The sequence below is a fragment of the Neoroseomonas oryzicola genome, assembly GCF_012163135.1.
Lineage (GTDB): Bacteria > Pseudomonadota > Alphaproteobacteria > Acetobacterales > Acetobacteraceae > Neoroseomonas > Neoroseomonas oryzicola.
The window spans coordinates 23,589-78,931 of record NZ_JAAVUP010000003.1 but is presented as its reverse complement, the minus strand read 5'-3'; the positions used below and the strand labels follow the sequence as shown (position 1 = coordinate 78,931).

The following is a 55,343-nucleotide window of genomic DNA, read 5'->3' as shown; positions in this document are numbered from 1 at the left end:
CACCAGGCCGTCCATGGCGTGGAGGGAGAGGTGGGGGCGAAGGGCCAGCAGCTCCGCGAAGGAGGGGTCGGCGGCGTCGGTCAGGGCAAGGGGGGCGGCCATCCCGCTATTGTCGGGACGGGACGCGGCATCCGCAAGGCGGATCAAGGGCCGGAGCCGCCCCTTGCGTTCCAAAGAAGGTTGAGGGGGGGGCTTGGGGGGGAGAAGTTCCCTTCTCCCCCCGCCTTCACTTCCGCAGCGCCGCCCTGAGCGCGTCGATCACCGCATCCGTCGCCGCCTGGTATCCCGGCCCGTCCAGGTATCCGGGGAAGGTGCCGGTCCGTTCGAGGAAGCCCGTCCAGGCCGGTTCGTTCATCGCCCGGCGGAAGCGGTCGTGCAGTGAGACGTAGATCTCGTCCGGCAGGCCGGCCGGGGCGTTCAGGCCTTTCATGTTCTCGATCACCAGGTCCCAGCCCTGCTCGCGCAGGGTTGGCACCTGCGGCAGGATCGGGATGCGGTCGGCCGAGCAGACCGCCAGCGCACGGATCTCGCCCGACTGCACCATGCCGCCGGTCTCCTCGGGGGCCAGCACCGCGAGGTCCACGGTGCCCGCGAGCAGCGCCTGCAGGGAAGGTGCGCCGCCGCTGAAGGGGACGTGCAGCATCTCGACCCCGGCCTTGTTGGTCAGCAGCACGAAGACCGCGTGGTAGATCGACCCGATGCCGGAGGAGGCGTGCGAGACGGTGCCGGGGGCGCGCTTCGCGGCGTCGATGAACTGGGCGACCGTCTCGTAGCGGCCGCCGCGCTTGGCCACGATCAGCAGGGGCTGGCGGGTCATGCGGATGACGGCGCGGAAGGACCGCTTGGGGTCGTAGGGCAGGTCGCGGAAGGCGGGCAGGGAGGTGCTCTCGGATCCGCCGCCGACCAGCAGGTTCAGCCCGTCCGGCGCCATGCCCGCGACCTGCTGGGCGGCGATCGCGCCGCCGGCGCCGGGGCGGTTCAGGGCGATCAGCGGCACGGGGAAGTGGCGCGCGGCGGCCTCGGCGAGGGCGCGGGCCTGCAGGTCGGTCCCGCCGCCCGGCGGGAAGCCGATGATGAGCTGGACGGGGCGCGCGGGTTCCCAGGCGCGGGCGAGGCCCGGCGCGGCGAGGAGCCCGGAGGCGGCGGCAAGAAGGGCCCGGCGGGGGTTCATGGACGTTGCTCCCTGTTCGTATCGTTGCCGCCGAGGCTAGGACGCCGGCGCGCCGGGGGACAGTCCCGGCCGGCGCGGGGGCCGTCGAACGAACGCTCAGCCTGCGCTTGCCGCCACCTCCCGCGCCGCGCGCCGGCCGCCGAGCAGGGCGCCATGGGCGTAGGAGGGGGCCTCGGTCGTCGCGGCCTCGCCGGCCAGGAAGATGCGGCCCTCGACGGGGCGGCACAGCGCGGCGTGGTCCGCGAGCGAGGCGCCGACCGGCAGGAAGGAATAGGAGCCGCGGGCGAAGACGTCGCGGGACCAGCGGGTGACCCGCGTCGCGGTGGGGTCGGGGACGGCGCTGCCGAACATCCGGCGCAGGACCTCCATCACCAGGGCGACCTGGGCGGGGTCGGGCAGCATCTCGATCCGCTGGGCGGCCGAGCCGCCGACCAGGCCGACCAGCACCGGCCGGCCGAGATGGGGCTGCAGGCTGACGAGTTCGGGCGCGGCGTTGTCGCGCAGGTCCGACAGGCTGCGCAGGTAATGCGCCTCGGGCGGCCAGAAGGGGCGGGGGAAGGCGAGGACGATCTTGTTCAGCAGCCCGTTGCCGATGCGCGCTATCGCGCCTTGGTGGGCGGCGGGCAGCGGCGGGTCGAACTCGACGTCGCCGCGCTTGAGCACGCCGAGCGGCAGGGTGACCACCACCCGGTCGGCGAAGAAGGCCTGGTCGGCGGTGGCGACGACCACGCCGGACCCGGCCAGGCGGATGGCGCGGACGGGGTGGCGCAGCCGGATGTCGAGGCCGCGCGCCAGCAGGTCCGTGATGGCGTTGTAGCCGCGGTCGAGGAGGTGGTTCTCCTCGGGGATCTCGCCTTCCCCGCCGAACCAGCCCTGGGCCGAGACCTCCGCCGCGTCGCCCCCGGCATAGCCGGCGACATAGGCGGCGAGCCAGCGGGAGACCCGGCGGTCGTAGGGGACGGTCCGCGTGATGGGGTCGAGCAGGGGGACGGCCTCGGCCAGCGAGACGTCGGCGGCACCCCGCCAGGCATAGGGGCTGTCATGGGCGATGAGGCGCCCGACGGTGTCGAAGATGGCGGCCGTCTCGGCCTCGGTGAGGCGGCGGCCGTCGGCATCCGCCATGACGGATCGGGCGTCATAGGTCGGCATCCGCCGGATGCCGGCGGCATCGGCGAGCGGGGTGAGGGGATTGCCCTCCGGCCCATGGATCCAGGCGCCGCCGAGGTCGAGCCGAACGCCCTGGAAGTCGACCGTATGCAGGCGGCCGCCGGTGCGGGTCCGGGCCTCGAGCACCGTGACGCGGTGGCCGGAATCCGCCAGCGCCCGGGCGCAGCCGAGCCCGGCGAGGCCCGTGCCGACCACGATGACCTCGAGTGGCCGACCCTGCGCCCGCGCGGGGCCAAGGGGGGATGCCGCGGCGGCGGCGAGCAGGCGGAGCAGGGTGCGGCGGCTGGCGCCCGGCAGCGCGGCCATGCGGTTGTCCTTCCCGGCGATTTTCGGGGAGCCTAGGGAGGCGAGGGCCGCCGGCGCAACGAATGCGGATCACGTCTTGCGCCGCCGCAAGGCGGCCGGCGGCCCGTCTGGGCACAAAGGGTGCGTCGCAGCGTGGATCCGGGACTTGTCCCCAGCCGCGCGGATCAATACATGCGATCGGTCATGAGCCCTGCCCCGCGCAGGGATCCCCAACCACCCCATCCGCGGCGGCGCTCGCCGCCGGTTCAGCACAGGGGGCGGGCACGGTGCCACCTCTCGGGCCGACCCCGCCTGCCGCAGAGGAGAGTATCGGATGAGCAAGGTCATCGGCATCGACCTCGGCACCACCAACTCGTGCGTCGCCATCATGGAAGGCAAGGACGTCCGGGTCATCGAAAACGCCGAGGGTGCCCGTACCACCCCCTCCATGGTCGCCTTCGCCAAGAACGGCGAGCGCCTCGTCGGCCAGTCCGCCAAGCGCCAGGCGGTGACCAACCCGACCGGGACGCTGTTCGCCGTGAAGCGCCTGATCGGCCGTCGCTTCGACGACCCGATGGTGCAGAAGGACATCGGCCTCGCGCCGTTCAAGATCACCAAGGCCGCCAATGGCGACGCCTGGGTGCAGGTCGACGGCACGGACTACGCGCCGCAGCAGATCAGCGCGATGATCCTGACCAAGATGAAGGAGACCGCCGAAGCGTATCTCGGCGAGACCGTCTCCCAGGCCGTCATCACCGTCCCGGCCTACTTCAACGACGCCCAGCGCCAGGCGACCAAGGAAGCCGGCGCGATCGCGGGGCTCGAGGTGCTGCGCATCATCAACGAGCCGACGGCGGCCGCGCTCGCCTACGGCATGGACCAGAAGAAGGGCGGCACCATCGCGGTCTATGACCTCGGCGGCGGCACCTTCGACGTGTCGGTGCTGGAAATCGGCGACGGCGTCTTCGAGGTGAAGTCCACCAACGGCGACACCTTCCTGGGCGGCGAGGATTTCGACCAGCGCATCATCGACTACCTGGCCGACGAGTTCCGCAAGGAGCAGGGCATCGACCTGCGCGGCGACAAGCTGGCGCTGCAGCGCCTGAAGGAAGCGGCCGAGAAGGCGAAGATCGAGCTCTCCTCCTCGAAGGAGACTGAGATCAACCTGCCCTTCATCACCGCCGACGCCTCCGGGCCGAAGCACCTGGTGATGAAGCTGACGCGCGCGAAGCTCGAGGCGCTGGTGGACGACCTGATCACCAAGACGCTCGAGCCCTGCAAGCAGGCGCTGAAGGATGCCGGGCTGACGGCGGGCGAGATCGACGAGGTCATCCTGGTCGGCGGCATGACGCGCATGCCGAAGGTGATCGACGCGGTGAAGGCCTTCTTCGGCAAGGAGCCCGCGCGCAACGTCAACCCGGACGAGGTCGTGGCCATCGGTGCCGCCATCCAGGGCGGCGTGCTGAAGGGCGACGTGAAGGACGTCCTGCTGCTCGACGTGACGCCACTGTCGCTCGGCATCGAGACGCTGGGCGGGGTGTTCACGCGCCTGATCGACCGCAACACCACCATCCCGACCAAGAAGTCGCAGGTCTTCTCCACGGCCGACGACAATCAGACCGCGGTGACCATCAAGGTCTACCAGGGCGAGCGGGAGATGGCGGCCGACAACAAGCAGCTCGGCACCTTCGACCTGACCGGGATCCCGGCGGCGCCGCGCGGCGTGCCGCAGATCGAGGTCACCTTCGACATCGACGCGAACGGCATCGTGTCCGTCAGCGCGAAGGACAAGGCGACCGGCAAGGAGCAGCAGATCAAGATCCAGGCCAAGTCGGGCCTGTCGGACGCCGACATCGAGCGGATGGTCAAGGACGCCGAGGCGAATGCCGAGGCGGACAAGAAGCGCCGCGAGAGCGTCGAGTCGCGCAACCAGCTCGACGCGCTGGTGCATTCGACCGAGCGGACGCTGAAGGACAACGCGGACAAGATCCCGCCGGCCGAGAAGGCCGAGGTCGAATCCGCGCTCGCCGACGCGCGCGCCGCGGTGGAGAAGCAGGACGCCGATCTGGTGGCCAAGGCGAATGACCGCCTGGGCCAGGCCGCGATGAAGATGGGCGAGGCGCTGTACAAGGCGCAGGCCGAGCAGAAGGCGGCCGAGGGTGCTGCCGGCGGTGCCGGCGGCCAGGGCGGTGCGGCCCCCGGCGGCGACAAGGTCGTCGACGCGGAGTTCGAGGAAGTCGACCCGAACAAGCGCAAGCCGTCCTGATCGGGGCAGGCTTCGCCAGCCATGGTTCGCGCCGCCCGGTTCCACCAAGGACCGGGCGGTGCAGCGTTCTGGACGAGTGGGATGACGGGCCGCGGCCCGGCGTCCGGGGGCATCGCTGATGTCTAAGAGGGACTACTACGAGGTCCTTGGCGTCGCCCGCGACGCCAATGAGGACGCCTTGAAGAAGGCCTACCGCAAGCTCGCGATGAAGTACCACCCTGACCGCAACCAGGGTGACGCGGCGGCCGAGGCGAAGTTCAAGGAGCTGAACGAGGCCTATGACGTCCTGAAGGACGGCGAAAAGCGCGCGGCCTATGACCGCTTCGGCCATGCCGCCTTCGAGCAGGGCGGGCCCGGGGGCGGCGGCGGTTTCGGCGGCGGCGGCCCCTTCGGCGGCGCCTTCGAGGATATCTTCGAGGAGATGTTCGGCCGCTTCGGCGGCGGGCGCGGCGCGCGCGGCGGGGCGACCGGCCGCGGGGCGGACCTGCGCACGCAGGTCGAGATCAGCCTCGAGGACGCCTTCGCGGGGACCAAGAGCAACATCCGCATCCCGACCTCCGTCTCCTGCGAGGCGTGCAAGGGCACCGGCGCGGAAGGCGGGTCGTCGACCGGTGCGCAGACCTGCCCGGGCTGCAACGGCCAGGGCAAGGTGCGCGCGCAGCAGGGCTTCTTCCTGATCGAGCGGACCTGCCCGACCTGCGGCGGATCCGGGCGCATCATCAAGAACCCCTGCAAGATCTGCCATGGCGCGGGGCGCGTGCAGCGCGAACGCTCGCTGAACGTGACGATCCCGCCGGGGGTGGAGGACGGCACGCGCATCCGCCTGGCGGGCGAAGGCGAGGCGGGGTTGCGGGGGGCGCCGTCGGGCGACCTGTATGTCGACATCGCGGTGAAGCCGCACCCGATCTTCCAGCGCGACGGGGCGAACATCTTCATCCGCGTGCCGCTGCGGATGACGCAGGCCGCGCTTGGCGGGCATGTCGAGGTGCCGAGCATCGACGGCGGCCGCGCGCGGGTGACGATCCCGACCGGCACCCAGACCGGGGACCAGTTCCGGCTGCGGGGCAAGGGGTTCTCGGTGCTGCGGTCCGCGGCGCGGGGGGACATGTATGTCCAGGTCAGCGTCGAAACGCCGCAGAACCTGACGCCGAAGCAGCGCGAGCTGCTCGAGCAGTTTGAGGCCGAGGCCGGGAGCGGTGGGAAGACGCACCCGGAGAGCGAGGGCTTCTTCGCGAAGGTGAAGGAGTTCTGGGACGGGCTGGGGCGGTGACGCCCGGGGGGAGGGCGCCGCCCTCCCCGCCCTTTGCGCCGCCTAAGCCACCGGCATCGCCCAGTAGTCGTCGATGGTGCCGCGACGGTCCTGCCAGCCTGCCTCGGCGACCGGGGCGCGTTCCAGCCGGGCCTTGTTGAGCTTCACGACATAGCCGCCGAGATTCGTGTCGTAGCGCAGCATGTCCCACGGCAGCGGGTAGTGCTTCGAGCCCAGGCCCATGAAGCCGCCGAAGGACAGCACCGCATAGGCGACGCGCCCCGTGGGCTTGTCGAGCATCACGTCCTCGATGCGGCCGATGTGCTCGCCGTCGAGGGCATAGACCTCGGTGCCGGCGACCTTGCCGCCGGCGATCAGGTGGCCGGTGGTCGGCGCGGTCATGTCCTTGGTGGTCGGGCGCGCATCGCGGCGCGGGTCGATCACGGTCATGGCTGTCCTCCTGTGGTGCCTGGGTGGGGAACGCGCCAGGGCGGCGGGGGTTCCCCGCCCGCGATGACAAGGGCGCGAGCCAGGGCCTTGCCGCGCCCGCGCGGCGCGCGATGATCCGGGCCGACAGAGGGCGCGCGGCGCCGCACGGGAAGGGACCACGCCATGACCATCCGCATCGGCATCGCCGGCATCGCCGGCCGCATGGGTCGGCTGCTCGCCGAGGAGGTGCCGGCCGCCGGCGCCGCCATCGCCGGGGGCACGCTGCGGTCCGGGACGGCGCCGGCCGGCATCCAGGTGCTGCCGGATTTCGGGGCGCTGTGCGGCGCGTCCGACGTCGTCATCGACTTCACCCATGCGAGCAACGCCCGCACCCATGCCGCGACGGCGGCCGAGAGCGGCACGCCGCTGGTGCTGGGATCGTCCGGCCTGTCGCTCGAGGAGGAGGCGGCGGTGGCGGAGGCCGGCCGGCGCGTCGCCATCGTCTATGCGGCCAATTTCGCGCCGGGGGTGAACCTGTTCCTCGCCATCGCCGAGCGCATGGCCGCTGCCCTGCCGCCCGCGCAGTACGACGCCGAGATCGTCGAGATGCATCACCGCCAGAAGGTCGATGCGCCGTCCGGCACCGCGGTGGCGCTGGGGCGCGCGGTGGCGGCAGGGCGGGGCACGACGCTCGAGGCCGCGGGGATCGAATCGGGGCGCGACGGGCATTGCGGGGCGCGCGGGACCGGCACCATCGGCTTCGCGGCGCTGCGCGGCGGCCAGGTGGTGGGCGAGCACACGCTGATCTTCGCCGCGGGGTCGGAGCACATCAGCCTGACGCACAGATCCTTCGACCGGCGGGTCTATGCGACCGGGGCAGTGCGCGCGGCCCTGTGGCTGAAGGGGCGGGCGCCGGGGCTGTACGGCATGAAGGACGTGCTGGGGATGTGAGGCCCGGCCGGGAAGGTCCGGCCTGCCGCGGTCAGGGGCGATGAAGGGCCGGCCCTCGTCAGGCTGGCAGCAGGACGCGGCGCGCCGCTGCGGGCTCGCCGGCCGGGGTCGCGGCGAGGAGGTCCTTGCGGGCTTCGACGATCGCGAGGCCGGAATGGCGGGCTGGCCAGGCCGCCCGGCCGATCGCCTCCCAGGTGCCGCCGGCCCGCAGGAAGGGGCCGTAGGGCGGGGTGTAGAGGGCGGAATCGCGCCGCTCCACATGGAACAGGTGGCGCGTCAGCAGCCGCCCGACCTGGCCCGGCGAATAGGGCTGGCCGTGGCCGAAGGGGGTGTGCTCGGCATGGGCCCAGAGGCCGCGGCGGTTGGGGGCCACCACCAGCAGGCGGCCGTCGTCCTTCAGGACGCGCCAGACCTCCCGCAGCAGGCGCCGGGCGTTCTCCGCCGTCTCGAGCCCATGGACCAGCAGGATCCGGTCGAAGGTGAGGTCGGGGAAGGGCAGGCTTTCCTCCTCCGCCACCAGGGCGGCGGAGGGGCCATCGGCGGGATAGGCGGCGACGCCGAGCTGGGCGGGGGAGAGGGCGATGCAGCGCGCGGCCTCGGCCCGCCAGAGGTCGAGATAGGGCCCGGCATGGCCGATGCCGAGGATCGCCCGCCGCGGCAGGGTGGGCCACATCGCGCGCAGCCGCTGGGCAAGCAGGCGGCCGGCCGCCGCGCCCGCCGGCGATGCGTAGAATTGGCCGAGCCCGTGGACCTCTCCGCCCATGCAGGGGATATAGGGGAGCCCGGGGGCGGATGGGATGCCCCTTCGACATGCCGAGGAGACGCCGCCGCATGCCCCTCAACGTGACCGCCGTGCCGTGTCTTTCCGACAACTATGCCTGGCTGCTGCGCGCCGCGGACGGACGCTGCGCCGTCTGCGACCCCGGCGAGGCGGCGCCGGTGCTCGCGGCGGTGGCGGCGGCGGGCGGCAGGCTCGAGGTCATCCTGCTGACCCACCACCATGGCGACCATGTCGCGGGGGTGGCGGACCTCGTCGCGCAGACCGGGGCGAAGGTGATCGGCGCGGCGGCCGACGCGCACCGCCTGCCGAAGCTGGACGTGGTGGTGGAGCCGGGCCAGGTGATCGAGGTGCTCGGCGTGCCGGTGGAGGTGCTGGCGAGCGACGGGCACACCCGCGGGCACATCGCCTTCCACCTGCCGGACTGCGCCATCCTGCTGTGCGGGGACACGCTGTTCTCCCTGGGCTGCGGGCGGCTGCTGGAGGGCACGGCGGAGGAGATGTTCGCGAGCCTGCAGCGCCTGGCCGCGCTGCCGCCGGAGACGCTGGTCTGCTGCGGCCACGAATACAGCGAGAGCAACGCCCGCTTCGCCCTGACGGTCGAGCCGGAGAACCCCGCACTGCGCGCGCGGGCGGACGAGATCGCGGTGCAGCGCGCGGCGGGCCAGGCGACGGTGCCGACGACGATCGGGCAGGAGCTTTCGGCCAATCCCTTCCTGCGTGCGAAGGATGTCGCGACGCTCGCGCGCATCCGGACCGCGAAGGATAATTTTAGGTAGTTTGACCCTCAGACGCCGGGCGCCGCGCATCCGCGCGGCTTGGCTTCGCCGCGTTGGCGGCGGGCCGCCATCGCGGCCTCGGCCCTTCGGGCCGCAGGGAATTGCTGCGTAGCGCTGTTGGAACCCTCGGAAGGAACGACCAGGCATGAAGCTGCACTATTCGCCCGCCAGCCCCTATGTGCGGAAGGTGATGGCCTGCGCCATCGCGCGCGGCCTCGATGGCCGGATCGAGAAGGTGGACACCAACCCGCATGTCTCGCCGGCCGGGCTGCTGGCGGACAATCCGCTGTCGAAGGTGCCTGCGCTCGTCGCCGACGACGGGACCGCGATCTACGACAGCCCGGTGATCTGCGAATACCTCGACACCATCGGCGATGCGCCGGCGCTGTTCCCGCCGACCGGCACACCGGCGCGGCTCGCCGCGCAGATCATGCATGCGACGGCCGATGGCATCATGGATGCCGCGGTGGCGCGGCGGATGCAGATGGCGCTGCCGCAGGACGATGGCCGCAAGGCCTTCGACGCGCGGCAGAAGGCGGCGATCGACCGCGCGCTCGGCGTGCTCGAGAAGAACCCGCCCAAGGCCCTGACGCATATCGGGGAGATCGCGACGGCCTGCGCGCTCGGCTACCTCGATTTCCGCTTCGGGCAGGAGCCCTGGCGGGAGGCGCATCCGGCGCTCGCGGCCTGGTTCGCCGAAGTGTCGAAGGCCGCACCGGTCGCGCAGACCGTGCCGGTGGGCTGATGCCGCCCGACCTGCGCGATCCGTCGGTCACGGCCGCGCAGGTCATCGCGGCGCTTGGGCTGCAGCCGCACCCCGAGGGCGGGCATTACCGCGAGACCTGGCGCGATGCGCCGGCGGACGGGTCGCGCGGGGCGGGGACGGCGATCTACTTCCTGCTCGCGGCCGATGAGTTCAGCCACTGGCACCGCGTCGACGCGGCCGAGGCCTGGCACTGGTATGCAGGCGGGCCGCTCGCGCTGTCGATGTCGCCGGACGGGCACGATGCGGAGGCGATGCATCTCGGGCCCGACCTGTCGCGGCACCAGCGACCCTTCGCGATCGTGCCGAAGGGATGGTGGCAGAGCGCGGTGTCGCTCGGGCGATGGACGCTGGTGGGATGCACGGTGAGCCCCGCCTTCGACTTCGCGGGGTTCGAGCTGGCGCCGCCGGACTGGCGGCCGCGGCCGCGGCGGGGCGGCTGATCGCCGGCCCCGCCGTGACGCCTACCAGGTGCCGGTATTGGGCATCGAGGCCCAGGGTTCGGCCGGCGCGAGGCGCCCGCCCTCCTGGAGCAGTTCGATCGAGATGCCGTCCGGTGTCTTCACGAAGGCCATGTGCCCGTCGCGCGGCGGCCTGTTGATCGTCACGCCGGCGTCCATCAGGCGCTGGCACGTCTCGTAGATGTTCCCGACCCGGTAGGCGAGGTGCCCGAAGTTGCGCCCGCCTGTGTAGGACTCGGGCGCGCTGCCGTCCTCGGGCGGCCAGTTCCACGTCAGTTCCACCTCGGCGGAGGCGTGGCCGGCTTCGTCGATGTCCCCGGGCGCTGCGAGGAAGATCAGCGTGAAGCGCCCGGCGGCGTTGTCGATCCGCCGCGTCTCGCGCAGGCCCATCAGTTCGAGGAAGCGGATCGTGGCCGCCGGATCGGCGACGCGGATCATGGTGTGCAGGTAGCGCATCACGCGGCCTCCACCGACAGGGCTTCCATCACCAGGGCGGCGACCGGCGCCGCCGAGGCCGGGTTCTGTCCGGTCACCAGGTTGCCGTCGCGCAGCGCGAAGGGCTGGAAGTCCGCAGCGCCCTGATGCCGCGCGCCGAGGTCGCGCAGCCGCGTCTCGAGCAGGAAGGGGACTGCGTGGTCGAGGCCGACGGCGCGTTCCTCGCTGTCCGTGAAGGCCGCGACGCGGCGGCCGGCCACGAAGGGCGTGCCGTCGGGCTTGCGCGCCGCGACGAGGCCGGCGGGCCCGTGGCAGACGGCGGCGACGACCTTGCCGTCGCGGTCGAAGCGCTCGACCAGGCGCGCCAGGGCGTCGTTCCCGGGGTAGTCGAACATCGTGCCGTGGCCGCCGGGCAGGAACACCGCGTCGAAGCCCGCCGGGTCGATGCTGGTGAACACGGGGCTGTTCGCGACCGCGTCGCGCAGCGCGGCGTCGCGCAGGTAGCGCTCGACCGAGCTGTCGTTCTCCCCGGCCGGCTTCACGCTGCGCGGATCCACCGGGATGGCGCCGCCGGCGATCGAGGCAAGGGTGACCTCGGCCCCGGCGTCGCGGAAGGCGTAGTAGGGGGTGGTCAGCTCCTCCAGCCAGACGCCGGTCGGTTCGTCCGCGGCGCCCATGGTGGCGGCGGAGGTGCTGATCATCAGGATCTTCGGATGGCGTGCCATGTCATGGCCTCCTTGTCGTCGTGGCGCGGAGATAGGGCCGCGCGGCCATCGGCACAGCAAAGAGGAAGAGACCATAACCATAAAAGTTCTTATGGTATGGGCATGTCGCTCCTGCATCTCCGGACCTTCATCGAGGTCTATCGCCAGCGGTCCCTGACCGGCGCGGCGCGGGCGCTGGGCCTGACGCAGCCTGCGGTGTCCCAGCAGATCGCCTCGCTCGAGGCGCAGCTCGGCCGCCCGCTATTCGAGCGCCATGCGCGCGGCGTGCGTCCGACGACGATCGCCGAAGATCTCGCGGCCAGCCTCGGCCAGACGCTCGATGCCGCGGAGGCCGCGCTGGCCGCGGTCCGCGCGCGGTCCATGCGCCTGTCGGGCACGGTGCACATCGCCGCGCCGTCAGACTTCCTCTCGGAATTCGTGGCCGGCCGGCTGAAGCCCCTGGTCGAGGCGGGGCTCGACCTGCGCCTGCATATCGGCGGCAAGGAGGCGCTGTACGCGATGCTGCTCGACGACCGGGTGCACCTCGCGTTGACGGCGTCGCGGCCGGAGGACAGGCGGCTGGCGCACAAGCAGATCGGCCTGGAGCGGCTGATCGCGGTCGCGGCGCCGACGGTCGCGCAGGCCGTCGCGGCGCGGTCCTCCCTGGACGAGGGCATCAAGGCGGTGCCCTACCTGGCCTATGACCTCGACCGGCCGCTCATCCGGACCTGGCTGGAGGCCAACGGCCTTGGCCCGCCGGACCGGCAGCCGGCGGTGACGGCGCCGGACCTGCGGGCGATCCGCACGATGCTTGAGGCAGGCCTCGGATGGTCGGTGATGCCCGATTACCTGGTGATCGCGGCGATCCGGGCGGGAGCGTTGATGGAAATCCGCGCCCCGGTCGTCACGCCGGAGAACGCCTTCTACCTGGTCTGGGCGCGGTCGGCGTTGCGCCATCCCCGCGTGGCCTTCGCGCGCGATGCGCTGCTGTCCGCGATCGGCGCCGCGCCGGCGTGAGCAGCCGCGCCGGCGGGCCGGAAGGCGGGGGAGGGTCTCCTCCCCCGCGCTTCATCACCGCATCGGCAGCGCGTAGAGCAGCCCGCCCTGCGTGTGCAGCCGGTTCGGCCCGCGCGGCAGTGCGACCGGCGTGTTCTCGCCCATCGTGCGTTCGTACAGCTCGCCGTAGTTTCCGATGGCGCGGATCGCGTTGTAGGCCCAGAGCGGGTCGAGCTTGATCGACTGGCCCAGTTCCGGCGTCACGCCGAGCAGGCGGCGCGTGTTCGGGTTGGCGGCGGTGCGGCGCATCTCCTCGGCGTTCGCCTGGGTGACGCCCTGTTCCTCGGCCTCGATGATCGCGGTCGTGTACCAGCGGACGATGTCGTACCAGTTGTCGTCGCCGCGGCGGACATAAGCGCCGTAGGGCTCCTTGCTGAAGCGTTCCGGCAGGATGGTCCATTCGCGCGGGTTGGGCATGGAGGAGCGCACGCCGGCGAGCTGCGAGGCATCGGTGCCGAAGCTGTCGCAGCGCCCGGCGACGAGGGCGGCCTGGGCCTGGTCCGTGCGCTCGAACACCACGGGCTGGAAGGGCACGTTGACCGAGCGGAAGTAGTCCGCCGTCACCTGTTCGTTCGTGGTGCCCTGGATCAGGCAGATGGTCGCACCCGCCATGTCGCGCACGCGCTGCACGCCGGCATTGGCGCGCACCATGAAGCCGTGGCCGTCGTAGAAGTAGGTGGTGACGTGGCGCAGGCCGAGCGTCGTGTCGCGCAGCATGGTCTGCGTCGAGGTGCGGAACAGCACGTCGACCTCGCCCGACCCGAGCGCGGTGAAGCGCGTCGAGGAGGAGAGCGGGATGAAGCGGACCTTGGCCGGATCGTTGAAGATGGCGGCGGCGAGGCCGCGACACATGTCGGCGTCGAGGCCCTGCCACACGCCGCGGCTGTCGGGCAGCGCGAAGCCGGCGACGCCGGTGCCGATGCCGCAGTTGAGCGATCCGCGCGCGCGGATGGCGTCGAGCGTCGGGCTCGGGATGGTGTTCTGCTGCGCCTGAACGGTGGCGCTGAAACCCGCGCACAGCACCAGCGCGGCGGCCATAAGGCCCCGGTACATCATGGCTCTCGCCTCTCCTGTTGAAGTCTCCCGCACGCATCGTCGGCGGCGGGTGCGCGGCGTGTCAACCAGGGATGGTCAGGGGCGCAGGCGGATGCGTTCGAAGGCGGCTTCCATCCGGGCGGTGAAGGCGGCGGTGTCGCCGATGCCGCGCGGCCAGGCTTCGCCCGCGAGGGCCGCGCGGGCGCGGGCGTGCAGCGCCGGGTCGGTCGCATGGGCGACGGCGCGCGCGACATAGCCGTCGAGGCTGGTGGCGATGCCCTCGGTCAGGCCGACGGCGGTGAGCAGGCTCGCGGCCATGCGGGAGGCGAAGGAGCGGCCCGCCAGCGTCACGATCGGCAGGCCCAAACGCAGCGCATCCGAGGCGACCGTGCCAGCATTGTAGGGGAAGGTGTCGAGGAAGAGGTCGGCGAGGCCGAGCCGTGCCAGGTAGCGCGCGGGATCGCAGCGGGTGGCGAAATGCAGGCGATCGGGCGCGACGCCGGCTTCGGAGGCGTGCCGGCGGAGATTGGCGATGCCGGTGGCGTTGTCCTCGGTCAGCCAGAGGATGGCGTTCGGGACGCGGCGCAGGATCTCGGTCCAGGCGCCGAAGACCGCGGGGGTGATCTTGTAGAAGTTGTTGAAGCAGCAGAGCAGGAAGGCGTCTGCGGGCAGGCCTTCCTCGGCGCGCGAGGTCGCGGGCAGGTCGGGCGTGCGGCTGTCATTCGCCTGGTAGAGGCCGTCGAGCGGCAGCGGGCGTGGGGCGTAGTGGTCCTGCTGGTCGGGTGGCACGACGATGCCGTCGCAGATCATCCAGTCGAGTTCCGGCAGCGGCACGGGGCCGACATAGCCGAGATAGGTCGCCTGCACCGGCGCCGGCTTCCAGCGCAGCGCGCCGAGCCGCGCGCCGTGGGTGAGGCCGTTGAGGTCGACCAGGATGTCGATCTCGTCGGCGCGGATCCGCCGCGCGGCGGCTTCGTCCGGCAGGTGGCCGACAGGGACATGATGGTCGAGGGCGGCGAGGATGCGGCGGCGGATCGGGCTGCCGTCCTCGGGCGTCGAGCAGTAGCCGAAGACCTCGAAGCGCGTGCGGTCGTGGCGTTCGAGCAGCTCGACGATGAGGAAGCCCATCGCGTGGCGGCAGAAGTCGGAGGAGAGGTAGCCGATGCGGATGCGGTCATGCGCGTAGCCGCGCGGCGGGGCGAGGCGCTGCGGCGCCGGCGGCACCTTGCGCGCGATCCAGGCTTCCCCGATGCGGCGCTGCAGCGCGGGGTCGTCGGTCAGCGCCAGCGCGCCGAGCGGGCCGCCCTTCAGCGCCAGCGCATCCGCGTCGAGGCCGGGGATGCCGTCCGCCTGCAGGGGCCAGATGCAGCCCTTCTGGCGCAGATGCGACCAGTGCTGGATGACGTCGGGCTGGTCGGCGCGGAGGAGGAGGCTCGCGCGCAGGGCTTGCTCGGCCTCGGCGTAGCGCTTCTGGGTTTCGAGCAGGCGGCCGCGGTGGTTGAGCAGCGGGATGCGGGCTTCGTCCGGCTGCAACGCGGCGTCCCAGGTGGCGAGCGCCTCGGCCTGGCGGCCTTCGGCTTCGAGGGCGAGGCCGAGATTGACCGAGGCCTGGTAGAGATCGGGCTTGAGCGCGAGGGCGTGGCGATACGCGACCATCGCGCTTGGCCGGTCGCCCGATTGCAGCAGCAGGACGCCGAGGTTGAACCAGGCGGCGAAGCGCTGCGGTGAGGCCGGGTTGGCGCCGAGCCAGGCGCGGTAGGCGGCGATGCCCTCGGCGGGGCGGGCGGTGTCGAGGGTCGGCAGCAGCGCCTCGAGCGGCTGGCCGGGCTGGGCGGCATCGAGGGGGGCCATGGTCAGGCAGCCCCCGCATCGGGGTGGTGGCGCCGGTCGGGCGGCAGCGGCGCATAGGCGTGGCGTCGCGCCAGCGCGTCGCGCCAGCGCGCGTCGTGGGCGGGGTCGAAGCCGGTCTCCGTCGCCTCGTGGTCGAGGGCGGCGCCGAGCGCCAGGCAGACGTCGAGATTCGCGAGGTCGGGGACCGGCAGGCAGCCGGCGGCGAAGTCGTCCCACATGGCGTGGAACAGCGCTTCGAGGTCGCGGACCAGGCGCGGCGTGTCGAACAGCAGCGAGGTGGCGCGGCCCGAGAGCAGCCTTTCGCGCGCCGGCGCCAGCGCGGCGCCGTCGCGGCCGAGGGCGATGGCGCGGGCGACGTAGTCCGCCGGCGTGTCCACGACGAAGTCCGGCAGGCCGGCGGCGTGGACGAGGCTCGCGCAGACGCGCGCGGCGAAGGAGCGGCCCGGCACGGTCAGCACCGGCACGCCCATCCAGAGCGCGTCGGAGGCCGTGGTGTGCGCGCCATAGGGCAGCGTGTCGAGGAAGAGGTCGGCGAGCGGATAGCGCGCGAGGTGGTCGCGCACCGGGACGATGGGCGCGAAGACCAGGCGTTCCGGCGCGATGCCGGCATCGGCGGCGGCGGCGCGCAGGCGGGCTTCCACCTCCTCGCAGGATTTCAGCAGCCACAGCACGCTGCCGGGGACACCGCGCAGGATCGCCATCCAGCGGGCGAAGACGAAGGGCGTGATCTTCTGCGTGCCGTTGAAGGAGCAGAAGACGGTCGCATCCTCCGGCAGGCCGTGGTCGGCGCGCCTGGGCGCCTGGTCCGCGCCGGTGGGGCGCGCGCGGTCGTTGGGCTGGTAGCAGGCGAGGCGCAGAACCTTCTCGGAACAGAAGCGCTCGGCGTCCGGTGGGACGATGTGCGGATCGGCGATGATGTAGTGGTGCACCGGGCTGCCCATGCTGCCGGGATAGCCGAGCCAGTTGACGATGACCGGCGCGGGGCGGCGCAGCAGCAGCCGCGTGCGCGCGCCGCGGGTGTGGCCGTTCACGTCCACCAGGATGTCGATGCCGTCGGCGAGGATCAGCGCTTCCGCCGCGTCGTCGTCGAGGGCGGCGATGTCGCGCCAATGCTCGACCGAGGCGCGGATGCGGGCCTTGGTCGCGTCCTCCTGCGGGACGCCGCAGTAATAGGCGAAGACCTCGATCGCGTCGCGGTCGTGCAGGGCGAACATCCCGGCCATCAGGGAGCCGACGGCGTGGTCGCGCAGGTCGGAGGAAAGGTAGGCGACGCGCAGGCGCCGCGCGGGGCGTTCGGCGATGCGATGGGCGAAGTCGGCCCCGGTGCGGAAGCGGTCGGGCCAGCCATGGTCCTCGCGGAGATGGGCATGGGCGACGGCGAGCTGCATCGCCGGGTCGTCCGAGAGGCAGGCGATGGACAGCGGCGCGATGCGCCGCAGCAGCGCCGCGCGGTCGAGGCCCGCGACCGGCTGCAGCACCGGCCAGCGGCACTGGCGCTGGCGCAGGCTGACCAGGTGCTGGATCACGTCGCGCTGGGTGGGCGCGAGCTCGGCCACCTGGCGCAGGGCGTCCTCGGCTTCCGCGAGGCGGCGGGAGGATTCCAGCACCTGGGCCATCTGCTTCAGCGCCGCCGTCTTGGTCGCGAGGCTGTCGCCGTTGACGGCGGCGAGGCTGGCGGAGACGTGCGACCACTGGCTGAAGGCCTGTGCCCGCGCGCCGAGCCGTTCATAGGCGGCGCCGAGATTCACATAGGGCGGCAGGAAATCCGGCCGATGGGCGATGGCGGCGGCGAAGGCCTCGATCGCGCCATGCAGGTCGTCGAGACCGGCGAGCAGCACGCCGCGGTTGAAGTGCACGGCGTGCAGCAGCCGGTCGTCGGGGTTGAGCGCGGCCCAGTCGCGGTAGAGCTCGGCGGCGAGCGCCGGCTGGCCGGAGGCCGCGAGCGCCTGGGCGCTCCCGACGAGGTCTGCGATGCCCATCCTGGTCATGCGCGTGTCCCGTTGCGTTGGGCGCGGCCGGCGACCGGCCGCGCGGTCAGATGAAGAGCGCGTTGACCTGCGCGTCGGTCATGGCGCCGATCTGGGTGGTGGTGAAGCCGGCGGTCTGGGTGCCGGTCAGTGCCGCGATGTCCGAGGTTTCCAGTGCGCCGATCTGGGTGGTGGTGAAGGCGGCGATCTGCGTCGTGGTCAGCCCGGCCACCTGCGCGGTGGTGAGCGCGGCGACGGAGGTGGTGGACAGCGCCTCGATCTGCGTCGTCGTCAGCGCGCCGAGCTGGCTGGAGGCGAGGCCGGCCTGCTGCGTCGTGGCGATCGCCGCGATGGCGGTGGTGCTGAGGGCCGTCACCTGCGCCGAGGTCAGCCCGGCCAGCTGCGTCGAGGTGAGACCGCCGAACTGCGTGGTGTCGAGCACGGCGATGTCGGTGGTCTCGAGCCCGCGGATCTGGGTCGAGGTCAGCGCGCCGAGCTGCGTCGTGGTCAGCGCGCCGACCTGGGTGGTGGACAGCGCCGCGATCTGCGTCGTGGTCAGGCCGCGGACCTGCGTGGTGCCGAGGCCGCCGAGCTGGGTGGTCGAGAGCGTGTCGATCTGCGTCGTCGTCAGCCCCGTCACCTGGGTGGAGGTGAGGGCGGCGAGCTGCGTCGTGGTCAGCGCGCCGAGCTGGGTCGTGGTGAGCGCGCCGATCTGGCCGGTGGCGAGGCCGCCGATCTGCGTCGTGGACAGCACCTCGAGGTCCGTCGTCTCGAGCGCGCGGATCTGGGTGGTGGACAGGGCGCCGACATTGGTACGCGTCAACGCGCCGACCTGGGTCGTGCTGAGGGCGGCGAGGTCGGTCGTCTCGATCCCCGCGACCTGGGTGGTGGTGAGCGCCGCGACCTGGGTCGTGGTCAGGGCCTCGACCTGGGTGGTGGACAGGGCCGCGACCTGCGCCGAGGTCAGGCCGCGGAACTGTGTGGTGCCGAGGCCACCCACCTGCGTCGTGGTCAGCGCGCCGATCTGGGTGGTGGACAACGCGCCGACCTGGGTCGAGCCGAAGGCGGCGAGCTGCGTGGTGGACAGCGCCTCGACCTGGGTGGTGGTCAGCGCGGCCATCTGGGTGGTGGTCAGCGCGCGCAGCTGCGTCGTGGTCAGCACGCCGAGGTCTGTGGTCTCGATCGCCTGGACCTGGGTCGTGGTCAGCGCGGCGATCTGCGTGCTGGCCAGGCCCTGCGCCTGGGTGGTGGTGAGGTTGGCGATGTCGGTGGCGTCGAGGCCGCGCATCTGCGCGGTGGAGAGCGCGCCGACCTGCGTCGCGGCCAGCGCGCCGAGCTGCGTCGTGGTGAGCGCGGCAACCTGGCCGGAGGAGAGGCCGGCGATCTGCGTCGCGGCGAGGCCGGCGACCTGGGTGGTGGTCAGCGCCTCGACCTGCGTGGTGGTCAGGGCCGACAGCTGCGTCGCGACCAGGCCGCGCAGCTGCGTGGTGGTGAGCGTCGCGAGGTCCGTCGTCTCGATGGCGCGCAGCTGCGTGGTGCCGAGGGCGCCGAGCTGGCTGCTCGACAGCACGCCGACCTGGGTGGTGGTCAGGGCGGCAATGTCGGCGGTGTCGAAGCCAGCGGCCTGGGTGGGGGTCAGCGCGGCGACCTGGGTGGTGGTCAACGCGCCGACCTGGGTCGTGGTGAGGGCGCCGAGCTGGGTCGGCAGCAGGCCGCGGATCTGGGTGGTGGAGAGGGTTTCGAGGTCGGTGGTCTCGATGGCCGCGACCTGGGTGGTGGACAGGCCGCCGAGCTGGGTCGCGCGGAGTCCGGCGACCTGGGTGGTGGACAGCGCGGCGATGTCGGTGGTGTCGAAGGCGCGGAGCTGTGCGGTGCTGAGCGCGCCGATCTGGGTCGCGTTCAGGGCGCCGACCTGCGTGGTGGTCAGCGCACCGACCTGGGTGGTGGTCAGCGCCGCGACCTGCGTCGTGGTGAGTGCGTCGACCTGGGTGGTGGTGAGCGCCCCGAGCTGGGTGGTGGTGAGCGCGGCGAGGGCGGAAGCGCCCAGCGCGCGGATCTGGGTGGTGGAGAGGACCTCGAGGTCGGTCGTCTCGATGCCGCGAAGCTGGGCGGTGGTCAGCGCGCCGATCTGGGTCGCGGTGAAGGCGCCCCATTGGGTGGTGTCGAGTGCGGCGAGGTCGGCCGATTCCAGCGCGACGACCTGGCGGGTGGCGAGGCTCGCGAGCTGCGTGGTCGTCAGCGCGGCCACCTGCGTGGTCGTCAGCGCCGCGACCTGGGAGCTCGTCAGGCCCTGGATCTGCGTGGTGGAGAAGGTGGCGAGGTCGGTGGTCTCGAGCGCGGCGACCTGGGTGGTGGACAGGCCGGTGATCTGGCCGGAGCGCAGGCCGGCGGCCTGGGTGGTGGTGAGGTTGGCGATGTCGGTCGCGTCGAAGCCGCGCAGCTGCGCGGTGGTCAGGGCGCCGACCTGGGTCGAGCTCAACGCGCCGAGCTGCGTGGTGTCGAGCGCGCCGACCTGGGTCGAGGTGAAGCCGACGATCTGCGTCGAGGTCAGGGCGTCGATCTGGGTGGTGGTGAGCGCTTCGACCTGCGTGGTGGTCAGGGTCGAGAGCTGCGTCGCCGCGAGGGCGCGGAGCTGGGTGGTGGACAGCGTGGCGAGGTCGGTCGTCTCGAGCGCGCGGAGCTGGGCGGAGGAGAAGGCAGCGAGCTGCGTGGCGGACAGGGCGCCAACCTGTGTCGTGGTCAGCGCGGCGATGTCGGTGGTCTCGATTCCCGCGACCTGGGTCGCCGTCAGCGCGCCGACCTGCGTCGTGGTCAGCGCGCCCACCTGCGTCGTCGTCAGCGCGCCGAGCTGCGTCGGCAGCAGGCCGCGGATCTGGGTCGTGCTCAGCACGCCGAGGTCGGTGGTCTCGAGCGCGGCGATCTGCGTCGGCAGCAGGGCGGCGAGCTGCGTCGCGCTCAGCACCCCGACCTGGGTGGTGGTCAGCGCCTCGACCTGCGTCGTCGCGAGGCTCTGGATGTCCGATGCGGTGAGCCCGGCGATGGTGGTGGTGGTCAGCCCCTGGATCTGCGTCGTCGTCAGGGAGGAGAGGAGGCTCATCGCACGCTCCAAGCCGGGTTTTCGTCCAAAGCGGACGACGGCGCCTTCCGGGGGGTCGGGGGAAAACGACGTCGACGTCCTGCGCCGGCTTCCTGCCGGCACCGCGTCAGGCCCGAGGATGGGGGATCGGGCTTGCGCAAGGGTTAAGCGATCACGGTTCGCGGAGGCTTTCGCGCGCGCCGCGGATCAGCGGCAGCAGCACGGTGGACAGCAGGCTGCGGCTGCCGACATGCAGTTCGGCCATCACGGTCATGCCGGGCGTCACGCCCGCGCCCGGCGGCAGGCCGCGCAGCGCGGGCGCGTCGAGCATGACCTGCGCGCGGTGCGCCGCCCCCGGCCCGGGGCGCGGGGCGGTGTCCTCCTCGGCGCCGGCGGGGCGGGATTCCTGGACGACAGCGCGCAGCGTGCCCGTCAGCGTGCCATGGCGCTGGAAGGGAAAGGCGTCGACCTTCACCACCACGCGGTCCCCCGGGCGCGCCAGGCCGATATCGGCCGAACGCAGCGCGACATCGGCGATCAGCGGCGCGGCGGCGGGCACCAGGCGGACCAGGGGCTCGGCTTCCCGCAGCACCGATCCGGCGGACCGCCGCGCCACGTCGAGCACGGTGCCGTCCGCCGGGGCGACCACGACCGTCAGCTCCGCAAGGCGCGTAGCCTTGGCGAGCGATTCCTCGACGCGCGCGAGATCCCCCCGCACGCGGGCGAGGTCTTCCAGCAGCTGGCGCCGCCAATCCTCGCGGAAGCCCTGGCGTTCGGCCTGCTTCTGCGCGAGGGCGTGGCGCAGGCCGTCGAGGCGGCCGCGATCCTGGTCGCGCTGCTGCTCGGCGGCGATGCGCCGGGCGCGGGCCTCGAGGAAATGCAGGCGGGAGCCGATCTGGCCTTCCAGCAGCCGGGCGCGCAGCGCCTCCACGTCACGGGCGATGGCGACCTGCTCGGCGGCGGCGGCCTCGCTGTCCTCGAGCGCGCGGATGGCGGCGTCCTGGGCGCGGATCTCCTCCTCCAGCGCGTGCAGCCGGGCGGCGAGGAAGGCCTGGCGCTGGGCGTGCAGGCCGGATTGCAGGGCGGCGTCGGCATCCTCGGCCGCCGGGGGCGGCAGGCCGTCCAGCTCCGCCTCGATGCGGCCGCGCTGGGCGGCGAGGCTGCGGCGCTGGGCGGCGAGCGCGGCGCGGTCGGCCTCGGCGAAGGAGGGGTCGAGCAGGGCGAGCACCTGGCCGGCGCGGACGAACTCGCCGGGGCGCACGCGCAGTTCCCGCAGCACGGCGCGTTCCATGGGTTGCAGCACGATGGGCGGGGCATCGGGGGCGAGGCGGCCGGCACCGGTGACGACGACGTCGACCTCGGCGATCGCGGCGGCGGCGAGCAGCGCGGCGAAGAGGCCGGCGACCATCCAGTGCACCCCGCGCAGCAGCGGCGGCGGCGGTTCGGCCAGCACCTGGTCGAGCGGGTCCTGGAAGGGCACCGCCTCGGGCGTCGTGCGCGGCGGGCGGCGGCGGGCGAGGCTGCGGCGGCGGCCTGTCATCGCAGGTGCCGCGTCTGCTGTTGCCAGAGATGGCGGTAGACCTCGCAGCGATCGAGCAGCGCGGCATGGGGGGCGACGTCGAGCGCGCGGCCCTGGTCCAGCACCAGGATGGCGTCCGCGGCGACGAGGGAAGAGAGGCGGTGGGAGACGATGATCATCGTCCGCCCGCGCGCGATCTCCTGCAGGTTGGCCTGGATGATCGCCTCGCTGTCCGGGTCGAGCGCGCTGGTGGCCTCGTCGAGGATGAGCAGCGGCGGGCGGGTGATCAGGGCGCGGGCGATGGCGATGCGCTGGCGCTGGCCGCCGGAGAAGTTGGCGCCACCTTCCTCGACCACGGTGTCGAGGGCGCGGGGCAGGCGTTCGATGAATTCGAGCGCGCCGGCGAGGCGGGCGGCTTCCAGCACCTCGGGCAGCGGGGCGCCGGGGCGGGCGGCGGCGATGTTGTCCCGCAGCGTGCCGCGAAAGAGCAGGTTCTCCTGCAGCACCACGCCGACATGGCGGCGGAGGTGGTCGAGCTCGATGGTGCGGATGTCGGCGTCCCCGAAGCGGATCAGACCTTCCTGCGGCGCGTGGATGCCCTGGATCAGGCGGGTGAGCGTCGTCTTGCCGGACCCTGAGCGGCCGACGACGCCAAGCACCTGGCCCTGGTGCAATGTGAAGGAGACGCGGTCGAGCGCGGGCGTCGCGGCCCCGGGGTAGCGGAAGGTGACGCCGTCGAAGGCGAGCGCGCCGGCGATGGGCGGGCGGGAGAGGCGGCGGGTGGGCGGTGCCTCGGGTTCCGCGTGCATCACCGTGCCGAGCATCCGCACCGACAGCGCGGCTTCCTGGTATTCGTTGATCAGCGCGACGATCTGCACCAGCGGTCCGGTGACGCGGCCCGAGAGCATGGTGAAGGCGACCAGCGCGCCGACCGTGAGCTGCCCTTCGAAGACCAGCGTGGCGCCGAGGCCGAGCACGCTGATCTGCATCAGGCGCTCAAGCACCGTGGTGGCGACGCCGCCGGCGGCCGACAGCCGCCCGACCGCGGCATGGGCGCGCACCGCGGTGGCGAGCTGCGCATCCCAGGCGCGCTGGCGCGCGGGTTCCAGCACCAGGGACTTCACCGCGCGCATGTTGTGCAGCGTCTCGACCAGGTGGGCCTGGCGGGCGCCCTCGGCGGCGTAGAGCGCGTTGAGGCGGCGGCGGAAGGCCGGGACCATGGCGCCGATCACCGCCGCGATCGCCGCCGAGAAGCCCAGCACCACGACCGTGAGCAGGCCGCTGTAGATGGCGAGAAGGACCAGCAGCAGCGGCAGCAGCGCGGCGTCGAGCAGCGTCTGGAACAGCCGCCCGGTGAGGAAGTGGCGCAGCTTCTCGGTCTGCTGCATGTGGCGCACCAGCACGCCGGCGGGATGCGCCTCGAAGAAGCAGAGCGGCAGGGAGAGCAGGTGTGCGAAGGTGCGCGCGCCGAGCCGCGCGTCGATCCGGTTGGTCGCGAGCAGCATCAGCCGTTGCCGCGCATAGCCGAAGAAGCCGTCGAAGGCCGTCAGCAACGCGAAGACGAGGACGACGGTGACGAGCGTCTGCCAGGCCTCGTGCGCCACGACGCGGTCGATCAGCAGCTGGAACAGCAGCGGGATGGCGAAGGCGATGAGGTTCGACAGCACGGCCGCGACCGCGACGCCCGAGAGGAAGGCGCGGTGGCGCGCGATCTCGGGCAGGAACCAGGCGAAGCCGAAGGGGCGATGGTCCTCCTGCTCCGCGGCGCGGCGGCAGAGCACCAGCGTGCCGGCCCAGTCGGCGAGGAAGCGTTCCCGCGGGACCAGCTGCACGCCCGAGGCTTCCTGCGCCGGGTCGAGCACGGCGGCGGATGGCGCGCCGTCCGGTCCGGGCATGACATGCACCAGGACCACCCAGGAGCCGTCGCGCCGCACGGCGAGCGCCGGATAGGCGGAGCCCAGCCCTTCGGCCTTGTCCCACCCGCAGCCGGTCAGGGCGCGCGCGTCGAGGCCGATGCGGCGCATCGTGCCGAGCACGGCGGGCAGCATGTCGGGCGCGCCGGCGGCGGGCAGGTCCTCGGGGCCGAGGCGCAGGCCGTGGTGCGAGGCGACGAGGAAGAGGCAGCGCAAGGCTGTGAGTTCTGGCGCCAACATCCTGTCCGGCCCCGGGAAGCGGCTGGAGGCTAGAGGGTCGCGCCTTGCGTTGCCGTTAAGCGGAAACGGCGGGAAACCGGCAGGTTCTGCCGCCCTCTCGGCCCGCGGCGGGGCGCGCGCTAGGCTCGCGGGCCGAGATGCGAGAGGGGATGCGGATGGACTGGCCGGTGCGGGAGGGCGTGTTCGAGTTGGGTGACCTGGCGCTGCACAGGGGCGGTACGCTGCCCGGCGCGCGGATCGCGTGGAAGGCGCATGGGGCGCTTTCCCCTGCGCGGGACAATCTGGTGCTCTATCCGACCAGCTACGGGGCGCAGCATCCCGACCTCGAATGGCTGATCGGGCCGCAGGGCGTGCTGGACCCGACGCGCTGGTGCGTGGTGATTCCGAACATGTTCGCGGGTGGGCTGTCATCCTCGCCGAGCAACACACCGTCCTGGCCGCGACTGGTGACGGCATGGGACAATGTCGGCGCGCAGCGGCGGCTGCTGGCCGAGGTGTTCGACGTGACGCGGGTCCATGCCGTCTATGGCTGGTCGATGGGCGCGCAGCAGGCCTATCATTGGGCTGCGGCCTTCCCCGATGCGGTGTCGTGCATCGTGGTGAATTGCGGCAGCGCGCGGACCGCCGTGCACAACCGTGTCTTCCTCAAGGGCATGATGGCGGTGCTGGAGGCGGCGCCGGAGTATGACGGCACCGCGCTGTTCTCGGCGCAGCCGGCCGCCGCGCTGCGAGCCTTCGGGCGACTCTATGCCGGCTGGGCGCTGAGCCAGGATTTCTATCGCGCGGGGCTGCACCTGTCGGCGCTGAAGGCGCCGGACCTCGATACCTTCCTGCGCACGGATTGGGAGGAACGCTTCGCGCGGCGCGCGGCGGCGGACCTGCTGGCGCAGATGCGCAGCTGGGAGGCGGGGGACATCGCGGACGACCCGCGCTACGGCGGCGACCTTGCGCGCGCGCTCGCGGCGATCGAGGCGCGGGTGTTGCTGATGCCCTCGGCGACCGACCTGTATTTCCGCGTCGCGGACAACGAGGCCGAGCTGCCGCATCTGCGGCATGGGACGCTCACGCCGATCCCGTCCATCTGGGGGCACCGCGCGGGGAACCCGGTGGCCAATCCGGAGGATGCCGCTTTCCTCCGTCACCATGTGCGCGCCTTCCTGGAGGGCTGAGATGACCGACCGCATCGAGCGCGCCGTCGCGGCTTTGGCGCGCGACTATCCCGGGCCGGGCGGGGCCGTCGCGGTGGTCCGCGCGGGCGAGGTGCTGGTGCGCCATGCCTGGGGCTATGCCAATGCGGAGCGGCGCATTCCCTTCACGTCGCGGACGCTGTTCCGCATGTGCTCCATCACGAAGCAGTTCACCTGCGCGGCGCTGCTGGACGCGTTCGCGGATCCTTCCGTGCTGGATGGCGATGTGCGCGCGCGGCTGCCGTTGCTCGAGGAACCGGCGCCGGGCGTGCTGCACCTGTGTCACAACCAGTCGGGGCTGCGGGACTACTGGGCGGTGGCGATGCTGCACGGATCGCCGGTCGAGGCACCCTTCGGCGATGCGGAATCCGCGGCGGTGATCGGCGGGACGCGCAGCCTGCAGTTCTCGCCGGGGACGCGGTATTCATACGTGAACCAGAATTTCCGCCTGCTGTCGGATATCCTCGAGGCGCGGACGGGCCGGAGCTTCGCGGAGCTGCTTCGCACGCGGATCTTCGATCGCGCGGGGATGGGGAGCGCCTTCCTCGCGGCCGATGCGCGCGCCATGCCCGACGGCACCGAGGGTTATGAGGGCAATGTCGCGAGCGGCTTCCGCGCGGCGGTGAACCGCATCCTGTGGACCGGCGATGCGGGGCTTGGCGCCTCGCTGGACGACATGATCGGCTGGGAACGGCACATCGATGCGACGCGGGATGACGAGGCTTCGCTCCATGCGCGGCTGACGCAGCCGGCGCGCTTCGCCGATGGCGCGCCGGCGCCCTATGCCTTCGGGCTGCGCAGCGCGACGGAGTTCGGGCGCACCGTCATCGGCCATGGCGGGGCGCTGCGCGGGTGGCGCAGCCATCGCTTCTACGTGCCGGAGGAACGCGTCTCGGTGGTGGTGATGTTCAACCACCTTTCGGACGCGCATGGCGCGGCGCTCGACGTGCTGGCGGCGGTGCTCGGCGCCGAGCGGCCGGCGACGCCGCCGGACCGGCCCGTGCCGGACTGGGCCGGCGCCTGGGTGGAGCCTGAGACGGGTCTGTCGGCGCGGATCGACGGTCTGGGCGGCGGGCGGATCCGGCTGCGCTACGGGCATTCGGCGGAACGGCTGGACCTGCGTGCGGATGGCAGCGCCGGGAATGCCGGCACGGTGCTGCGCATGACCGGCGACGGGCTGCGGATGGAACGGCCGGCGGAGAACCAGGTGGCGCTGCTGGAACGGCGCGGCGGCGTGCCGCGGCCCGACATCGCCGGGCGGTATCGCTGCGAGGAGCTCGACGCCGCGCTGACGGTCGAGGATGCGGGCGGCGTGCTGTATGGCGCCTTCTCGGGCTTCCTCGGCCAGGGGCGGATGGAAGTGCTGGAACCGATCGCCGAGGATCTCTGGGCCCTGCCCTGCCCGCGCGCGCTGGACCATACGCCGCCGGGGGACTGGACGCTGTCCGTGCGGCGGGATGCGGAGGGGCGCGCGGCGGAGATCCTGCTTGGCTGCTGGCTGGCGCGCGGGTTGCGCTACTGGCGCGCGGGCTGAGGCATCAGGCGGCGAGGGCAGCGGCGGCGACCTGCGCAGTGGCCCAGAGCGCAAAATGCTGGTCGCGCACCACCTGCACGGCGTCGAAGCGCGCGGCGACCAGCGCCGCTTCCAGGCTGCGCGCGGTGAAGCCGGTGCGGTGCGCCATGAAGCCGTTGCCCGCCGCGATGGCGGCGCCATGGCCATACAGCATGTCGAGTGGCGCGATGGGCCCGGCGGGGGACTGATAGGCGGGTTCGGCCAGCCGGTCGGCGGCGACGAGGGCGGCGACCTGCTGCAGGTCCGGCACGGTGATGAGGGCGAAGCCGCCCGGCTTCAGCACGCGGCGGAACTCGGCGAGCGCGCGCGGCACCTCGTGCGCCGGCAGGTGCTCGAGGTTGTGGGCCGACCACACTGCGTCGACCGATCCATCCGCCACGGCGCGCATGTCGGTGATGGAGGCGAGGATGTCGGGCGCCACGCCGGGATCGATGTCGAGGCGGATCTCCCGCCAGGCGCCCGGAGCGAAGACTTGCGGCGGCAGCTTCCCCGGCGCGGCGGGGCCGCAGCCGACATGGAGCAGCAGGCGGGGATCGTGGGTCATGCGGAAGGTCCTCAGGCGGCCTGGCGCAGCGGGGCCTGCAGCGCGGCGAGGTAGCCGCCGGCGCGCGCGCCGCCGTCGCGGCGGTCCTGTTCGGCGAGCAGCCGGAAGGCGATGTCGTAGGCGCCGTAGGCGTCGTGCAGGATGGCGGCGAGTGCCAGCAGCTGCCGGCCGGACAGTGCCCCGGGTCGCGTCAGGTCGCGGATGAAGACGGCATCCGCCCAGACCAGCTGCCCGAGCGCGGCATAGGGGTCGTTGTTGACCATCATGGGCGCGACGGCGCGGCTGACGGTGGGGAAGAAGCGGTGCAGCATGAAGCCGCGGGCGCGGAGGAAGGCCTCGACCTCCGCGAAGAGGGGCTGGCCCTTGTAGAGCGGGAGGAACTCGACCTCGGCCTGGATGGCGACGGCGTCGCGCAGCCGCGCTTCGGCATTCTGCAGCACCATCAGCTCGGCGCCCTGGATGTCGAGCTTGAGCAGATCGGCGCCGGCGGTTTCGGGGATGTCGTCGAGGCGGCGGGTCGCGACCTCCTCGGTCGCCAGCACGCGGCCCCAGTCGGGGAAGCCGTGGAACAGCGCGAGCACCGCAGGGTCGGGCTCCAGCAGCGAGGTCATGCCCGGCGCCTGGCAGATGTGCAGGCGGTGGCGCGCGCCGTCCCCGACGGCATGGGGGAAGTAGCGCTCGAGCGGGCCCTTGCGCGCATCGAGCAGGGCGAGCGCGGCGCGGTTGGGCTCGAAGCCCACCACCTCGGCGTCGCCGGCGCGCAGCATGGCGGCGTAGGGGGGGTCGGCGTCGATCGGGTTGGCGCCGATGTCGACCACCTTCACGCGTGGCGCGGCGCCGCCGGTCAGGGCACGGAAGGAACGGTCCGCGGGGATGGGCATGGCGGCTGCCTCCTGCAGCGGGCGCAGTCTCGGCGCGCGGGGTTTCCCAAACCTTCACGCGGCCGGGCGGGACTTGACGCCGATCAACCCGGGGGCGCCCCATGCCCCGCTAGTCTCGGATGGGACGGGACGGGACGGGATCGGAGGAAGACGCGATGGCGCTGAAGGACATCCTGGTGCATCTCGACGAGACCGCGGCATCGCCGACGCGGCTGCGTCTGGCGGCGGAGCTGGCGCGGCGGAACGGGGCGCACTTGGTCGGCCTCTTTGTGGTGGACGTGATGCTGCCGGTGCTCGCGGCGTCCGATGCGTCGAGTGGCGCGGTGCTGGCCGAGATGATTGACCGCATGCGCAACGACGCGCTGGCCGAGGCGACGAAGGTCGAGGCCGCGTTCAACGAGACGATCCGGCGCGAGGGGCTCTCGGGCGAATGGCGGCTCGCGGAAGGGTCCGGGGCCGAGCTGGTGTCGCTGCATGCGCGATATGCCGACCTGACCGTGCTGGGCCAGGCGAGCCCGGATGACGGGCTACCGACCGCGACGGCGATCCTGTCCGCGGCGCTGTTCGACAGCGGGCGGCCCGTCCTTGTCGTGCCCTATGCGGGCGACTTCACGACCATCGGCACGCGCGTCCTGATCGGCTGGAATGCGAGCGCGCAGGCGGCGCGCGCGGCGAACGACGCGATCCCGGTGATCGCGCCGGGGGCCAAGGTGATCGTCTCCTCGGTCAATCCGCGCCGCGGCATCGACGGGCATGGCGAGGAGCCGGGGGCCGACATCGCGCGGCACCTGGCGCGGCACGGGCTGGCGGTCGAGGTCGAGCACACGGTGGCGCCGGAGGTCGGCGCGGGGGACCTGCTGCTGAACCGCGCCTCGGAAATCTCCGCCGACCTGATCGTGATGGGAGCCTACGGGCATTCCCGCCTGCGCGAGACCATATTGGGGGGCGTGACGCGGACGCTGATGAAGCAGATGACCGCGCCGGTATTGATGGCCCACTGACTTCGGGGCCCGGAGGCCGCGCATGGACAGCGTCGCCGCCCGGTTCGAGATCCTCCGCCGGCGCCACCTGGCGCCGGACGGGACCGCCTGCGGCCCCTGGCCGGCCTTCGCGCAGGACCCGGCGGCGCTGGCGGCGATGTACCGCGCCATGGTGCGCACCCGCGCCTTCGACCAGAAGGCGGTGGCGCTGCAGCGCACTGGGCGGCTCGGCACCTTCGCCTCCTCCCTGGGGCAGGAGGCGGTGGGGGTCGGCATCGGCGCGGCGATGCGGGCCGAGGACGTGCTGGTGCCGTCCTTCCGCGAACAGGGCACGCAGCTGCTGCGCGGCGTGACCATGCGGGAACTGCTGCTCTACTGGGGCGGGGACGAGCGCGGCAGCGACTTCGCCGGGCCGCGGCAGGACTTCCCGGTCTGCGTGCCGGTGGGCAGCCAGGCGCCGCATGCGGCGGGCATCGCGCTCGCCATGCGGCTGCGCGGCGAGGCGCGCGCCGTGGTGTGCGTCATGGGGGACGGGGCGACGTCCAAGGGCGACGTGGCGGAGGCGATCGACTTCGCCGGCGTCTGGTCGCTGCCCCTGGTCTTCGTCGTCGACAACAACCAGTGGGCGATCTCGGTGCCGCGCCGCGCGCAGACGGCGGCGGAGACGCTGGCGCAGAAGGCGGTCGCCGGCGGCATCGCCGCGCTGCAGGTGGACGGCAACGACGTGATCGCGGTGCGCGACGCGATGGAGGAGGCGCTGGCCCGCGCCCGGTCCGGCGGTGGTGCGACGCTGATCGAGGCGGTGACCTATCGCCTGGCCGACCACACGACCGCCGACGACGCGCGCCGCTACCGCGACGATGCCGAGGTGAGCGTGCATTGGCACGAGGAGCCGGTCGCGCGGTTGCGGACTTGGCTGACCGCCGCCGGCGCCTGGTCGAAGGCGGAGGAGGACGCGCTGCTCGCCGCCTGCCGCGAGGAGGTGCAGCAGGCCGAGACCGACTACCTCGCGACGCCCCCGCAGGCGGTGGCGAGCGTGTTCGACTTCACCTACGCGGCGCTGCCGGCGGAACTGGCGCGCCAGAAGGCGGAGGCGGTGCCGTGACCGAAAGGACGCTGGTGCAGGCGGTGAACGCGGCGCTGGCGCGGGCCATGGCGGAGGACCCGGCGGTGCTGGTGCTGGGCGAGGATGTCGGCACCGATGGCGGCGTGTTCCGCGCGACGGAAGGGCTGCTCGCGCGCTTCGGGCCGCAGCGGGTGATCGACACGCCGCTGGCCGAGGCGGGCATCGCGGGGCTGGCGATCGGGCTCGCCGCGCAGGGCTTCCGGCCGGTGGCGGAGATCCAGTTCTCCGGCTTCATGTACGCGACGATCGACCAGATGCTGAACCACGCGTCGCGGCTGCGGACGCGCTCGCGCGGTCGGATCACCTGCCCGATGGTGCTGCGTGCGCCATCCGGCGGCGGGGTGCGCGCGCCGGAGCATCATTCCGAAAGCCCCGAGGCGATGTTCGCCCATGTCCCGGGGCTGCGCGTGGTGGTGCCGTCCTCGCCCGCGCGGGCCTATGGCCTGATGCTCGCGGCGATCGCCGATCCGGATCCTGTCGTGGTGCTGGAGCCGACGCGGCTCTATCGCGCGCTGCGGGAGGAGGTGCCGGACGACGCGCCGCCGCTGCCGCTCGACCGCGCCTTCGTGCTGCGGGAGGGCAGCGACGCCACGGTCGTCGCCTGGGGCGGGATGGTGCCCGAGGCACTCTCGGCGGCCGAGGCGCTGGCGGACGAGGGCATCGGCTGCGAGGTGATCGACCTCGCGACGCTGAAGCCGCTGGACGAGGCGACGGTGCTCGCTTCCGTCGCGCGCACCGGGCGGCTGGTGATCGTGCAGGAGGCGCCGCTGACGGCGGGCCTCGGCGCCGAGGTCGCGGCGCGCGTCGCCGAGCGCGGGCTGATGTCGCTGCGCGCGCCGGTGCGGCGCGTCGCGGGCTGGGACACGGTGATGCCGCTGCCGCGGCTGGAGCAGGCCTACCTGCCCGATGCGGGGCGCATCGCCGCGGCGGTGCGCGAGACGATGGCCTTCGCATGACACGCGCCGTCTTCACGCTGCCCGATCTGGGCGAAGGACTGCAGGAGGCGGAGATCGTCGCCTGGCACGTCGCGCCGGGCGACCATGTCGTGGCGGACCAGCCGATCGTCTCGGTCGAGACGGAGAAGGCGGTGGTGGAGGTGCCTTCCCCGCAGGCGGGGCGCATCGCCGAGATCTTCGCCGCGGCGGGGCAGAAGGTGCGCGTGGGCGCACCGCTGCTGCGCTTCGTGGAAGGTGCCGAAGCGGATACGGGCGCGGTGGTCGGGAGCCTGCCCCAGGGCGCCGCGCCGCCGCGGCCGGTCGCAGCGGCGCCGACGGCGACCCCCGCTATCGCGGCGATGCCGGCGGCCCGGGCCCGGGCGCAGGCGTTGGGGCTCGATCTGGCGACGCTGCGCGGGAGCGGGCCGGGCGGGACCATCACGCTGGCGGATGTGGAGGCCGCCGCGGGGTCGCGCGGCGAGGAGCTCCGCGGCGTGCGGCTCGCGATGGCGCGCAACATGGCTGCCTTCCGCGACAGTGTCGCGCCGACCACGGTCTGCGACGATGCCGACGTGACGGGCTGGGCGCCCGATGCGGAGGTGACGCTGCGGCTCGCGCGCGCCGTCGCCGCGGGCTGCCGGGCGGCGCCGTCGCTGAACGCCTGGCTCGAGGGCGAGCCGCCGCTGCGGCGACTGCACGCGGCGGTCGACCTCGGCATCGCGGTGGATACGGGGGATGGGTTGTTCGTGCCGGTGCTGCGCGACGTCGGCGGGCGGGACGATGCGGCGCTGCGCGCGGATTTCGCGGCGCTGAAGGCGGCGGTGCGCAGCCGCGCCGCGCCGCCCGCCATGCTGCGCGGGGCGACCGTCACGCTGTCGAATTTCGGGACGATGGGCGGGCGCTATGCGGCGCTCGCCGTCGTGCCGCCGCAGGTCGCGATCCTCGGCGCCGGGCGGATCGATGCGCGGCCGGCGGTGCATGACGGGGCGCTCGCGGTGCGGCGGCTGCTGCCGCTCTCGCTCACCTTCGACCATCGCGCGGTGACGGGCGGGGAGGCGGCGCGCTTCCTCGCCGCCGCCATCGCCGAGCTGGAGAAGTCGGAATGACGGATCCCTTCGCCTTCGCGGACGATCTCGGGCCTGAGCGGGTCATCCACATCCATCGGCCGGGCGTGGGACTGCGCGCCGTGCTGGTGGTGGACAACACCGCCTGCGGTGCGGCGATCGGCGGGGTGCGCATGGCGGCGGACGCCGATGCCCGGGAGGCCTTCCGCCTGGCGCGCGCCATGACGATGAAGAACGCGGCGGCGGGCCTCGCGCATGGGGGCGGCAAGGCGGTGATCATCGCCGACCCGCATGCGCCCGAGGAACGGCGAGAGTCGCTGGTGCGCGCCTTCGCCGGCGCGATCCGCGACATCGCCGACTACATCCCCGGCCCGGACATGGGCACCAACGAGACCTGCATGGCCTGGGTGCGGGAGGAGACCGGCCGCGCCGTCGGCCTGCCGCGCGCCATCGGGGGCATTCCGCTCGACGAGATCGGGGCGACGGGGATCGGGCTCGGCGCGGCGGTGGGCGTCGCGGCGGCGCGGATCGGGCTGTCGCTGGCCGGGGCGCGCGTCGCGGTGCAGGGCTTCGGCGCGGTGGGGCAGCACGCGGCGCGGGTGCTCGCCGCGCAGGGCGCGGTGCTGGTCGCGGCGAGCGACACCCATGGCACGCTGGTGGACGAGGGCGGGCTCGACGTCGCGCGGCTGGCGGCGTTGAAGGCGGAAGGGCGCGCGCTGGTCGAGCACGGCACGGGGCGGCGCGAACTGCGCGACGCCATCATCGGCGTGCCCTGCGACATCTGGATCCCCGCGGCGCGGCCCGACGTGATCGATGGCGCCAACGTGCACCGGCTGCAGGCGCGCATCGTCGCGCAGGGTGCGAACATTCCCTGCACGCCCGAGGCCGAGGCGGCGCTGCATGCGCGTGGCGTGCTGGTGCTGCCCGATTTCATCGCCAATGCCGGCGGCGTCATCTGTGCCGCGGTCGAGTTCCACGGCGGCAGCGAGGAGGACGCGTTGCGCACCATCGTCGCCCGCATCCGCGCCAACACCGAGGCGGTGCTGGAGGAAGCCGCGCGCCACGGCATCCAGCCGCGCGCCGCGGCGGTGGCGCTCGCCGAACGGCGCGTCCGCGCGGCGATGGCGCTGCGGCGGTTCCGGTGAGGTGGCCATGACGAAGCGAACCCCGACTCGCCAGCATCGCAACGCCCGCGGCGTGCCGGCGCCGGTCGCCGACAACCTGCCCGCGACGGCCGAGCCCCTGCCCGGGCCAATGCCGGCCGTGCGGCTCTACCGTGCGGCCGACCTCTCGGCACTGCCCTTCGCGACGACCGGGGACCTCGCGCCCCTGCCCGGCCTGCCGGGGCAGGAGCGGGCGCGGGAGGCGATCGGCCTCGGCGCCGCGATCGGCGCGCAGGGCTTCAACATCTTCGCCATCGGCCGGTCCGGCGCGCGCATCGGCGGGTCGGTCCGCGCCCTACTTGAGGAGACGGCGAAGGGTCGGCCGCCGCCGCCCGACTGGGTCTACGTCAACTGCTTCGCTGCGCCGCACCGGCCGCGTGCGCTGTCCCTGCCCGCCGGGCGCGGGCCGGCGCTGCAGGCCTCGCTCGCCGGCATGATCGAGGAGCTGCGCGCCGCACTGCCCGCGATGTTCGAGGGCGAGGACTACCAGCGGCGGCGGAGCGCGATCGAGACCTCCCTGCACGGCCAGGCGGAGGAGGCCTTCTCGGCGCTGGCGGAGAAGGCCTCGGCCGATGGCATGGCGATCGTGCGCACGCCGATGGGCTTCGCCGTCGCGCCGGCCAAGGACGGCAAGGTGGTGCCGCCGGAGGAGTTCTCCACCTGGCCGGAGACGCAGCAGAAGGAGACGCGGGGGCGCATCGAGCGGATCGAGAAGGAGCTGGAGCAGACGCTGCGCGCCATCCCGCGCTTCGAGAGGCAGCGGCGCGAGGCGATCCGCGAGCTCGACCGCGAGACGGCGAAGTTCGTCATCGACGAGGCGGTGAGCGAGGCCGCCGCGCCCTTCGCCGACCTGCCGGAGGTGACCGCGCATCTCGAGGCCGTGCGTGCGGACCTGGTCGAGAACGTGCAGCTTTTCATCGGCGAGCAGGGCGAGGGCGCGGAGGCGCTGCCGACGGGGCTGCGCGCGGGATCGCCGCTCGACCGCTATGCGGTCAACGTGCTCGTCACGCGCAACGGGGCGCCGGCGGGCGCGCCGGTGGTCGAGGAACTGCACCCGACGCTCGCCAACCTGGTCGGGCGCATCGAGCACCTGCCGGTGCAGGGCGCGCTGGTGACGAATTTCCGCATGATCCGCGCCGGGGCTCTGCATCGCGCCAATGGCGGGACCATCGTCATCGACGTGCGCGCGCTGCTGACCGAGCCCTTCTCCTGGGAGGCGCTGAAGCGCGCCCTGACGCGGGGCGAGATCGTCATCGAGGACCCGGCGCGCTTCATGGGCCTGGCGCAGACGGTCTCGCTGGAGCCCGACGCGATCCCCTTCGACGCGAAGGTCGTGCTGGTGGGCGATCGGATGCTCTATTACCTGCTGGCGGCCTATGACCCGGACCTGGCGCGCCACTTCAAGATCGTCGCGGATTTCGACGACGAGGCGGTGCGCAGCCCGGAGAGCGAGGCGATGCTTGCGCGGGTCATCGCGACGCTGGCGAGGGAGCAAGGCGCGCGGGCGCTGTCGCGCGAGGCGGTGGCGCGCGCGATCGAGCATGCGGCACGGCTCGCCGGCGATTCCGAGCGGTTGACGTTGCTGGTCGAGGATCTGCGCGACCTCGTCACCGAGGCCGGCCACTGGGCGGGCGCGGCGGGCCGCGCGGTGACCGGGCGCGAGGACATCGACCGCGCCATTGCCGAGCAGCGGCGCCGGCTGGAGCGGCCGGTGCTGCTGACGCGCGATTCCATCCTGCGTGGCGTGGCGCTGATCGACACGGCCGGCGAACGCGTCGGCCAGGTGAACGGGCTGAGCGTGCTCGACCTCGGCGGCCTCGCCTTCGGGCGGCCGACGCGCATCACCGCACGTGTGCGGCCAGGCAGCGGGCGGATCCTCGACATCGAGCGGGAGGTGGAGCTCGGCGGGCCGATCCACTCCAAGGGGGTGATGATCCTCTCGGGCTTCCTCGCGGGCCGCTACGCGCAGGCAGGCGGGATGTCGCTGCAGGCGAGCCTGGTCTTCGAGCAATCCTATGGCGGGGTGGAGGGCGACAGCGCCTCCGCGGCCGAGTTGCTGACGCTGCTCTCGGCGCTGTCGGGGCTGCCGATGCGCCAGGACCTCGCCATCACCGGATCGGTGAACCAGCATGGCGACATCCAGCCGATCGGCGGCGTGAACGAGAAGATCGAGGGCTTCTTCGAGATCTGCGCCGCGCGCGGGCTGACCGGCACGCAGGGCGTGATCATCCCGCTGTCCAACGTGCAGCATCTGATGCTGCGCGCCGAGGTGGTGGAGGCTTGCGCCGCGGGCCGCTTCGCCGTGTACGCCGTGGGCGGCATCGACGAGGCGGCGCGGCTGCTAATGGGACGCGAGCCGGGCACGCGCGGGGTCGATGGGCGCTTCCCCTATGGCAGCATCAACGGGCGCGTCGAGGCGACGCTGGCGCGCTTCGCCGCGGTGCAGCGCGGCAAGGCGCGTAAGGGCGTGGAGGAGGAGGAATGAGCGCCCGTCCGCCGCGGCACCGCGTGCTGCTGGAACTCGGCCTCGCCGGCGATGTGGCAGGGATCGAGGCCGCCGCGTTGCTGGCGCAGCAACTCGGGCATGAGCTGCTCGGCGTCTTCGTCGAGGACGAGGCGCTGCTCGCGCTCGCCGGGCATGGCTTCGCGCGGGAACTGCGCCTGCCGGGCCATGGCTGGAGCCCGATCGAGGCTCGGGAGGTGGCGGCGGGGCTCGACGCCGCGGCGGCCAGCCTGCGGCGGCGGCTCGAGGCGGAATGCGCGCGGCTCGGCGTGCCGGCGGGCTTCGAGGTGATGCGCGGGGAGGTCGGGGTCTGCGTCGCGGGGCTGTGCGGCGTCGCCGACATCCTGGTGATCGGCGCGCCGGAGAGCGCGGCGGGGCGGGCCTTCGGCGGATTCCGGCGGGGCTGGCGCGCGGCGCTGGAGTCCGAGGCCGGGGTGCTGCTGGTGCCGCCGCGGCTGGCACGGCGGCAAGGGCCGGTGGTGGGCCTCGCGACGGATGTCGAGGCGGAGGCGATGGCGCGGCGGATCGCGGCGGCGGCGGGGGAGCGGCTGGTGCTGCTCGAGCCGCCGGGCGTGCCGCACCCGGCGGGGCGCGAGGCCGGGGTGATGCGGCGGCGCGTCCGCGCGCTCACCAGTGCCGCCATCCTGGAAGGGTTGGGCGGCATCGCGGAGAGCCTGCTGGTGCTGCCGCGCGCGGCGGTGGCGGCGCAGGACGAGGAAGCGGCGCCACGGCTCGCGGTGCTGCGGCGGGTGCCGGTGCTGGTGCGCTGACGCGGTCAGCCCTGCTGGGCGCGCCAGGCCTGCATGATCTCGCTGCCCGTCGCGGACCAGACGGACCCGCGCGCGAGGATGGCGTCGAGCATCGCACCGAAGGCGCGGATCCGGTGCGGCTGGCCCATCAGCCAGGGCGTGACCGAGACCGTCAGGATGCGGCCGGAGCCGGTCGCCTCGGCCTCGGCGTCGAGCGCGGCGTGGGCGGCGAGGACGGCGTTCACGAAATCCTCGGTCGCCATGTTCTGCTGGTGCAGCATGCGCTGGTCCGCGAGGTCCTGCGGCAGCGGCATCGCGGTCAGCGTGCCGGCCTCGGTCGCGAAGGCATAGGGCATGTCGTCGTTCAGCCAGCCGCTGGTCCAGGCGTAGCCGGCGCCGGCGACGATGTCCGGCGTGCGGTGGGATTCCGAATGGGCGGGGGAATGCCAGCCCTGCACGGCGTCGCCGAAGCGGCCGCGCAGCAGGGAGGTGGCCAGCGCGATCCAGGCGCGTTCGTCCGCTTCCGCGATGCCGCCATGATGCAGGTGGGCCATGTCGAGGCCCGCGCAGGCGGGCTCCCACCCGGCCTTGGCGATGTCGTCCATCAGCACGGGGTATTCGCGCGCCAGCATGGCGCTGATCAGCGCCGTGCCCTTCACGCCGCGCGATCCCATCGCCTGCATCAGGCGGTAGATGCCGATGCGGTTGCCGTAGTCGCGCTGGGTGAAATCCCAGAACGACGGATAGGGCCGTTCCATCCCGCCCGGCGCGGTGAAGGGCTTGAGCGGCATGTCCATCGGGAAATGCCCGGCATGGACGGCGACCCAGAGCGCGATGCGTGCGCCGCCCGGCCATTGCACCGCCTTGGTGCGCGGCAGGATGCGATAGGGGTAGCGGTCGTGGTCCATGCCGCGGCCGCGCTTCGGGTAGACGAAGTAGTCGTCGGGGAGGCCGGTCACGGCGTGCCCTCCGCGATCCAGGCCTCATGGGCGGCGAGGTGGTGGTCGATGTAGTGCCGCGCGATCTCGCGGCCCGTCGCGAGCCAGACCTTGTCGTGGCCGGTGACGTGGCGCAGCACTTCCCCCAGCGCGGCGATGCGGTGGGGCTGGCCGATCAGGTAGGGGTGGATCGGCAGGCACATCACCGTGCCGGATTCCGCCCCTTCCTCGTACAGCAGGTCGAACTGCGCCTTGCAGATGGCGGCGTAGCGGTCGGGCGGCGTGTTGCGCATGACAAACAGGGGGACGTCGTTCACTTCCAGGGAATAGGGGATGGAGACGAGGCGCTGCCCGCCGCGGGTGCGGATCGGCGTCGGCTGGTCGTCGTGCAGCAGGTCCAGCGTGTAGAGGATGCCTTCCTCGGCGAGGATGTGCTGCGTCGTCTCGTCGTTGGAGATCGCGGGCGTCAGCCAGCCGTCCATCGACTGGCCGGAGGCGCGCAGGATGGTCTCGCGGTTCTCGCGGATCACCGCGCGCTGCTGCTCCTCGGTCATGCCGTAGAAGTAGCGGGTGTTGTAGGTGCCGTGGCTGAACAGCTCCCAGCCGAGTTCGCAGCAGCGTTCGACGATCTCAGGGTAGTGGTCGCAGACCGCGACGTTGAGGGAGACGGATCCGCGCACGCCGTGCCGCGCCATGACGTCCGCCATGCGCCAGAAGCCCGCGCGGTTGCCGTAGTCGCGCCAGGAATAGCCCGAGACGTCCGGGACCGGGCGCGGCCAGGGCATGCGGCGCGCATTGGGCGGCGGGTCGTATTCGTAGTGCTCGATGTTCGGGGCGACCCAGAAGGCGATGCGCGCGCCGTTCGGCCAGGTGATGCGCGGCCGTCGGCGCCAGGGCATGAAGTCGTAGTGGCCGGGGGTCTTGAGCATCGGCATCCGCTTCCCGCGTGGCGGGTGGAAGGTTCCATGGCTTCGCGCGGGCGACAAGGTGGGCATCCCGGCCGCCGCCCGCGGGTTGCGGCGGGCGCCATGCTGTGAATGATGGGGCGCGAGAGGCGGATCACCTTCTCGTTGGCGGCTGGCCGGACCGGCGCGCGCGCCGTAGGAGAGGGTGCCGGAGAAGGGGCGCCGCCCCGCCGAACAGGGGATGTCGATGGCGGATGCGCTGGTGCTGGCGCTCCCACGTGTGGAATTCCTGCCGCCTGGGCGTGTCACCGACGACACCTCCATCCTGACCCTGCGCAGCCTGGTCTTTGAGCCGCTCTGCACCTGGCAGGACGGGCGGGTGCGGCCGGGGCTGCTCGGCGCCTGGCGGCACGAGGACGAGGGCCGCGGCTGGATCTTCGCCATCCGCCGCCGCGCGACCTACCACGACGACCGGCCCGTCATGGCCGAGGATGTGGCGGAGACGATCCGCGCGCATCTCCAGGGCCTCGACATGTTCGGGATGCCCTGGGCCTATGCCCGCTACCTGCAGGGCGCGCGCATCACGGCCGAGGGGCCGGGGCTGCTGTCCATCTCGACGCCCGAGCCGGTGGCCGACCTGCCCGAGATCCTGTCCGAATTCTTTCATCTGCGCCCGGGGATGGATGGCGGGGCGACGCTCGGCACCGGGCCCTATCGCGTCCTGCGGCACGTGCCCGGGTCGAGCGCGGTGCTGGAGGCGGTGGATCCCGACCGGACCCCACGCCGCATCGGCATCGTCGCCGAGCCCGATGCCGACCTGCGCTACCGCATGGTCGCCGACGGAACGGTGGACGCGGCGACGCATCTCGAACGCATGACCGACCCGCGCAGCCATGCCGGCGGCCTCGTCTGGGGCGCCGCGGCGAATGCGATGTCGGTGATGTTCTACCTCGACTGCCGGCGCGGGCTGTTCTCGCACGACGCGGCGCGGCGGGCGGTCAACCTCGCGGTCGACGGGCAGGCGATCGTGGAGGAGGTGTTCCACGGCATGGGGCTGCCCGCCGCGACGGCGGTGAGCCCCTTCCACCTCGGCTTCCGGCAGGCGCGCGTGGCGCCGCTGGCGCAGGACCTGGACGCGGCGAAGCGGCTGCTCGACGAGGCCGGCGGCGCGAGCGAACTGCTGCTCCGCACGCCGCTGCACATGCCCCAGAAGGCGCCCGACATCAGCGCCATGGTCGCGCACCAGCTCTCGAGGGTCGGCATCCGGGCGCGGGTGGAGGAGGAGCACGACCGGCCCGACTACGCCCGCCAGGTCGGGCGCGGGAAGATCGGAGACATGGCGATCTTCGATTCCACGCCGGCCTCGACCTATCGCGTGCTGAGCGACAAGGTCTCCTCCCTGGTGAAGGGGCCGTGGTGGCAGGGCTATGACGACGCGGCCTTCGAGCGGCAATTCGCCGCGGCGAGCCGCACCATCGACGACGCGGAACGTGCCGTGGCCTATGGGCGGTGCCTGCGGCGGCTGCAGGAGAATCCGCCCTGGCTCTACCTGTTCCACCCGGTCGAGACCTTCGCCGCGCGGCCGGGCATGCCGCCGATGGCGCTCGATCATCGCGGCATCCTGCGCATCGGGTGAGAGAGGGCTTGCGCCGCGCGTGCCTTTGCCGCGATGACGGCGGGCAGGGAGGAACCGTCGTGACCGGACGCCGCCGTATCCGCCATGGGTGATCTCGCCAGCGCCTTCGCGACCGCCGCGGCGCTGGTGCGCGGCGCCGATCCCGCGCTGGTGCGCATCGTGCTGCTCTCGCTCGAGGTGAGCCTCGCCGCACTCGCCATCGCGGCATTGGTCGGGCTGCCGCTCGGCGCGCTGCTGGCGGTGGCGCGGTTTCCGGGGCGCGGGGCGGTGGTGGTCGCGTTGAACGCGCTCATGGGGCTGCCGCCGGTGCTGTGCGGCCTGCTGATCTACCTGTTGCTGTCGCGATCGGGGCCGCTCGGATCCTTCGGGCTGCTGTTCACGCCGACGGCGATGATCGTCGCGCAGGCGGTGCTGATCGCGCCGATCGTCGCCGCGCTGGCGCGCCAGGTGCTGGAAGGCATGTGGGAGGAATATGCGGAGCAGTTCCGCTCCTTCCGCGTCTCGGCGCTGCAGGCGGTGCCGACGTTGCTGTGGGACGGTCGCTTCGCGCTGTCGACCGTGCTGCTCGCGGGGTTCGGGCGGGCGGCGGCGGAAGTGGGCGCGGTGATGATCGTGGGCGGCAACATCGAGGGCTATACGCGCGTGATGACGACCGCGATCGCGCTCGAGACCTCGAAGGGCGACCTGCCGTTGGCACTCGCGCTCGGCATGGTGCTGATGGCGATCGTGCTGACGGTGAACACGCTCGCGCAGGGGCTCCGCGGGGCGGCGGCGCGCTGGGCGGGGTGACCCGCGTCTGGAGGGGCCGAGACCCCTCCGGGGCCGCCGGCTACGAGGTCGGCTCGGGCTGGGTGGCGTTCGGGAAGAAGAGCTGCTCGCCGTTGATCTTGTAGGCGGCGATCGCGGCCTGGCCGGCGGGCGAGAGGATCCAGTCGATGAAGCGCTGGCCGTCGGCGGCCTTCACATGCGGGTGGCGCTGCGGGTTCACTAGCATTACGCCGTACTGGTTGAACAGGCGCGCATCGCCCTCGACCACGATCTTCAGGTCCTGGCGGTTGCGGAAGGACAGCCAGGTGCCGCGGTCGGCAAGGACATAGGCGTTCTGCGCGGCGGCGGTGTTCAGCGCCGGGCCCATGCCCTGGCCGACCTCCCGGTACCACTGGCCGCGGCCGCTGGCGGGGTCGATGCCGGCCTGCTGCCACAGCCGCAGTTCCGCCGCATGGGTGCCGCTGCGGTCGCCGCGGGAGACGAAGGGCGCGCGGGCCTCGGCGATGCGGCGCAGGGCGGCGACGGTGTCGGTGGTGCCCGCGATGCGCGCGGGGTCGGCGGCCGGGCCGACGATGACGAAGTCGTTGTACATCACGTGGTGGCGCGGGCCGCCGAAGCCCTCCTGCACGAAGCGCTGCTCGGCGGCGCGGTCGTGCACGAAGACGACGTCGGCATCGCCGCGGCGCGCCACGTCGAGCGCCTGGCCGGTGCCCAGCGCGACGACGCGCACCTGGATGCCCGTCTCCCGCGTGAAGATCGGCAGGATGTGGCCGAACAGGCCGGACTGCTCGGTGCTGGTGGTCGACGCGACGGTGATGCTGCGGTCCTGCGCCGCGGCCGGCAGCGCGAGGACGAAGGCCGGGCCGAGGCCGAGGATGGTTCTGCGGAACATGGGTCTCTCCCGGGGAAGTCGGTCAGCGCGGCAGCAGGTCGCCGCGGAGGAAGGCGGCGGCCTCGGCCGTCAGGGGGCCGGCGAAGAAGGGCTCGGCCGGGCCCTGTTCGAGGACGCGCCCGCCATGGAGGAACACCACCTCCCCGGCCAGGCGGCGCGCCTGGCCGAGATGGTGCGTCGTCATGACGATCTTGGTGCCGCGGGCGGCGAGGGTGGCGATGATCTCCTCGACCGCGGCGGTGGCGCCGGGGTCGAGGCTCGCGCAGGGTTCGTCGAGGAAGAGGATCTCGGGCTGGGTCGCGGCGGCGCGGGCGAGGGCGAGGCGTTGCTGTTCCCCGCCCGACAGGCGGCGCGCGGGACGGTCGGCGAGGGCGGCGAGGCCGACCAGGTCCAGCGCCTGGGCGGCGCGGGCGGCGCGCTCGGCGGCCGGGACCCCTGCGAGGCGCAACGGGTAAAGGACGTTCGCGAGCGCCGAGCGGCGCAGCAGCACCGGGCGCTGGAAGACCATGGCCTGGCGGCGGTGGCCTCCGGCGCCGGCCCAGCGGACCTCGCCCTCGGTCGGCGCGAGCAGGCCGTGCAGGAGGCGCAGCAGCACGGATTTCCCGGCGCCGTTGGGGCCGAGGATCACGGTCGGCGCGCCGCCCGCGATGGTCAGGTCGATGCCGGAGAGGATGCGCAGGGACCCGGCGGCGAAGCCGAGGCCGCGGGCTTCGAGCGGCAGGATGGTGCCGGGCGCGCGCATCAGGCGCGGTCCCCCTGCAATCCCGTCCTGTCCCGATGTGCCCGCATCCCGCGCCGTGTCTCCCGTTTCCCTCAGTTGCGCATGGCAGGCGATGCCGTCAACGCATGCGAGGCTTGACGCCGGGGCGCCATTTGCCGGGAATTGCCGAATGTTGCCGGATGTCCTGACCCTGAAGGAGGCCGCCGCCTGGCTGCGGCTGTCCGAACGCGCGCTGTACGACCTCGCCCGCGCCCGGCAGGTGCCGGCGGCGCTGCTGGGCGGGAAATGGGTGTTCCCGCGCGGGCTGCTGGAACGCTGGCTGGCTGCGAAGGCCGATGGGGGGGATGCGCCGCACCGGGTGCTGCCGCCGCCGGTGCTGGCGGGCAGCCACGATCCCTTGCTCGACTGGGCGGTGCGGCAATCCGGCTGCGGGCTGGCGCTGCGCGCGGGCGGCAGCCTGGAGGGGCTGGAGGTGTTGGCGGCGGGGCAGGCGCTGGCGGCGGCGGTGCATCTGCTCGACCCCGACAGCGGGGAGTGGAACGCGCCGGCGGTGCGGGAGGTGCTGGGGCCGGGCGGGCATGTCGGCATCACCTGGGCCTGGCGGGAGCAGGGGCTGCTGGTGGCACCCGGCAATCCGCTGGGCCTCGGCAGCGTGGCGGATCTGGCGCGGCCGGGGCTGCGGGTGGCGGGGCGGCAGAACCGGGCGGGCAGCCACGTGCTGCTGGTGCATCTGCTGAACGAGGCCGGGCTCCGGTTGGATGCCATCGCCTTCCTGGCCGAACCGGCGATGGCCGAGGACGAGGTGGCCGCCGCGGTGGCCGAGGGCCGCGCGGGCGTCGGCTTCGGCATCCGCGCCGAGGCGGAGGCGCGGGGCCTCGGATTCGTGCCGCTGGTGCGGGAACGCTTCGACCTGGTGATGCCGCGGCGGGCCTATTTCGAGCCGCCGTTGCAGGCGTTGCTGGCCTTCGCGCGGGGGGCGGCCTTCGCCGCCCGCGCGGCGCGGATGGGCGGCTACGACGTGGCGGAGACGGGGCGCGTGGCCTTCAACGGATAGCCGGCGCCGTGGCGGTCCCGCAGCAGGGCGAGGGTCGCGTCCACCTCCTCGGCCTGGCGGGCGGCGGGCCAGCCGAGGGTCTCGGCCAGCACGGCGGAGATGGCGCGCACGGCCTCCTCGCTCGCCTCGCCGCGGAGCGCGACCAGGGTGCGGCGCAGGACCACGTCGGTGAGGTGGGTGACCATCTCCTCCCGCGCGATCCAGGCGATCTCGGCGGAGGAATGGCGGGGCAGGGCCTCGAGCGGCGCGTCGGGGCCGGCGGCGATGGCGCGTGCCGCGTCCCGCGCGCGGGTGCCGTAGCGGGCGAGCAGATCGGCGATGCGCGTGTCCGGCAGGCCGGTCTCGCGCGCCAGGTCGCGGATCCAGGCGGCACGGTCGGCGGGGAAGCCGGCGCCGCCGCCGATCGGGCGGGACTGCGTGCCGACGCTGCGCGGCTTGCCGAGGCGATGGAGCACCTCGTCGGCCGCCTGTTCCCCGAAGGCGCGGAAGGTCGTCCACTTGCCGCTCACCATGGAGAGGACGGGAAAGGGGCGCTCGGGCGTCGGTTCGCTCGGGACGAGGGAATGGGTGCGCGGGATCAGGCTCGGCGTCGCGGCGTCGACATAGGGCAGCGGGCGCACGCCGGAATAGCGGTAGCGGATGTGCTCGCGGCCGATCGCGACGTCGGGCAGCACTTCCTTCAGCACGGCGAAGAGGTAGTCGATCTCGGTCTCCTCGCAGCGGACGCCGTCGGCGTCCTCGACGCGGATGTCGGTGGTGCCGAGCAACACGTTGCCGAGGAAGGGGAAGACGATGCAGGTGCGCCCGTCCGGCGCCTCGAAATACAGCATCGCGTCGCCGAGCGCGGCGCGCAGCCCGTCATGGTCGATGACGAGGTGCGAGCCCTTCGTCCCGCCGATCATACGGGTGTTGATGCCGAGCGGGGCGTTGACGCGGTCGATCCAGGCGCCGGCGGCGTTGACGACGATGCGCGGGGCGAGCGTCAGCGTCTCGCCAGTCAGCGTGTCGCGGATGCGCACGCCGTCGGGACCAAGGCCTTCGGCGGCGGCATAGGTCAGGGCTTCGGCCTGCGGCGCGGCGGCGAGCGCATCGAGCACCAGTTCGAGGTTGATGCGTTCCGGATGCGAGACCCAGCCGTCCCAGTATTCCGCGGCCGAGGCGATGCCGCGCGTCAGGCCCGGCATGGCGGTGAGCGCGGCGTCGCGCGGCAGCATGCGGTGATGCGGCATGGTGCGTTCGCGGCTGCCGAGCCAGTCGTAGAGCATCAGGCCGATGCGGATCAGCATCGCACCGCGCCGGCCGGAGGTGGTCGGCCGGCGGAACAGCTTCGCGATCGCGGCGAAGGTGCCGCCCCAGAGGTCGTAGAGCGGCACCATTGTGCGCAGCGGGCCGACGAGATGCGGGGCGTTGCGCAGCAGGCGGTTGCGCTCGGTGGCGCCTTCGCGGACCAAAGCGAGCTCGGCGGTCTCGAGGTAGCGCAGGCCGCCATGGACCATGCGCGACAGGGCCGAGGAGGCGCCCTCGGCGATGTCGCCGCGGTCGACGAGCACGGCGCCCACGCCGTTGAGCGCGAGTTCGCGGAAGACGGCCGCACCGTTGATGCCGGCGCCGACCACCAGCACGTCCGGCGCCGGGTCGCGGCGGAGGCGCTCGATCACCGCCTGGCGGGAGAGATCACGCATGACGTTTCACTAGCGAGGCCGCGCGCGGGGGGCAACGCCGTCTTGCCGGGGCGCCGGGCGGCGCGCAGGCTGACGGCAACGGAGGACCGCCATGACCGACCTGACCATCCGCGAGGTGCGGACGACGCTGCTGCGCATGCCCTGGGCGGACGACCCATGGCTCGCCGGCCATGCGCTGGGGCCGATGCGCGACCTGGTGGTGGTGGAGGTGGTGACGGCATCCGGCCTGACCGGCATGGGCTACCTGCACCTGCTGAATCTGCCGCTGCAGCGCACCATCGGTGCCTGCATCCAGGAGGCAATGGCGCCCCGCATCATCGGGCGTGACGCAACCGCGGTGGAAGCGATCTGGCGCGACCTGTGGCGCGCGACGCTGACCGGCGGGCGCGGCGGGGTCGCGATGATGGCGCAGTCGGCGATCGACATCGCGCTGTGGGACGTGGTGGGCAAGGCGGCGGGGCTGCCGCTGCATCGGCTGTGGGGGCATTGCCGCAGCGAGATCCCGATCTATGGCAGCGGCTGCTTCCGCGGCAGCCGCGGGGAGGGGATGGTCGCGAAGGCGCGGCACTTCGTCGCGCAGGGCTACAAGGCGATCAAGATGCAGGTCGCGCATATCGGCGACTGGCGCACCGATGTCGCGAATGTCCGCGCGATGCGCGACGCGGTCGGGCCCGATGTCGAGATCATGATCGACGTGAACATGGGCTGGACGGCGGATGAGGCGATCCACGCCGGGCGGCGCTTCGAGGAATTCGACGTCTACTGGCTCGAGGAACCGGTGCTCGCCGACGACTATGCCGGCTACCTGCGCTGCGCGGAGATGCTCGACATGCGCGTGGTGGGCGGGGAGACGCATTTCGGGCGGGCGGATTTGAAGCCGTTCCTCGAGAACCCGCGCCTGCCGATCCTGCAGCCGGACCCGATGCGCGGGGGCATGACCGAGCTGCGCAAGATCGCCGCGGTGGCGGACACCTGGGGCATGACCATCGCGCCGCACCTGTTTCCGGAACTCAACGTGCATCTTCTGGCGTCCATCCCGAACGCGATCTGGGCGGAGCAGATGGGGCTGCTGGACGATGTCTTCGTCAGCCTGCCGAGGATCGCGAACGGCATGATCACGGCGCCGGAGACGCCTGGGCATGGCCTGGCGTTCAAGCCGGAGGTGATGAGCGACTTCGTGCTGCGGTGATCAGAAGGCCATCCAGCCGCCATCGACCAGGAGGTTGTGGCCGGTGAGGAAGGTTGCCTCGTCGGAGGCGAGGAAAAGCGCGGCGGAAGCGACGTCCATCGGCCGGCCGAGCCGCGGCATGGGCGTGCGCATCACCGAGTATTCCATCGCGTCGGTGCCCGCGCCGGCGGGGCGCCCGGTCAGGATGCGCCCCGGCGCGACCGCGTTGCAGACGATGCCCTGCTTCGCATAGTCGACGGCGACCTGCTTCGTGATGTAGGCCGCCGCCGCCTTGCCGGTGCCGTAGGCGAGCTTGCCCGGCGCGGCCACCATGCCGTGCTGGGAAGAGATGTTGACGATCCGCCCGCGCACCTCGCCCACCTGGTCCTGGGCGAGAAACTGGCGCACCGCGGCCTTGCAGCCGAGGAAGACGCCGCGGGCGTTCACCGCCATGACGCGGTCCCAGTCCTCGACGCTGGTCTCGAGCAGCGGCTTGCCCTCGCCGCGTATGGCGGCGTTGTTGACCATGACGTCGAGGCGGCCGAATTCGGCGACGGCGGCGGCGACCAGCGCGTCGACATCCGCCGCGGCTGCGACGTCGCAGCGATGGAAGCGGACGGTCCCGCCCTCGGCTGCGATGAGTTCGCGCGTCGGGGGGCCGCCTTCGAGGGGTGTCTCGGTCACGTCGCCGATCACCACGCGCGCGCCCTCCCGCGCGAAGAGCATCGCGATGGCGCGTCCGATGCCGGAGGCACCGCCGGTGACGATCGCGACCCTGTCCTGCAGCCTCATCCGGTTCTCCTGGCGGCGGCCCCTGGACGCCTCGCGCGATCCGGCCCGATCATTGGGCGACATGCAAGGAGCCCCGCGATGCGCCTGATCGCCGAACCGCTGACCGCCGAAGCCTTCGCCCCCTTCGGCGAGGTGCTGACGGCGCCCGATGCGCCGGGGCGCGTCTACGTCGACGCGGCGCTCGCGAACCGGCGCGACCATGCGAAGGCAAGCCTGTCCTTCACCCACAAGCTGCCGAACGCGTTGCCGCTCGCGTCGACCACGATGGAGCGGCACCTGCATTCCTCGCAATCCTTCGTGCCGATGGAGGCGGGGCGGTGGCTTGCGATCGTCGCGCCGCATGGTGCGGACGGGAAGCCGGACATGGCGCGCGCGAAGGCCTTCCTGGCGCGGCCGGACCAGGGGGTGACCTATGGCGCCGATGTCTGGCACCACCCCTTCACCGTCATCGACCGGCCGGCGCGCTTCGCCATCTTCATGTGGAAGGACGGCAGCAGCGCGGATGACGAATTCGTCGAGGTCGCGCCCTTCGAGGTCCACCTGCCTTAGGTCGCGGCCGACCAGGCGGCGGCGATCGCGTCCCGCCGCGCCACCCAGACGCGGTCGCCGAGGGAGGCGAGGCGCGCCAGCACCCGGTCGAAGGCGGGGAAGCGCGCGGGGCGGCCGCAGATGCGCAAATGGTAGCCGATGTTGAGCAGGCGCGGCTTGCCGGCCTCGGCCTCGGCCAGCAGCACGTCGATGGCGTCGTTGACGTAGTCGACCATCTCGGCGGCGCGGACGAAGCCGTTGGGGTGGAAGAACTTCATGTCGTTGGTGTCGAGGGCGTAGGGCAGGATCGCGAGCGCGGGATGCGCCGGGTCGCGGTAGGGCAGGTCGTCATCGAAGGCGTTGGAGGCCCAGGCGAAGCCGCGCGCGGCGAGCAGGCCACGGGTCCAGATGCTTTCCGAGCCGCGGCAGAAGAAGCCGCGGGGGCGGGCGCCGGTGGCGGCCTCGATGGCGGCGATGCAGCGGTCGAGGTCGCGGGCTTCCTCGGCTTCCGAGGCGTAGTCGGCCTGCGGGCGCCACAGCCAGCCATGGGCGGCGGCTTCGTGGCCGCGCGCGGCGATCTCCCGCGCCAGGACGGGTGAGCGTTCCACGGCGCGGCCGCACATCAGGAAGGTCGCCTTGATGCCGTGCCGGTCGAGGCCGTCGAGCATCCGCCACAGCCCGGCGCGGGTGCCGTAGGCGAAGATCTGTTCCTGGCCCATGTCGCGCACGCCGGGGGCGACGACGCTGATCACCTCCCCCATGCGTTCGGAGTGCGGGTCGCCGTCGCCGACCTGCTGCTCGGCGCCTTCCTCGAAGTTCACCACGACCGAGACGGCCAGGCGCGCGCCGTTGGGCCAACGGATATCGGGCCAGGTGCCGCCATAGCCGACGAGGTCGCGGGTCATGGGATCTCCGTGCGTTGTCGCTGGACGGGGTGAGCAAGCGCGGGGCCAGCGTGGTGGCGGCATCCTGGCGGCAAGGCTGCACAAGAATGCGGCAGGTCTGCGCGGGACGTGGTCGCGGGGTGGGCCCTTGCCCGGCTTTCGGGCGGGCGCGCGCATGGCACGGGCATTGCGATGCGGCGGGCATGCTCGACCATCCCCAGCCCGGCGCCGCGGATGCTGATGGATCGCGACCGCGCGGCCATCGGCTCGACATGGATGGCGTGCGCGTGCGCTACGGGCAGACGCTCGCGGTGCGTGACGTCACGCTCGGCGTCGAGCCCGGCGAGATGCTGGCGCTGCTGGGCCCGTCCGGCTGCGGCAAGACGACGCTGCTGCGCACGGTCGCGGGCTTCATCCGGGCGGATGCCGGGCGCGTGCTGGTGGACGGCAACGCCATCGACCACCTGCCGCCGGGCCGGCGCGGCGTCGGGATCGTGTTCCAGTCCTATGCGCTGTTCCCGCATATGAGCGCGGCGGAGAACGTCGCCTATGGCCTCGAGGCCCGGCGGCTGCCCAAGGCGGAAATCGTCCGCAAGGTCGAGGCCGCGCTGGCCGCCGTGCGCATGGAATCCTTCGCCGAGCGGCGGCCGCGCGCGCTCTCGGGCGGGCAGCAGCAGCGCGTCGCGCTGGCCCGGGCGCTCGCGATCGAGCCGTCCATCCTGCTGCTCGACGAACCCTTCGCGGCGCTGGACCGCTCGCTGCGGCTCGACCTGCAGCTCGAGATCAAGCGCATCCAGCGGCGCTTCGGGGTCACCGCCGTCCTGGTCACCCATGACCAGGACGAGGCCATGTCCATGTCCGACCGGATGGCGGTGATGAATGCCGGGCGCGTCGAGCAGGTCGCCCCACCGGCCGAGGTCTATGACCGCCCCGCGACCGCCTTCGTCGCCGGCTTCGTCGGCACCACCAACCGCCTGTACGGACGCGTCGAGGCGCGCGAGGGCGAGGATTACCGCATCCGGCTCGATGCCGGCGCGACGGTGACGGCGGCGAGCCCGCGCGGCTTCGCGGTGGGGGAGCGCGTGCTGGTCTGCGCGCGGCCCGAGCAGCTGACGCTGCGCGATGCCGGCGACGCCGATCCGGCGGCCTTCCCGGCCAGGCTGCGGCAGTCGCTGCCGATCGGGCCGGCGACCATCCACGACCTCGAGACCGGGGCGTCCGAGATCAAGCTGCATGAGGCGCGCCGCGGCGCACCCCCGCCGCCGGGTCCCGTCCGCATCGCCATCCTGCCGGGCGCCACGCCCTCGATCTTCCCCGAAGGAGAGACCGCATGACCGAGTTCCGCCGCCGCCACCTGCTCGGCGCCGCGATGGCCGGTGCCGCCCTGCCGTTCGGCGGTGCCCGCGCGCAGGGCACCACCATGACCGCCGCCGTCTATCCGGGCGGCTGGGACGAGGCGCTGCGCGACGTGCTCGCGCCGCGCCTGCGCGAGCAGGGCATCACGGTGGCCTTCGAGCCGCTGTTCGCCGTCGACCAGATCGCCAAGGCGCGCGCGGCGCGCGGCAACCCGCCCTTCGACGTCTTCGTGCTCGACCCCGGCCCGCGCGTCTCGGGCATCGATTTCGGGCTGTTCGAGACCTTCGATCCGGCGAAGCTGAGCAATCTCGGCCAGCTGCCGCCGGGCCAGGCGGATGCGCAAGGTGCGGCGGTGGCCGCGCAGGTGGTGGGCATCGCCTACAACCCGACCAAGGTGCCCAAGCCCAAGGGCTGGGCGGACCTGTTCAAGCCGGAATACGTCTCGAAGCTCGGGCTGACGGGGTTCGGGACGACCTTCGGCACCATCTCCCTGATCGAGATGGCGAAGGCGCTGGGCGGGTCGGTCGAGAACATGGACCCGCTGTTCGCGGAGCTGCGCCGCATCCGCCCCAGCGTCGCCGCGGTGGGCCAGCCGGCCGCCATGCCCGGGATGTTCCAGCAGGGCCAGATCGACGTGATGTACACCAACACCTACACGGTGACGCTGCTGCGTTCCCGCGGGGTGAACATCGACTTCGCGGTGCCGGAGACGGGTGCCGCGGCCTTCATGACGACGATGCACATCGCCAAGGGCAGCCGGAACATCGATGCCGCCTATAAGTACATCGACGCGATGATCTCGACGCCGGTGCAGGCGGCGCTGTCCCAGGCGCCCTACTTCTTCGTGCCGGTGAACAAGGACGTCACGCCTGGCGCCGACGTGCCGATGCGCTCGATCAGCGAGATCGGCAACTTCGTCACGCATGACTGGGCGAAGATCAACCCGGTGCGGCCGCAATGGATCCAGCGCTTCAACCGCGAGATGGCGGGCTGAGGCCGCGATGACGGAGAACGGCGTCTGGCGGCTCGCGCTGCCGCTCGCGCTCGCGCAGATGCTGTTCTTCGTCGCGCCGCTGCTGCTGCTGGCGGCGACGTCCTTTGCCACGGACGAGAACCTGCGCGCCTGGAGCCTGCGGGCCTGGCGCGACGCCCTTGGCGACGACTTCAACATCGCCTCGGTCATCAACACGCTGCGGCTCGGCGCGCTGGCGGTGCTGGCGACGGCGGTCTTCGCGGTGCCGCTCGCGCTGGTGCACATGGCGGCGGGGCCGACGCTGCGGCGGGTGATCCTGATCGCGGCGGTGCTGCCGCTGCTGACCTCGGTCGTGGTGCGCACCTTCGCCTGGATCGTGATCCTGGGGCGGGAGGGCGTGATCAACGCGACGTTGCAGGGGCTCGGCATCACCTCGGCGCCGGTGCCGCTGCTGCAGACCGAGCACGGGCTGATCCTGGCGCTGACGCAGATCGAGATGCCGCTGATGCTGCTGCCGCTGCTCGCCGCGCTGGCGCGGATCGACCCGGCGCTGCTGGATGCCTCGGCCTCGCTGGGCGGGTCGCTGTTCCGCACGCTGCGCAAGGTGGTGCTGCCGATGGCTCTGCCGGGGCTGATCGCCGGCGCGACGCTGGTCTTCGCCAGCGCGGCGACGGCCTTCATTTCCCAGGGCGTGATCGGCGGCGGGCGGCTGAACTACCTGCCGGCGCAGGTGTGGCAGCAGGCGATGGTGGTGTTCGACTGGCCGCTGGCCGCCGCACTCGCCATCACGCTGATGGGTTCGGTGCTGGTGGTGGCGGCGGCGCTCTCGCTGCTGGGGGCGAAGGCGCGCCATGCATAGGTTCACGGGAAGCGATCGCGCGCTGGCGTTGCTGATTCTCGCGCTCGCGGGGTGTGGCTTCCTGATCCTGGTGGGGCCGGTGATCGTGGTGCTGGTCACCTCCTTCACCTCCTCCCGCGCGCTGCAATTTCCGCCGCCGGGATTCACGCTGCAATGGTACCGGGAGCTGTTCGACCCGGCGCGGTCGGCGCAGATCCATATCGCCGCGGGCAACAGCCTGATGGTGGCGGTGCTGACGGCGGTGGTGGCGACGTCGCTCGCGACCGCGGCGGCGCTGGCCATCACGCGGTCGCGGGCGGGATGGGCGCGGGTGGCGGAAGGTGGGTTCATGGCGCCGTTGGTGCTGCCGGGGATCGCCTTCGGCCTGGCCTCGCTGATGTTCTTCTCCTGGCTGCGGCAGCCGCCCTCGCTCGCGCTGCTGGTGGCGGGGCATGCGATGATCGCGGCCCCCTTCGCGCTGCGGACGGTGGGGGCGAGTGCGGCGGGGCTCGACCCCGCGCTGCTGGAATCGAGCGCGGCGCTCGGCGCCGGGCCCTGGCGGACCTTCCGCCGCGTGACGCTGCCGCTGATCCTGCCAGGGGTGGCGGCGGGGGCTTTCCTCGCCTTCGTCTCCTCGCTCGACAACGTGCCGGTGTCGCTGTTCCTCGCCTCGGCGCAGACGGACATGCTGCCGATCCGGATGTGGGGAATGATGGAAACGGCGCTCGACGTGCGCGTCGCCGCGGCGTCCGGCGTGCTGGTGGCGGTCGCCTTCGTGCTGCTGCTGGCGATGGACCGCGCGGTGGGTCTTGCGCGGCGGATGAGCGGCTAGAGGCGTTGTCCTTCGCCATGGCTCACGGCAACGTCTCCAGCCACGTGTTTGTTCGAGCATCTTCACCCGGTCAGGTGAGTCCACCTGATCGGATCTGCTCGAGCAGCCCTGCATTTTTCGGAGCCTGACCATGCCCTATGAGGTGACGCGCGACTTCATCGGATACGGCGCCAATCCGCCCGATCCGCACTGGCCGGGCGGGGCGAAGGTCGCCGTCAACTTCGTGATGAACTACGAGGAAGGATCGGAGCCGTCCTTCCAGCACGGCGACGGCGTGACCGAGAGCGGGCTGACCGAGGCGCATGGCCTCAACCAGGTGAAGTCGGGCCGCGACCTCGCGGCCGAGGGGATGTTCGAATACGGATCGCGCGTCGGCGTCTGGCGGCTGATGCGGCTGTTCCGGGAACGCGGGCTGCCGATGACGGTGTTCGGCTGCGCCCTTGCGCTCGAGCAGAACCCGGAGGCCGCGGCGGCAATCCGCGCGGCGGGCTACGATGTCTGTTCTCACGGCTGGCGCTGGGTGAAGCATTTCGAGTTGTCGGAGGCGGAGGAGCGCGACCACATCGCGAAGGCGGTGGCGAGCCTCGAGAAGACGGTCGGGCACCGGCCGGATGGCTGGTACTGCCGCTACGGGCCCTCGGTGAACACGCGCCGGCTCGTCGCCGAGCATGGCGGGTTCCTCTACGACAGCGACTACTACGGAGACGAGCTGCCGTTCTGGACGACCGTGGAGGGCAGGCCGCACCTGGTCGTGCCGTATTCGCTGACGAACAACGACGGCAAGTATGCGGGGTGGATGGGGACCTCGGACCAGTGGTTCTCCTTCATCCGCGACGCCTTCGACATGCTGTATGACGAAGGCTGCAAGGGGCAGCCGAAGATGATGTCGATCGGGCTGCACATGCGCCTGATCGGGCATCCGGCGCGCGCGATGGGGCTACAGCGGCTGCTCGACCATATCGGCCGGCGCAAGGATGTCTGGGTGACGCGGCGGGTCGATATCGCGCGGCATTGGGCGCAGGTGCATCCCTACGCGCCATGACCGTGGTGTCGGACAGCGTCATCGCCGACGCGCAGGCCTTCGCGACCGGGTTGTTCGAGGCGCTGGCCGCAGCGACCAGGGATCCGCCAGGGATCACCCGCGCATCCTACGGCGCGGGCGAGGCGAAGGCGCATGCGATCCTTGCCGAGGCGGCGCGCGGGCTCGGGATGGAGGTCACGAGCGACGCCATCGGCACCCTGCGGATGGTGATGCCGGGGGCGGATCGCGACCTGCCGGCGGTCGCGATGGGATCGCACCTCGACAGCGTGCCGCATGGCGGGAATTTCGACGGCGCGGCGGGGGTCGTGATCGGGCTGGCGATCGCGTCCGCCTTGCGTGCTGCGGGGCGACGGCCGGCGCGCGACCTGCTGGTGATGGGCATCCGGGCGGAGGAGATGTGCTGGTTCCCGGCGCATTACCTCGGCAGCCGGGCGATGTTCGGGCTGATGCCGGGCGATGCGGCCGACACGCTGCGGCGCGTCGATACCGGTCGGACGCTCGCCGAGCACATGGTCGAGGAGGGTCTCGATCCCACGCCGATTCGCGAGGGGCGCGCGCTGCTCGACCCGAAGCGCCTGGCCTGCTTCATCGAGCCGCATATCGAGCAGGGGCCGGTGCTGGTCGAGGAAGGGCTGCCCGTCGCCGTGGTGACCGGCATCCGCGGCAGCCTGCGCTATCCGCAGGCGCGGGCCTTGGGCGCGCATGCCCATGCCGGGGCGGTGCCGCGGCGCTACCGGCGCGATGCGGCGATGGCGACGGTGGCGCTGCTGGCCTCGCTCGATGCGCGCTGGGCGGCGCTCGAGGAGAGTGGCGCGGACCTGGTCTGCACGGCCGGGATCCTCGCGACGGATCCGGCGCATCACACCTCGACGAAGGTCCCGGGGTTCTTGCGCTTCAGCCTCGATATCCGCAGCATGGATGCGGCGCTGCTCGCGGAACTCGATCCATGGCTGGCGGCGGAAGCGGCGCGCATCGGCGCGGAGCGCGGCGTCGGATTCGACTTCGGGCCGCCCACCCATGCGAAGCCCGCGCTGATGGATGCGGGGCTGCGGGCGCTGCTGATGCGGTGCGCGAGCGAGGCCGGCGTGCCGGTGCGCGAGATGGCCTCCGGCGCCGGGCACGACTGCGCGACCTTCGCGGGGATGGGCGTGCCCTCCGCGATGCTGTTCCTGCGCAACGCGAATGGCAGCCACAACCCGGACGAGGCGCTCGACATGGCCGACGTCGGCGCAGCACTTGCGGTGCTGGTGCGGGCGGTCGGGGAACGGCTGGGGTAGCGCGGGGGAGGGCTCTGCCCTCCCCCGGACCCCCGCCCGCCAAAGGCCTAAGGGCCTTTGGAAACCTCGAGATTCATCGGGGATTTCGGGAAGGGGCGTGGCGCACGCGTCGTGCAAGACGCGTCGTCGATGCCCCTCCCCGAAATCCCCGATCAAGTCCTGGTGTCCAGAGGCCTTTCGGCCTCTGGTGGGGGGGGGGCCGGGGGGGGGGAAGGGCCCCCTCCGCCCGCACCCCCCCCCCCCCCCCGTCGCCCCCC

General features: G+C 72.7%; 49 protein-coding genes (1 of these 49 only partly in view). 27 read left to right on the top strand and 22 right to left on the bottom strand.

Annotation, left to right across the window (positions count from 1 at the left end; translation table 11 throughout):
* The 3 genes from lysA to GWK15_RS11880 form a co-directional block, all read right to left on the bottom strand.
* Positions 1–102: the beginning of a diaminopimelate decarboxylase gene (lysA, locus tag GWK15_RS11890; RefSeq protein ID WP_168041553.1), read on the bottom strand. 1,239 nt of this gene lie to the left of the window's left edge; 102 of the gene's 1,341 nt are visible here — the first part of the coding sequence; the start codon lies at positions 100–102; its stop codon lies off the left edge, out of view.
* Positions 103–226: 124 nt separating this feature from the next.
* Positions 227–1,171 carry a tripartite tricarboxylate transporter substrate binding protein gene (locus GWK15_RS11885; protein WP_168041552.1) on the bottom strand — a complete coding sequence of 315 codons (945 nt, stop codon included), beginning with the start codon at positions 1,169–1,171 and terminating at the stop codon, positions 227–229.
* 96 nt (positions 1,172–1,267) lie between these two features.
* Entirely contained in the window at positions 1,268–2,644 is a 1,377-nt protein-coding gene (locus GWK15_RS11880; protein ID WP_168041551.1) for a flavin monoamine oxidase family protein, read from the bottom strand.
* A gap of 313 nt (positions 2,645–2,957) precedes the next feature.
* Here GWK15_RS11880 and dnaK point away from each other — a divergent pair, with 313 nt between their 5' ends.
* Both dnaK and dnaJ read left to right on the top strand, forming a co-directional pair.
* Positions 2,958–4,889, top strand: a complete 1,932-nt coding sequence (gene dnaK / locus GWK15_RS11875) for a molecular chaperone DnaK (RefSeq protein ID WP_168041550.1) — start codon at positions 2,958–2,960, stop codon at positions 4,887–4,889.
* A gap of 115 nt (positions 4,890–5,004) precedes the next feature.
* On the top strand, positions 5,005–6,159 hold the full coding sequence (dnaJ, locus tag GWK15_RS11870) for a molecular chaperone DnaJ (protein ID WP_456306866.1): 1,155 nt from the start codon (positions 5,005–5,007) through the stop codon (positions 6,157–6,159).
* Between the two features lie 42 nt (positions 6,160–6,201).
* On the opposite strand, the gene GWK15_RS11865 is transcribed toward dnaJ, so the two are convergent.
* On the bottom strand, positions 6,202–6,588 hold the full coding sequence (locus tag GWK15_RS11865) for a PRC-barrel domain-containing protein (protein ID WP_209442172.1): 387 nt from the start codon (positions 6,586–6,588) through the stop codon (positions 6,202–6,204).
* Between the two features lie 162 nt (positions 6,589–6,750).
* Here GWK15_RS11865 and dapB point away from each other — a divergent pair, with 162 nt between their 5' ends.
* On the top strand, positions 6,751–7,518 hold the full coding sequence (dapB, locus tag GWK15_RS11860) for a 4-hydroxy-tetrahydrodipicolinate reductase (RefSeq protein ID WP_168041548.1): 768 nt from the start codon (positions 6,751–6,753) through the stop codon (positions 7,516–7,518).
* Positions 7,519–7,576: 58 nt separating this feature from the next.
* Here the strand turns inward: dapB and GWK15_RS11855 are convergent, their stop codons facing one another.
* Positions 7,577–8,281: a class I SAM-dependent methyltransferase gene (locus GWK15_RS11855; RefSeq protein WP_168041547.1), complete on the bottom strand. Its 705-nt coding sequence runs from the start codon at positions 8,279–8,281 to the stop codon at positions 7,577–7,579.
* Between the two features lie 68 nt (positions 8,282–8,349).
* Between GWK15_RS11855 and gloB the strand changes: the two genes are divergently transcribed.
* The 3 genes from gloB (at position 8,350) to GWK15_RS11840 (ending at position 10,281) form a co-directional block, all read left to right on the top strand.
* The gene (gloB, locus tag GWK15_RS11850) at positions 8,350–9,075 is read left to right on the top strand and encodes a hydroxyacylglutathione hydrolase (RefSeq protein ID WP_168041546.1); all 726 of its coding nucleotides are present in this window, start codon (positions 8,350–8,352) and stop codon (positions 9,073–9,075) included.
* 145 nt (positions 9,076–9,220) lie between these two features.
* Complete coding sequence (locus GWK15_RS11845; RefSeq protein ID WP_168041545.1) at positions 9,221–9,820, top strand: glutathione S-transferase N-terminal domain-containing protein; 600 nt, start codon at positions 9,221–9,223, stop codon at positions 9,818–9,820.
* Positions 9,820–10,281, top strand: coding sequence for a cupin domain-containing protein (locus GWK15_RS11840; protein WP_168041544.1), 462 nt, complete (start codon positions 9,820–9,822; stop codon positions 10,279–10,281). Before GWK15_RS11845 ends, GWK15_RS11840 begins: the two co-directional genes overlap by 1 nt.
* A gap of 21 nt (positions 10,282–10,302) precedes the next feature.
* On the opposite strand, the gene GWK15_RS11835 is transcribed toward GWK15_RS11840, so the two are convergent.
* Together GWK15_RS11835 and GWK15_RS11830 are read right to left on the bottom strand one after the other, a co-directional pair.
* Entirely contained in the window at positions 10,303–10,755 is a 453-nt protein-coding gene (locus GWK15_RS11835) for a VOC family protein (protein WP_209442197.1), read from the bottom strand.
* On the bottom strand, positions 10,755–11,459 hold the full coding sequence (locus GWK15_RS11830) for a type 1 glutamine amidotransferase domain-containing protein (protein WP_168041542.1): 705 nt from the start codon (positions 11,457–11,459) through the stop codon (positions 10,755–10,757). Before GWK15_RS11830 ends, GWK15_RS11835 begins: the two co-directional genes overlap by 1 nt.
* Before the next feature lie 102 nt (positions 11,460–11,561).
* Between GWK15_RS11830 and GWK15_RS11825 the strand changes: the two genes are divergently transcribed.
* On the top strand, positions 11,562–12,455 hold the full coding sequence (locus GWK15_RS11825) for a LysR family transcriptional regulator (RefSeq protein ID WP_168041541.1): 894 nt from the start codon (positions 11,562–11,564) through the stop codon (positions 12,453–12,455).
* Positions 12,456–12,509: 54 nt separating this feature from the next.
* On the opposite strand, the gene GWK15_RS11820 is transcribed toward GWK15_RS11825, so the two are convergent.
* The 6 genes from GWK15_RS11820 to GWK15_RS11795 all read right to left on the bottom strand — a co-directional run bounded on the left by GWK15_RS11820 (position 12,510) and on the right by GWK15_RS11795 (position 24,071).
* A complete protein-coding gene (locus GWK15_RS11820; protein ID WP_245211618.1) occupies positions 12,510–13,550 on the bottom strand; it encodes an amino acid ABC transporter substrate-binding protein in 1,041 nt (346 codons plus the stop codon).
* A gap of 75 nt (positions 13,551–13,625) precedes the next feature.
* Positions 13,626–15,380, bottom strand: coding sequence for an O-linked N-acetylglucosamine transferase, SPINDLY family protein (locus GWK15_RS11815; protein ID WP_168041540.1), 1,755 nt, complete (start codon positions 15,378–15,380; stop codon positions 13,626–13,628).
* Between the two features lie 2 nt (positions 15,381–15,382).
* Positions 15,383–17,368, bottom strand: a complete 1,986-nt coding sequence (locus GWK15_RS11810) for an O-linked N-acetylglucosamine transferase, SPINDLY family protein (protein WP_245211617.1) — start codon at positions 17,366–17,368, stop codon at positions 15,383–15,385.
* A gap of 46 nt (positions 17,369–17,414) precedes the next feature.
* On the bottom strand, positions 17,415–20,444 hold the full coding sequence (locus GWK15_RS26315) for a beta strand repeat-containing protein (RefSeq protein ID WP_168041539.1): 3,030 nt from the start codon (positions 20,442–20,444) through the stop codon (positions 17,415–17,417).
* A 151-nt stretch (positions 20,445–20,595) separates the two neighbouring features.
* Complete coding sequence (locus tag GWK15_RS11800) at positions 20,596–21,963, bottom strand: HlyD family type I secretion periplasmic adaptor subunit (RefSeq protein ID WP_168041538.1); 1,368 nt, start codon at positions 21,961–21,963, stop codon at positions 20,596–20,598.
* Entirely contained in the window at positions 21,960–24,071 is a 2,112-nt protein-coding gene (locus GWK15_RS11795) for a peptidase domain-containing ABC transporter (protein WP_245211616.1), read from the bottom strand. Before GWK15_RS11795 ends, GWK15_RS11800 begins: the two co-directional genes overlap by 4 nt.
* 179 nt (positions 24,072–24,250) lie before the next feature.
* Here GWK15_RS11795 and GWK15_RS11790 point away from each other — a divergent pair, with 179 nt between their 5' ends.
* Both GWK15_RS11790 and GWK15_RS11785 read left to right on the top strand, forming a co-directional pair.
* Complete coding sequence (locus GWK15_RS11790; protein ID WP_168041536.1) at positions 24,251–25,264, top strand: alpha/beta fold hydrolase; 1,014 nt, start codon at positions 24,251–24,253, stop codon at positions 25,262–25,264.
* A gap of 1 nt (position 25,265) precedes the next feature.
* Positions 25,266–26,816: a D-aminopeptidase gene (locus GWK15_RS11785; protein ID WP_168041535.1), complete on the top strand. Its 1,551-nt coding sequence runs from the start codon at positions 25,266–25,268 to the stop codon at positions 26,814–26,816.
* A gap of 4 nt (positions 26,817–26,820) precedes the next feature.
* Here GWK15_RS11785 and GWK15_RS11780 read toward each other — a convergent pair whose 3' ends face one another.
* Positions 26,821–27,399: a class I SAM-dependent methyltransferase gene (locus GWK15_RS11780; protein WP_168041534.1), complete on the bottom strand. Its 579-nt coding sequence runs from the start codon at positions 27,397–27,399 to the stop codon at positions 26,821–26,823.
* An 11-nt stretch (positions 27,400–27,410) separates the two neighbouring features.
* Complete coding sequence (locus GWK15_RS11775) at positions 27,411–28,280, bottom strand: FkbM family methyltransferase (protein ID WP_168041533.1); 870 nt, start codon at positions 28,278–28,280, stop codon at positions 27,411–27,413.
* Positions 28,281–28,435: 155 nt separating this feature from the next.
* Here GWK15_RS11775 and GWK15_RS11770 point away from each other — a divergent pair, with 155 nt between their 5' ends.
* From GWK15_RS11770 to GWK15_RS11740, 7 genes are read left to right on the top strand one after another with little or no spacing between them, the layout of a single operon-like run.
* Complete coding sequence (locus GWK15_RS11770) at positions 28,436–29,281, top strand: universal stress protein (protein ID WP_168041532.1); 846 nt, start codon at positions 28,436–28,438, stop codon at positions 29,279–29,281.
* 22 nt (positions 29,282–29,303) lie between these two features.
* The gene (gene pdhA / locus GWK15_RS11765; protein ID WP_168041531.1) at positions 29,304–30,365 is read left to right on the top strand and encodes a pyruvate dehydrogenase (acetyl-transferring) E1 component subunit alpha; all 1,062 of its coding nucleotides are present in this window, start codon (positions 29,304–29,306) and stop codon (positions 30,363–30,365) included.
* On the top strand, positions 30,362–31,342 hold the full coding sequence (locus GWK15_RS11760) for a transketolase C-terminal domain-containing protein (RefSeq protein ID WP_168041530.1): 981 nt from the start codon (positions 30,362–30,364) through the stop codon (positions 31,340–31,342). Before pdhA ends, GWK15_RS11760 begins: the two co-directional genes overlap by 4 nt.
* Positions 31,339–32,427, top strand: a complete 1,089-nt coding sequence (locus GWK15_RS11755) for a dihydrolipoamide acetyltransferase family protein (RefSeq protein WP_168041529.1) — start codon at positions 31,339–31,341, stop codon at positions 32,425–32,427. The genes GWK15_RS11760 and GWK15_RS11755 overlap by 4 nt, the downstream gene beginning before the upstream one ends.
* Entirely contained in the window at positions 32,424–33,530 is a 1,107-nt protein-coding gene (locus tag GWK15_RS11750; RefSeq protein WP_168041528.1) for a Glu/Leu/Phe/Val family dehydrogenase, read from the top strand. The genes GWK15_RS11755 and GWK15_RS11750 overlap by 4 nt, the downstream gene beginning before the upstream one ends.
* Positions 33,531–33,537: 7 nt before the next feature.
* Entirely contained in the window at positions 33,538–36,033 is a 2,496-nt protein-coding gene (locus tag GWK15_RS11745) for a Lon protease family protein (protein ID WP_168041527.1), read from the top strand.
* Entirely contained in the window at positions 36,030–36,821 is a 792-nt protein-coding gene (locus GWK15_RS11740) for a hypothetical protein (RefSeq protein ID WP_168041526.1), read from the top strand. Before GWK15_RS11745 ends, GWK15_RS11740 begins: the two co-directional genes overlap by 4 nt.
* A gap of 5 nt (positions 36,822–36,826) precedes the next feature.
* Here the strand turns inward: GWK15_RS11740 and GWK15_RS11735 are convergent, their stop codons facing one another.
* Together GWK15_RS11735 and GWK15_RS11730 are read right to left on the bottom strand one after the other, a co-directional pair.
* On the bottom strand, positions 36,827–37,759 hold the full coding sequence (locus GWK15_RS11735; RefSeq protein ID WP_168041525.1) for a polysaccharide deacetylase family protein: 933 nt from the start codon (positions 37,757–37,759) through the stop codon (positions 36,827–36,829).
* The gene (locus GWK15_RS11730; RefSeq protein ID WP_168041524.1) at positions 37,756–38,667 is read right to left on the bottom strand and encodes a polysaccharide deacetylase family protein; all 912 of its coding nucleotides are present in this window, start codon (positions 38,665–38,667) and stop codon (positions 37,756–37,758) included. The genes GWK15_RS11735 and GWK15_RS11730 overlap by 4 nt, the downstream gene beginning before the upstream one ends.
* 181 nt (positions 38,668–38,848) lie before the next feature.
* Here GWK15_RS11730 and GWK15_RS11725 point away from each other — a divergent pair, with 181 nt between their 5' ends.
* Both GWK15_RS11725 and GWK15_RS11720 read left to right on the top strand, forming a co-directional pair.
* Positions 38,849–40,279 (top strand): ABC transporter substrate-binding protein, encoded by a 1,431-nt coding sequence (locus GWK15_RS11725; protein WP_168041523.1) that lies wholly within the window; start codon positions 38,849–38,851, stop codon positions 40,277–40,279.
* An 84-nt stretch (positions 40,280–40,363) separates the two neighbouring features.
* Positions 40,364–41,068: an ABC transporter permease gene (locus tag GWK15_RS11720; protein ID WP_168041522.1), complete on the top strand. Its 705-nt coding sequence runs from the start codon at positions 40,364–40,366 to the stop codon at positions 41,066–41,068.
* 40 nt (positions 41,069–41,108) lie between these two features.
* Here GWK15_RS11720 and GWK15_RS11715 read toward each other — a convergent pair whose 3' ends face one another.
* Both GWK15_RS11715 and GWK15_RS11710 read right to left on the bottom strand, forming a co-directional pair.
* Complete coding sequence (locus GWK15_RS11715; protein WP_168041521.1) at positions 41,109–41,939, bottom strand: substrate-binding domain-containing protein; 831 nt, start codon at positions 41,937–41,939, stop codon at positions 41,109–41,111.
* 22 nt (positions 41,940–41,961) lie between these two features.
* Positions 41,962–42,681 carry an ATP-binding cassette domain-containing protein gene (locus GWK15_RS11710; RefSeq protein ID WP_168041520.1) on the bottom strand — a complete coding sequence of 240 codons (720 nt, stop codon included), beginning with the start codon at positions 42,679–42,681 and terminating at the stop codon, positions 41,962–41,964.
* Between the two features lie 148 nt (positions 42,682–42,829).
* Between GWK15_RS11710 and GWK15_RS11705 the strand changes: the two genes are divergently transcribed.
* Positions 42,830–43,714 carry a helix-turn-helix transcriptional regulator gene (locus GWK15_RS11705; RefSeq protein ID WP_168041519.1) on the top strand — a complete coding sequence of 295 codons (885 nt, stop codon included), beginning with the start codon at positions 42,830–42,832 and terminating at the stop codon, positions 43,712–43,714.
* Here the strand turns inward: GWK15_RS11705 and GWK15_RS11700 are convergent.
* Positions 43,672–45,396 (bottom strand): glycerol-3-phosphate dehydrogenase/oxidase, encoded by a 1,725-nt coding sequence (locus GWK15_RS11700; RefSeq protein WP_168041518.1) that lies wholly within the window; start codon positions 45,394–45,396, stop codon positions 43,672–43,674. The two genes, GWK15_RS11705 and GWK15_RS11700, sit on opposite strands and share 43 nt — an antisense overlap.
* A 91-nt stretch (positions 45,397–45,487) precedes the next feature.
* Between GWK15_RS11700 and GWK15_RS11695 the strand changes: the two genes are divergently transcribed.
* On the top strand, positions 45,488–46,585 hold the full coding sequence (locus GWK15_RS11695; RefSeq protein ID WP_168041517.1) for a mandelate racemase/muconate lactonizing enzyme family protein: 1,098 nt from the start codon (positions 45,488–45,490) through the stop codon (positions 46,583–46,585).
* On the opposite strand, the gene GWK15_RS11690 is transcribed toward GWK15_RS11695, so the two are convergent.
* A complete protein-coding gene (locus tag GWK15_RS11690) occupies positions 46,586–47,356 on the bottom strand; it encodes an SDR family NAD(P)-dependent oxidoreductase (RefSeq protein ID WP_168041516.1) in 771 nt (256 codons plus the stop codon).
* A 78-nt stretch (positions 47,357–47,434) separates the two neighbouring features.
* On the opposite strand from GWK15_RS11690, the gene GWK15_RS11685 reads away from it, so the two are divergent.
* Positions 47,435–47,905, top strand: coding sequence for an ureidoglycolate lyase (locus GWK15_RS11685; RefSeq protein ID WP_168041515.1), 471 nt, complete (start codon positions 47,435–47,437; stop codon positions 47,903–47,905).
* On the opposite strand, the gene GWK15_RS11680 is transcribed toward GWK15_RS11685, so the two are convergent.
* The gene (locus GWK15_RS11680; RefSeq protein ID WP_168041514.1) at positions 47,902–48,789 is read right to left on the bottom strand and encodes a polysaccharide deacetylase family protein; all 888 of its coding nucleotides are present in this window, start codon (positions 48,787–48,789) and stop codon (positions 47,902–47,904) included. The genes GWK15_RS11685 and GWK15_RS11680 overlap by 4 nt on opposite strands.
* 182 nt (positions 48,790–48,971) lie before the next feature.
* On the opposite strand from GWK15_RS11680, the gene GWK15_RS11675 reads away from it, so the two are divergent.
* The 6 genes from GWK15_RS11675 to GWK15_RS11650 all read left to right on the top strand — a co-directional run bounded on the left by GWK15_RS11675 (position 48,972) and on the right by GWK15_RS11650 (position 55,086).
* A complete protein-coding gene (locus GWK15_RS11675) occupies positions 48,972–50,102 on the top strand; it encodes an ABC transporter ATP-binding protein (RefSeq protein ID WP_168041513.1) in 1,131 nt (376 codons plus the stop codon).
* Positions 50,099–51,118, top strand: a complete 1,020-nt coding sequence (locus tag GWK15_RS11670) for an extracellular solute-binding protein (RefSeq protein WP_168041512.1) — start codon at positions 50,099–50,101, stop codon at positions 51,116–51,118. The genes GWK15_RS11675 and GWK15_RS11670 overlap by 4 nt, the downstream gene beginning before the upstream one ends.
* Before the next feature lie 7 nt (positions 51,119–51,125).
* Positions 51,126–51,956 (top strand): ABC transporter permease, encoded by an 831-nt coding sequence (locus GWK15_RS11665; protein ID WP_168041511.1) that lies wholly within the window; start codon positions 51,126–51,128, stop codon positions 51,954–51,956.
* Entirely contained in the window at positions 51,949–52,767 is an 819-nt protein-coding gene (locus GWK15_RS11660; protein WP_168041510.1) for an ABC transporter permease, read from the top strand. The genes GWK15_RS11665 and GWK15_RS11660 overlap by 8 nt, the downstream gene beginning before the upstream one ends.
* A gap of 130 nt (positions 52,768–52,897) precedes the next feature.
* A complete protein-coding gene (locus tag GWK15_RS11655; protein WP_209442170.1) occupies positions 52,898–53,809 on the top strand; it encodes an allantoinase PuuE in 912 nt (303 codons plus the stop codon).
* Positions 53,806–55,086 carry a hydantoinase/carbamoylase family amidase gene (locus GWK15_RS11650; protein WP_168041509.1) on the top strand — a complete coding sequence of 427 codons (1,281 nt, stop codon included), beginning with the start codon at positions 53,806–53,808 and terminating at the stop codon, positions 55,084–55,086. Before GWK15_RS11655 ends, GWK15_RS11650 begins: the two co-directional genes overlap by 4 nt.
* Positions 55,087–55,343: the final 257 nt, after the last annotated feature.

What these genes read in the sequence shown, in the direction of transcription:
- GWK15_RS11705 (WP_168041519.1), top strand. Translation starts at nt 42,830, where the DNA reads ATGTTGCCGGATGTCCTGACCCTGAAGGAGGCCGCCGCCTGGCTGCGG.
- GWK15_RS11665 (WP_168041511.1), top strand. Translation starts at nt 51,126, where the DNA reads ATGACGGAGAACGGCGTCTGGCGGCTCGCGCTGCCGCTCGCGCTCGCG.
- dapB (WP_168041548.1), top strand. Translation starts at nt 6,751, where the DNA reads ATGACCATCCGCATCGGCATCGCCGGCATCGCCGGCCGCATGGGTCGG.
- GWK15_RS11680 (WP_168041514.1), bottom strand. Translation starts at nt 48,789, where the DNA reads ATGACCCGCGACCTCGTCGGCTATGGCGGCACCTGGCCCGATATCCGT.
- GWK15_RS11775 (WP_168041533.1), bottom strand. Translation starts at nt 28,280, where the DNA reads ATGCCCATCCCCGCGGACCGTTCCTTCCGTGCCCTGACCGGCGGCGCC.
- GWK15_RS11695 (WP_168041517.1), top strand. Translation starts at nt 45,488, where the DNA reads ATGACCGACCTGACCATCCGCGAGGTGCGGACGACGCTGCTGCGCATG.
- GWK15_RS11670 (WP_168041512.1), top strand. Translation starts at nt 50,099, where the DNA reads ATGACCGAGTTCCGCCGCCGCCACCTGCTCGGCGCCGCGATGGCCGGT.
- GWK15_RS11720 (WP_168041522.1), top strand. Translation starts at nt 40,364, where the DNA reads ATGGGTGATCTCGCCAGCGCCTTCGCGACCGCCGCGGCGCTGGTGCGC.
- pdhA (WP_168041531.1), top strand. Translation starts at nt 29,304, where the DNA reads ATGGACAGCGTCGCCGCCCGGTTCGAGATCCTCCGCCGGCGCCACCTG.
- GWK15_RS11830 (WP_168041542.1), bottom strand. Translation starts at nt 11,459, where the DNA reads ATGGCACGCCATCCGAAGATCCTGATGATCAGCACCTCCGCCGCCACC.
- GWK15_RS11825 (WP_168041541.1), top strand. Translation starts at nt 11,562, where the DNA reads ATGTCGCTCCTGCATCTCCGGACCTTCATCGAGGTCTATCGCCAGCGG.
- GWK15_RS11840 (WP_168041544.1), top strand. Translation starts at nt 9,820, where the DNA reads ATGCCGCCCGACCTGCGCGATCCGTCGGTCACGGCCGCGCAGGTCATC.
- dnaK (WP_168041550.1), top strand. Translation starts at nt 2,958, where the DNA reads ATGAGCAAGGTCATCGGCATCGACCTCGGCACCACCAACTCGTGCGTC.
- GWK15_RS11820 (WP_245211618.1), bottom strand. Translation starts at nt 13,550, where the DNA reads ATGATGTACCGGGGCCTTATGGCCGCCGCGCTGGTGCTGTGCGCGGGT.
- GWK15_RS11755 (WP_168041529.1), top strand. Translation starts at nt 31,339, where the DNA reads ATGACACGCGCCGTCTTCACGCTGCCCGATCTGGGCGAAGGACTGCAG.
- GWK15_RS11815 (WP_168041540.1), bottom strand. Translation starts at nt 15,380, where the DNA reads ATGGCCCCCCTCGATGCCGCCCAGCCCGGCCAGCCGCTCGAGGCGCTG.
- GWK15_RS26315 (WP_168041539.1), bottom strand. Translation starts at nt 20,444, where the DNA reads ATGAGCCTCCTCTCCTCCCTGACGACGACGCAGATCCAGGGGCTGACC.
- gloB (WP_168041546.1), top strand. Translation starts at nt 8,350, where the DNA reads ATGCCCCTCAACGTGACCGCCGTGCCGTGTCTTTCCGACAACTATGCC.
- GWK15_RS11885 (WP_168041552.1), bottom strand. Translation starts at nt 1,171, where the DNA reads ATGAACCCCCGCCGGGCCCTTCTTGCCGCCGCCTCCGGGCTCCTCGCC.
- GWK15_RS11880 (WP_168041551.1), bottom strand. Translation starts at nt 2,644, where the DNA reads ATGGCCGCGCTGCCGGGCGCCAGCCGCCGCACCCTGCTCCGCCTGCTC.
- GWK15_RS11730 (WP_168041524.1), bottom strand. Translation starts at nt 38,667, where the DNA reads ATGCTCAAGACCCCCGGCCACTACGACTTCATGCCCTGGCGCCGACGG.
- GWK15_RS11655 (WP_209442170.1), top strand. Translation starts at nt 52,898, where the DNA reads ATGCCCTATGAGGTGACGCGCGACTTCATCGGATACGGCGCCAATCCG.
- GWK15_RS11660 (WP_168041510.1), top strand. Translation starts at nt 51,949, where the DNA reads ATGCATAGGTTCACGGGAAGCGATCGCGCGCTGGCGTTGCTGATTCTC.
- GWK15_RS11685 (WP_168041515.1), top strand. Translation starts at nt 47,435, where the DNA reads ATGCGCCTGATCGCCGAACCGCTGACCGCCGAAGCCTTCGCCCCCTTC.
- GWK15_RS11790 (WP_168041536.1), top strand. Translation starts at nt 24,251, where the DNA reads ATGGACTGGCCGGTGCGGGAGGGCGTGTTCGAGTTGGGTGACCTGGCG.
- GWK15_RS11855 (WP_168041547.1), bottom strand. Translation starts at nt 8,281, where the DNA reads ATGGGCGGAGAGGTCCACGGGCTCGGCCAATTCTACGCATCGCCGGCG.
- GWK15_RS11715 (WP_168041521.1), bottom strand. Translation starts at nt 41,939, where the DNA reads ATGTTCCGCAGAACCATCCTCGGCCTCGGCCCGGCCTTCGTCCTCGCG.
- GWK15_RS11700 (WP_168041518.1), bottom strand. Translation starts at nt 45,396, where the DNA reads ATGCGTGATCTCTCCCGCCAGGCGGTGATCGAGCGCCTCCGCCGCGAC.
- GWK15_RS11770 (WP_168041532.1), top strand. Translation starts at nt 28,436, where the DNA reads ATGGCGCTGAAGGACATCCTGGTGCATCTCGACGAGACCGCGGCATCG.
- GWK15_RS11810 (WP_245211617.1), bottom strand. Translation starts at nt 17,368, where the DNA reads ATGACCAGGATGGGCATCGCAGACCTCGTCGGGAGCGCCCAGGCGCTC.
- GWK15_RS11675 (WP_168041513.1), top strand. Translation starts at nt 48,972, where the DNA reads ATGCTCGACCATCCCCAGCCCGGCGCCGCGGATGCTGATGGATCGCGA.
- GWK15_RS11750 (WP_168041528.1), top strand. Translation starts at nt 32,424, where the DNA reads ATGACGGATCCCTTCGCCTTCGCGGACGATCTCGGGCCTGAGCGGGTC.
- GWK15_RS11690 (WP_168041516.1), bottom strand. Translation starts at nt 47,356, where the DNA reads ATGAGGCTGCAGGACAGGGTCGCGATCGTCACCGGCGGTGCCTCCGGC.
- GWK15_RS11865 (WP_209442172.1), bottom strand. Translation starts at nt 6,588, where the DNA reads ATGACCGTGATCGACCCGCGCCGCGATGCGCGCCCGACCACCAAGGAC.
- GWK15_RS11740 (WP_168041526.1), top strand. Translation starts at nt 36,030, where the DNA reads ATGAGCGCCCGTCCGCCGCGGCACCGCGTGCTGCTGGAACTCGGCCTC.
- GWK15_RS11785 (WP_168041535.1), top strand. Translation starts at nt 25,266, where the DNA reads ATGACCGACCGCATCGAGCGCGCCGTCGCGGCTTTGGCGCGCGACTAT.
- GWK15_RS11780 (WP_168041534.1), bottom strand. Translation starts at nt 27,399, where the DNA reads ATGACCCACGATCCCCGCCTGCTGCTCCATGTCGGCTGCGGCCCCGCC.
- GWK15_RS11745 (WP_168041527.1), top strand. Translation starts at nt 33,538, where the DNA reads ATGACGAAGCGAACCCCGACTCGCCAGCATCGCAACGCCCGCGGCGTG.
- GWK15_RS11710 (WP_168041520.1), bottom strand. Translation starts at nt 42,681, where the DNA reads ATGCGCGCGCCCGGCACCATCCTGCCGCTCGAAGCCCGCGGCCTCGGC.
- GWK15_RS11800 (WP_168041538.1), bottom strand. Translation starts at nt 21,963, where the DNA reads ATGACAGGCCGCCGCCGCAGCCTCGCCCGCCGCCGCCCGCCGCGCACG.
- GWK15_RS11835 (WP_209442197.1), bottom strand. Translation starts at nt 10,755, where the DNA reads ATGCGCTACCTGCACACCATGATCCGCGTCGCCGATCCGGCGGCCACG.
- GWK15_RS11845 (WP_168041545.1), top strand. Translation starts at nt 9,221, where the DNA reads ATGAAGCTGCACTATTCGCCCGCCAGCCCCTATGTGCGGAAGGTGATG.
- GWK15_RS11650 (WP_168041509.1), top strand. Translation starts at nt 53,806, where the DNA reads ATGACCGTGGTGTCGGACAGCGTCATCGCCGACGCGCAGGCCTTCGCG.